A 57,671-nucleotide genomic window follows, 5' to 3' on the forward strand; every position below is an offset into this window, starting at 1 on the left:
TCATGGCGTTCTGTCTGATGATCAGCGTTCGTTGATAAGTGTTTCGGGTGATTGCCTCATGGCGTTCTGTCTGATGATCAGAGTTCGTTGATAAGTGTTTCGAGTGATTGCATAATGGCGTTGCGGTAATGGATCTTACCTGTCAGCTTGGTGATCATGATACAGCCTTCTATTATGGCGATGATGGTCAGCGCTGCCTGTTCGGGATTCGTTTGCGGACTGAATTCGCCCTGACGGATGCCCATCGTGATTTCATGCGCCACGCTGTCTTTCCATTTGCTCATCGCTTCGGCGGCGCGTTGTTTCAACGCAGGATGCGTGTCGTCGGCCTCAGTGGCGGTGTTGAGGATAGGGCAGCCGCCCGCAGGGAACGGGTGCTTCAGAAAATTCGTGTATACGTGCACGTAAGCCAGCAGCCTGTCGCGGTAAGTTTCCTGTTTGGCTTTTTCCTGCCGGATGATATTGGTCACCTGCAGAATGTTATACTCAAACGCTGCCAGCGCCACTTCGTCTTTATTCTCGAAATTGCCGTATATGCTGCCTTTTGTGAGTCCCGTGGCATTGGTCAGGTCCGTCAGCGAAGTGCCGGCATATCCCTTCTCGTTGAACACAGGAGCGGTCTTTTCCACGATAAACTGCTTCGTTCTGGCTGCTTTGTTCATATCCCGATGTTTGAGATGACAAAATTATACCATTTGGTATAAAATGAAAAATATTTTTTGGAAGAACTATTCGGGTGATCAGGGACATGTCGCGGTGGCCCGTTGCCCGTAGCGGCGTGCTGGTGAGCAGAAGGGCCTGGTAAGACAAGCAGTCCACTGTCTCCCCCAAGCCTGGTAAAAGCGGGATAAAACACAAAGAGGCTCAAAAGTAATGTGAAGGCGCGGAGAATTGCGTAACCGGAAATTCTCCCCATCAGGTACCCGCATAAAATCGGGGAAAAATTACTTTTGACAGCCTCTTTTGTATGCATCATGTCAGTTTATTCTGGAGGTTCCTGCGGGGGCTGCGGTTGCCGTTTCTTTTCCACCCAGTAGTACAGCGGCGGGATCACCACAGGGGTAAACAGCAGGGTGAAGGTAAGCCCGCCGATGATCACGGTGGCCAGCGGTCTTTGTACGTCGGAACCGATACCGGTGCTGATGGCGGCGGGCACCAGGCCGATGATCGCTACCATGAGCATCATCATGATGGCCTTGAACTGGTCTGCTGCCACGCGTTGTACGGAAGCGCGGAGGGTGAGGGGCGATTTGTACATTTCGCGGTTGAGCGCCGATACCAGCAGTACGCCGGCCATCACCGAGATACCGAAGATAGATACGAAGCCTACGCCGGCCGATACATTGAAGTGGTAACCGCGGAGGAACAGCGCTACAATGCCGCCCGCGAGTGCCACCAGGATGCAGCTCATGGTCACGAATGTATGTTTCATGCTTTTGAACAGCATAAACAGGAATACGAACACAATCACGATCGTCAGCGGGATGGTGAGGGACAGCTGTTTGCCGGCGCGCTCCAGGTTCTCATACTGGCCGCCATAGATAATATCATAGCCTTTGGGCACATGTACGCTTTTGTTGATCTTCTCCTGCAGCTCTTTTACGAAGGAGCCCTGGTCGCGGCCTCTCACGTTGGTGCGTACGGTGACCATCCGTTTGCCGTCGATGCGGTAGATGTTGGTCTGCCCGTCGATGAACTGTACGTCCGCCAGCTGGTCCATCGGTATCAGCGCGCCGGTGGCGGCAGGTACCTGCAGGTTGCGGATGGCTTCCACAGTGTTCCTGTCCTGCGGCAGGTAGCGGATGATGATGTCGTACCGTTTGGTGCCATCGTATAATGTACCGATCGGTTTTCCGCCGATGGCAGCTTCTATCATTGCCTGGATATCGCTGACGTTGATACCGAAGCGGGCGGCGTTTTCGCGGTTGATATTGATGGCCAGTTGCGCCTGGGTGCCTTCCTGTTCAATGTTAACAGAAGCGGAGCCCTGTGTGGCTTTCACGATGGCGGCGATGCTGTCTGCTTTGGGCCGCATAAAGGCCAGGTCGTCGCCCACTACGGAGATGGCCAGGTCGGCGGCGCTGCCGGTCACGATTTCCATGACCTGGTCAATGATCGGTTGACCGGAGTTGAAAGAAGTACCGGGAATGTTTTTCTCCAGGTCTGCCTGTATGCGTCGCACCAGTTCTTTTTTCGTGATGGTATCGCTCCACAGTTTATAATCCTTGAGGCCTACCAGTATTTCCGTACGGTTGGTGGGAAAGGGGTCGGTACCATCGTCGTTGCGTCCTGTTTGTGTGATCACGTATTTCACCGGCGGATAGGAAGATATCACCTTGCGGATGATGGGCGCTATCTTGGCGTTTTCCTGGATGGTGACGCCGGCGGGCATGAAGGCGCGCATGAAGATGGAGCCTTCGTCCAGTTCGGGAAGGAATTCCGTGCCCAGTTTGCCGCCGAGGCCTATCATCAGGATAATGAGCACGGTGGCGACGATGACTGTCTGCCGGTGGAAACGGAGGAAGAAGTTGAGCGACCGCTGATAAAGATGCTCGAGGAAGTCGAGCACGCGGTTGCGGTGTTCTTTCATAGGTTTATCCGACGCCAGCGCTTTTTTGTAGGCATAGGAGATGAGCACCGGGATGAGGGTGAGTGCGCATATCATGGCGCCTATCACAGCGAAGGCCAGTGTGAGGGCCATGGGTGAGAAGAGTTTGCCTTCAACGCGTGTCATCATCAGTATCGGCGTATAGGCGAGAATGATGATGGTGACGGAGAAGAATATTTCGCGGCCTACTTCCTGTGCGGCGGAAAGCGTGATGCCGATGATGCCGCTGGCTTTTTCCTGCGGCGTGGCGTTGCGGTAGCGGCGTATCAGGTGCTCCGCCATGACACAGGCGCCGTCTACGATGATACCGAAGTCGATAGCGCCGAGTGACAGCAGGTTGGCCGGAATGCCGGTCAGCCGCATGAGGATGAAGGCGAACAGCAAAGAGAAGGGGATGGTGGCGGTCACCACCAGTGCGGAACGTATGCTGCCCAGGAAAAACACGAGTATGACGACCACGATGCTGACGCCCATAAAGAGCGTGTGGGCCACGGTTTCGAGGGAGTGGTCGATCAGGAAGCTGCGGTCGTAGAGTACGCGGAGTTTAACGCCTTCGGGCAGTTCTGTTTCTGTGAGCTGCGCCAGTTTTTCCTTGAGTGCCTGGAGCGCGATGCTGGGGTTTTCGCCACGGCGCAGCAGGATAATGCCTTCCGGGGAGCCGATCTTGTCGATACCTTCGTCGGGCACGGCGTAGCCCATTACGCCGGAAGGTGGCGGGGGCGCCGTTTCCACGGTAGCCACGTCTTTAACGTATACGGGTACACCGTTGACAGCTGTGAGAACGATGTTGCGCAGGTCTTTTTCCGACTTTACGGCGCCGAGGCCTCTGACGGCAAATCCTTGTCCGCCGCGTTCGATCACGTTGCCGCCGGTATTGAGGTTGTTTTTCTGTACCGCATCGATCACGGATTGAAGCGTGAGATTATACTTGCGCAGTTTATCCGGAGAGGTGAGGATGTGAAACTGTTTGAGTGGTCCGCCGAAGTTGGTCACGTCCGCAATACCGGGCACCTGGAGGATGGCGGGGCGTATCACCCAGTCCTGCAGGTCTCTCAGCTGCATGGGCGTGTAGCTGGGCGGCGCTTCCACTACGTAGCGGTAAATTTCGCCTACGGCGGTGGTGAGTGGCGCCAGTTCCGGTGTTACGCCTTCAGGCAGGGAGAGGGAAGAGAGTCTTTCTATCACCTGCTGACGGGCGAAATAGTCGTCGGTGCCGTCCTGGAAGGTAAGCTGTACTACCGAGAGGCCGAAGATGGTACGGCTTCTTCGGTCCAGCACGCGCGGCACATTGTTGAGCGCACGTTCTATGGGGATGGTCACCTGTTGCTCCACTTCTTCTGCCGCACGGCCGTCGAAGGGGGCCACGATGATGACATTGGTATCAGCGATATCGGGGTAGGCTTCAATTTTCAGCTGGGTAAAACACCAGTAACCGATCACCGACAGGACCACCGCGCCAATGATGACCGCCCAACGGTTACGTAAAGAGAATATGAGAATGTTACGGATCATGCTTCAAATTGATCTACGTGATGGGTAATAATAAAGCCTCCTTTGTAGGTGCTCCTCAGCAGGGTGAGTACTTCCCGCACTTTATCGTCTTCATCGATGAGGGTGATCATCATGGGAGGTTCGTCGAACGAGAAAATTTCATCCGGGCGTTTCATGCGCTGGTGGATGCCAAAGCCCATGACACCGCGGTATACGGTAGCTCCTCTGACGTTGTTGTTCATGAGGAGTTGCATGATGTATTCGTACAGGGGGCGGGTACCGTACATATCGTCTTTGTCGAGAAAGATTTGTGCCTGTAGCATAGCTGTATTTTTAGTAGCCGAATGAAATACCTTTTAACTGCATGGAGCCGTCTGTGACCACGTTGTCGCCGGGCTGCACGCCGGTGAGCACCACCATACGGTCGCCTACCTGGGCGCCGGTCATCACTTCGCGGCGGACGAAGGTGTGATCGTTTGTTTTTACGAAGACATAGTTTTTGCCCTGTACCGTTACTACCGCGGAGCGTGGTACAGAGAGGGTGTTGCCTTCGCTGACGCCGAATTTCACGGTGGCGTACATGCCGGCGCGGAGTTTATGCTGGACGTCTGCCACTGCGATCCTCAGTTTCACCATGCGGGTGATGTTGTCCACCACTTCGCCTACGTTTTCGATGACGCCGGTGAATGTTTCGCCGGGATAGGAGTTGAACTGCAGGTTGCAGCTGCTGCCTTCTTTTACTTTGGTGATCTGGTTTTCCGGCATTTCGCAGATGAGCCAGGTTTTATCTGCTTTGGCGGTGACGAGCGACTGCGGGTCGAATCCGGCCAGTTTGAGTTTGGACTCATGCTCGATGATAGATGTTTTTTCGTTGGCGAGATCTGTTTCAGCGATGGCCATGTCTGTCTGGGCAGAGATGAGGTCTGTTTTGGCGTCGGAGACGTCTTTACCGGTGCCGGCGCCGTGTTCGGCGAGGTCCCTGAAACGGTCCAGCTCTATTTGTTTCTGGGCGGCGATGGCTTTTTTCTGCCGGATGATATTGCCTTTTTCCCGGATGTTGATGATGTGTTGCAACATTTCGGTATAGCTGGCGGTGATGTCCGGGTTGTCGAACAGCACGATGTTCTGGGCGGTGTTTTCGTTGGAGCGTACAACGGTAGCTGCTACGTGTGCGGGCGCCATCAGCTCCGCGTTCAGGTCGCTCTGGGTGGTTTCCTGTGTTTTAAAGAAGTGCAGGGTAAGGCTGTCGGGGGGCAGTTTAATGGTACGTCCGCTGTCTTCCACCACGGTTTTGGCGGCGGTGGCAGGCTTGTTTTCATGATGCTGTCCGCAGGACATCGCCAGCCATGCGATGCTTGCTATTGATAAGCCGAAGGCAGTCTTTGTCATCTGTTAAGTTATAGTTGATTAATCAATCCGGTTACCTGTAATAATTGGAGGTAGCTTTTACGGTAGTTGTACAGTGCATCGTAGTACATTTTCTGGGTGTCGAACCAGGTCCGTTGTGCATCCAGGAAATCTATGATGGTGGTACCTCCTTTCGTATAGGCGTACCTGACCGATTGCAGGATGTTTTCCGCTTTGGGCAGGATGTTTTTGTATTTCTCCACGGTTTCCTGGTTGACCTGATAGGTATGCCAGGTGGACTGTACTTCTGTGTTGACCTGTTGTTGCAGGGCTGACAGGGACTGTTCCGATTGCTGCAGCAGTATTTTTGATTTTTTGATTTCGCCCTGGTTGCGGCTGAAGAACGGCAGTTCGATAGTGGCGAATATACCGAAGTAGGGGACGGTGTTCTGGGGGTTCCAGATGAAGCCCAGCTCGGGGCTGGGGATGGCCAGTGACCGTTGCAGGGAGATGTTGCTCTTTGCGGTGGTGATGGTGGCCTGCGCCTGTTGTACGTCGGGGCGTTTAGCCATGGAGAGGGACACGAGGCTGTCCAGCTGCTGCGTCATCTCCAGGGAGGTGACGGGGTCCTGATCGTCGATGGTGAGGCTGTCGGTCTGACCGGTGAGCAGTTTCAGGTTTTGCAGTTCGTTGCGGTAGCGTTGTGCCGCGTTTTGGTATTCGATCTGGTATTGTTCCAGCAGGAGCTGGGTACGTGCCAGTTCACTGGAGCTGATCACCTGGTTTTTCAGGCGGATTTCCTGTGTTTTCACAAGGCTGTCCACGTTCTGTTTGGCTTCTGTGATCAGTTCGAGGTTGACCTTATTATACCATACGTCGAGCCATTTGTTGCCCGTTTCGGTGAGTACGCCTCTTTCCGTGTCGGCATAGGCTTTTTCGGCGACCGTCACGTTGCCGGCGGCGTATTGTTGTTTGTATTTCCGTTGGCCTGCCAGCTGGAACTGTTTGGTGAGCTGCCACCAGTACTGGTTGTTCTTTCCGTTATAGAACCGGCTGTCGGGCGCCCATTGCCGGGCGTCTGTCAGGTGCAGGGTCTGGTTGTTCAGGACCGGATTGGGCCTGAGCCGCGCGGTGACCACATCGCTTTGGGCGATGGCCGTGTTAAGGCTGGCCGGTTTAAGGAAAGGGTTGTTGTTTCTGGCGGCATGGAGTGCACCGGGCAAGGTGAGGGTAGTCTGTGCCCCTGATATCAGTGGCAGGCCTACCGTGCACGAGAAGATAAGAAAAATGGCGTAACGCATTCCTGATTGTGCTGTTTGCTATAGATAATTACTGTTGTGTTGCGGTTTTTGTTCAAATACCGGTAAAATTACCTTGCCGGTAAGGGGTTTTTGTCCACTGGCCTTTCTTCTAAATCGGGGGCAAGATAGAGAATATCAAAGGATGAGAGGGGAAGAGGCACCTTAAAATTCGCTTAAACAATTTAGCAGGAAACCGGGACGAAGTACAATTTTTTTGGGTGTACCGGTTATTTCATAGAGGATACCCCCCATTTACGAAGACGCCGGTTTCTGTGACAATACATATATCCGGATTCGTATCCACAACCCTAACTGTATTAAAGGGTTCTTTATCCCGCGGCAGGAGCGGCAGTGGTGATAACAAGATGACAAGGCACTGGTAGACACCAGTGCCTGCGTGTTTAATTTACCTGTTTATCATAGATCAGTTTCATGCCTTTCAGGTTTACCAGTCCATGGAGATAAATAATATTCAGCTCCCGGCAGGCGCTGGGTATAGGGCAGTCTGGTGGTATCCTGTCTTCCATGACCAGCTGCAACGGGGTGAAATACAATTTTTCCAGCAGTGCCAGGTCGAGGTTACGGCGGTAAACATCTTCTTTCAGGCCTCTCTGGATGTTCTGCCGCAGGAAGGCTGCCAGCGGTCCTTCGCGGAACTGTATCACGCTGGCCCATATGGCCGGGTACAGCTCCTGTAGGTCGCGGAAGAAAACCGGTTGTATCGTCTGTACCACTCTTTCGGACACACGGAAAAAATTGCTCATCTCGATTACGGCGCTGGAAGAGATGTGCCGGTTGAATGACAGGTACCGTTCCGTTTTTTCCAGCCAGGTATGTATAATACGGGCTACCAGGCATTCTTTGCTGTTGAAATGTTCATAGAAGCATCGTTTGTGAAGCCCGCTGTCCCGGGCAATTTCGTCGGTGCTGGTAGCCCGTATCCCTTTTCGGGCAAAGAGGGAAATGCTGCTGTCGAGCAGTTGATGCCATTCTTCTTTCATACAACATTGTTTTATGTAGGTTAATGCAAAGTGCCGGTTGCTTTTCTGTATGCAGCTTCCTGTATCCTGTATTCTACCTTACTGTCTATAGTACTGCTGTATGCCTGTTGCCATATCATTTGTGCTTCCAGCACGTCTTTACCGGTAATGGTGCCTGCCTTCAGGCGGTCGTTGGCCAGTTTGAGGTTCTCGGCGGCCTGCTCGAGCGACAGGCGTGAGGTCCGGATTTTTTTCACGGACTGGTTCAGCGCGAGGTACGCCTGCTGCACTTCCAGGTTCAGCAGCTCTTTGGTGTTGTCCAGTTCCTGTTGCCGGGCAGCGATCTTCATAGACTGCTCTTTTACCTTACCGGCTTTTTTACCCCAGTCGAAGATGGGCACGTTGATACTGGCCAGGCCGTACCACGAAGCCATCAGGTCTTTTCCATTGCTGATATTCACTTTTTTGCCGGCGGTACCTATACCGGAGGCGCTCACGCCGAAGGTGGGCAGGAAGTCTGCTTTCAGCAGCTTACGTTGTAACTGCTCCACTTCCAGCACCTGGTTCAACAGCCGTATCTCCGGCCTGTTTTCCGCGGCGGCGGTCAGGTCCTGCGCTGCCAGCTCGGGGAAGTCGCCGCTAACGGAGTCGGCTACGTTGAAATCGGTCTGCCCGGCCATGCCTGTCACCTGTGCCAGCGCCAGTTTGGCCATCACCAGCCCGTCGTGTGCCTGGCGGAGTTGCAGCGAGGCTTCGTTCAGGTTTACTTCTACCCGCAGCAGGTCATTCTTATAGATAAGTCCGGCGTCATAAGCATTTTTCAACTCCCGCTGTAAGCCCTGCAACATCTCCTCGTACTTCCGGGCGAGGATGATTTTCTCCTTCACCTGCACCACCTGCCAGTAGGCTTTGTTGACATTAAACAACACTTCGGTGGTGGAAAGCGCCTTCTGCTCCTGCTGTATGGCGACGCCTTTAGCGGCGGCAGCTTTGCCCAGCTGTATTTTACCACCGGCGTAGATGGGCTGGGTGACAGACACGGCGGCGCTGCCCGCGTACTCGGGGATCATACCATTGAGCGCGCCGCCTATCGGCTTGCCGAGGTAAACGCCCATCACGGAACCATCAATAGAAGGATAGGCGCTGGCGTTAGCTGACTGCACGGCCGCATTGGCAGCGTCTATCCGGTACTGTGCGGCTTTGATCTTTTTATTCTGGGTGACCGCCATCTGCTGGCAATCGGCGATGGTGAGCACGGGCGACTGCGCAGATGCCTTTTGTACGGCCATGGCTGCTGCCAGCGTGCATATGATTCTGAAATTCATGAGTATCTTTTTTACATACAGGCGGCGCCAGGGCCGCCTGCGATAAATTAATGGGCCGGTTTATACATGATTTCCGTGTCATGGTCCGGTGCTACCGACGGCTCGGGCGCGGGGCGTACAAACAGGTAGTACAGCACGGGCACAACAAACAGCGTCAATATCATGGACACGATCAGGCCGGAGGCGAGCACACTGCCCAGCGGCGCCCACAGCGGCGACTTACCGATGATCATCGGCACTACGCCGATGGCGGCAGCCGCCGACGTCAGGAAGATGGGACGCATACGACGTTTGGCAGCGGCGAGTGCGGCGGCTTTTATCGTATAGCCGTGGTCGCGGACCAGCTCATCGGCATAGTCTACCAGGATGATACCGTTACGCACCACGATGCCGATCAGGCTGATGATACCCATGAACGCAGTCATACCCATCGGGTTGCCCGTGAGATACAGCCCGAGGAATGCTCCCAGTAAGCTTAAAGGGAATGTGGCCAGGATGATCAGGGTTTTACCGAAAGTTTTAAACTGGAACAGTAACGTGAGCAGGATCAGGATCAGACTGGTGCCCAGTGCTTTGCCCATCCCCGGCGCGTTTTCACCGGAAGATTCCGCGTCGCCGCCATATTGTATGCGGATGCCCGCCGGCAGCTGCAGCTTTTCGATTTCCGGTTGCGCTTTCTTCAGTATCTCTGAGGCCATAATGCCTTTCTGTGCTTCGGACAATACGGTAAGCGTACGCAGGCCGTTACGGTGCGCTATTACGCCGGTATGCCAGGAGGGCTCCAGCGTGGCGACTTCCTTCAGGGGCACCTTGGCGCCATAGAGACTATTGAGATGCAGGTTGCTCAGATCGTTGAAATCCTTGCGGCTGCCGGCTTCCATACGCAGGAAGATGTCTACCGGCTTGTCGCCCTCCCACAGCTGGGATACGGCAAATCCCTTGAGTCCGGCGCCTATCGTTTGGGTGATCAGCTGGTTAGGCACGCCCAATCTGGCCGCCGCATCTTCCTTGATGTTCAGGCTCACGCCCAGGTAGTCATCCTCATAATCTGACCGTACCCAGTTGGTGCCGGCGGTGTGCCGGAGGATCTCTTTCACCTGCTCTGCCACCTTTTTCTGGTCGCTCAGGTTATCACCGATAATGCGGACTGCCAGCGGAGAACCTTCCTGCATGCTCAACTGCCGCAGGCGTACGTTACCGTTAGGGATGAAGTTCTCGAACTTCGGGAGGTATTCTTTCACCAGTTCACTGGTGGCATCGCTGCTGGTGGTGGTGATGAACACCTGTGCGAAATTCCGCCGTGGCATCTCCGGAGCGTAGGTGACGTTAAAGCGGGGTGAACTGGAACCCACGAAGCTGGCGATGCCAATCACCCGCTTGTCTTTCTGCAGTTCTTGCTCTACCAGTTTCACCACCCGCTCAGTTTCTTCCAGGGATGTGCCGTTGGCCATCCATATTTCTGCGTTGAATTGTTTGCTTTCACTCAGCGGGAAAAATTCCTGTTTTACTCTCCCTGCCAGTACTACGGCCAGGACGACAGCGGCCACGGCGATGCCCACAGTTGTTTTAGGGTAACTAAAAGCTGCTTCCGCGGCGATGTTGAAGCCATGTTGCAGCCTGTCCAGCAGGCTTTTGCTTTTCCTGGCGGTACTGACCTTATGTTTTAGTCCTTTTTTGATGAACACGTAACAGGTATACGGCGTGAGCAGCAAAGCCACGGCCATAGAGGTGATCAGCGCTACGGCAACCGTTACCGGCAGCGCGGCGATGAAGTCCCTGGAGATACCATGCATAAAGAGCGCTAACGGCGCAAAGGCAAAGATGATGGCCAGCGTGGCGGTAAAAATGGGGAGCGACAGCTGTTTGGCGGCCTGCCAGGCGGCTGTCCAGGGCGTGATGCCTTCATCGAGTTTTTCGATATAGTTGTCTACCACTACAATGGCATTGTCCACCACCATGCCCAGTACAATGATGAGGGCGGCCAGCGTTACCTGGTGCAGCTCTATGCCCATGATATTAATCAACCCGAAGGTGATCAGGATAGAGATGGGGGCGGCGAGAGAAGATACGGCGGCAACCCGGAAGGGCAGCAGCAGCATCACCACAACGATCACGGAGGCGATGGCCAGCCCGAATTCTTTCATAAAGTGCCGGATGCTTTCATCTACCACTTCCGGCTGGTTCACGATGGTCCTGATGTTTACATCGGGCGGCAGTTCCTGTCCGAGCGCTTTCAGCCGGTCTTCCACCAGGTGGCCGAACTGCACGATGTTATTGCCCGGCTGCATTTCGATGGCGAGCATCATCACTTTGTCTTCACCGATACGGATAAACGAAGACAACTCTTCATATCGCCGCTCTATGCGGGCTACGTCGCGCAGGCGTACTATCGTGCCCTGTGGCGTGGTATAAATGATCTGGTTGCCCAGGTCGTCCGCTGTTTTGTACCGGCTGTTGGTAAATACAGGGAAAGTATTGGAGGCAATGGTCATCTCGCCGGAGTAGCCGGTGATGTTTTGCATCTGCAGCGTCCGGATAATAGTAGACAGGTCAAAACCATACTGTTGCATTTTCTGATCGTCGATTGTTACATAGAGCTGTTGCTTTTGGCCACCGGACCGGTTAATTTTAGACACTTCCGGAATGGTTTTGAGCCCGTCTTCTATTTTATCCAGGTATTTTTCTATTTCTGCGTAGCTGCGTTGGGGTGAGGACACGGTGATGATCTGTGCCGTCACGTCGCCGAAGTTGCTGTTCACCACGGGGCCTATGACGCCCTGGGGCAGTATCTGCGGGGTGGCGCTGTTAAGGCCGTGTTGCAGGGTGCTCCAGAACTTCTTGCGGTCTTTGATGCTGGTATGCAGTTCTACGGTGATGAAAACCTGCCCGTCTTTCGTTTGTGACTTGGTTTTCTCTTTGTTTACTTCTTCAAAGGAAAACAGGTATTGTTCAATTTTATTGGTCACCTGTTTTTCCATTTGCACTTCATCGGCGCCGGGATAGAAAGCATATACCATGGCTGTCGGCATATCTATCTTTGGGTTTTCCGCCCTGGGCATGTTCAGGAGGGAATAAAGCCCCAGCAGCAGTAACAGCACCACGACAACGATGGTCACCTGTTTGAACTGCATGGCCGCTTCTATGAAACTTATTTTTGCTTTTTTCATGCTTCCGTTGTTGGTCATACTGAATAATGGCGGTTACAGGCTTACGGTAGTACCGTCTTTGATGTTGGTCAGCCCGGAGGTGATCACTTGTTCACCGCCTTGCAGGCCGGTGGTGATCACGACTTCATTTTTGCCGGTGAGGGCGCCTACGGTGACCCTTTTACGGACGGCCTGCCGCTGTCCGTTGGTGATGAAGACATAGGTCAGGTCGTCTGCATCCCGCACTATGGCGGTGGCGGGCACTGTCAGGCTGTTGGCGATCCTGCCGGTGTTCAGGCGGATATCGGCCAGCATACCGGGCAGCAGTCTGCCGTTGCTATTGGATAATTTTATTTTGATGCTGTACGTGCGGGAGGTGGCGTCTGCCTGTGGGTTGATGATGGTGATCCTGCCTTCCACGCTGTCCTGTAACGTAGGGATATATACTTTAGCGCTGCCGCCGCGGGCGATGGCGCCTATTTCGCTTTCAGGCACGGCAGCGCGGGCGTATACCATGTCTGTTTTTACGATGGTGAATGCCGGTACCCCGGGCGCGGCAGCGCTGCCTCTTTCTATTTTACGGGCGCTGATAATACCGGTGATGGGTGCATATAGCTTGCTGTCGGCGATGTGTTTGGCGCTGATGGCCTTGTTGGCTTTGGCCTGCGCCAGTTTGGTCTGGATATCGATATAATCCTTGGCAGGAAGGCTTCCCTTCTGATAGAGGTCGTGTAGCCGTCCGTACAGGTCTTCCGCCTGGTTGAGCCCTGCATTGGCAATGGCCAGCGCATTGCTGTATTCCGTGGCGTCGAGGGTGGCCAGCAGTTGCCCCTGTTGTACATTTTGTCCCTCCTCCACGAGGATGCCGTTGACTACGCCCGCTACGGCAAAGCCAATATCGGCGGTATTGTCAGGTTCTATGGTACCGGAGTAGGTGAAGCTTTGCGGCATATCATTGTAGCTGACTTTGGTGGCGGTCACTTTTACCGGTGCCTGTTGCTCCTGCTGAACTTCCTTGCTGCCGCAGGCGGCCAGCAGGGTGGTGAGGACCAAAAAAGAAACGGGTTTGTACGTCATCGGCATAATCTTATTTTATAGTATGATTGAATACAGATTGTTTTCGCGCAACAAAATTACCAGTCATACCATGGCCGGAAAAGGTTGATAAATCGGGAAATCTGGTCTGAAAGTCGGTTGTTTTTGAGAAGATAACTGAAATGTATATACGAAAATAAGGCCGGAGCAGGAGTGCATCGGCCTGTAATTAAAACCTACAACTGTTACACTGTTAGTAACAAGAAATTTTCGGGGGAAACGTTATTGGCTCAGCGCCCGGAATGCTTTGGGCGAGTAGCCGGTATGGCGTTTGAAATATTTGCCAAAAAAAGACTGGTCGCTAAAATGCAGGATCTCCGTGATCTCGGCGATGCTGAGTTTGGGATTGTCGAGCAACAGTTTTGCTTCCAGCACCACGTAGTCGTCAATGATCTCACCGGCACTTTTGCCGGTATATTCTTTCACGGTTTCCGTCAGGTATTTGGCGGTGACGAACAGCTGTTCCGCATACTGCTGCAAATTGCGCTGGTTTCTGAAATGCGCCTGTACCAGGTTGGTAAAGCGGATCACGAGGCTTTCCTTCCGGGAAACAGCAGGGTTCTTCAGCTCCGTATGGATAGTACTGAGAGCGGCCAGTTCATAGAGAAACAACAGGAAAGTATGCTGTAGTTTCTCTTTGGCGAAAGGCAGCCTGTCTTTCAGTTCTTCCATACGTGCGGCCAGCTGCCGGAAATGGGAAAGCATCAGTTGCGCCTCTGCGGGCGACAGCTTCCAGTGTGGGGAATATTTCGAAGTGAAATAGTCGTACAGCTCTATTTTGGTGGCGGAGATACCTATCTCCACCAGGAAATCAAAGGTGAAATTAAGACCGGAGGCGATGCAGGTGCTGTCTACCGCGACCGACTTTTTCATAGTATGTGGGGGAATCAGCAGCAGATTGTTGGGTTCCAGCTCGTACACATCCCTGTCTAGTGTACCCAGCATTTTTCCCTGTTGTATGAGAAGTATGCTGGTAAAGTCTGACCGGAAATTGGATTTTACATGGTCATAATCCACCATGTTGATATCCGTGGATACAAAGAGGCCGATGCCCAGCAGGTCTTCCAACCCGGCGCTGCGAATAAATTCCGCCTGTTTCATGATCTCTCCCTGTGTTTTCCGTTGTGTCATATGTTTGTTCGCAGTGCTGTAATTTTCGGACAGTGCAAAGTTCAGCCGATCTGAGCTGTTATCAAAGGTTCATTAGTCGGTAAAGTTGGTCAGATTGTCGGTTGACCTGCAGCAAAAAATACCCCCGCAATCTACTATAAAAATAGGATCACGGGAGTATTGTGTGATAAAAAACCGGGTCAGTTCTGGACTACTTCCATGGGATCGTCCATCGGGAAGAAGAGCACTTTGTCGGTGTCTGCATACTTTCCGAGGTCAATCATATGCAGGGTCCTGTTGTTGACGGTATGGAAATAGAGCCGTTTATTTCTCAGGTCACTGGCGCAGGTCCACAGTGTATACATGTTGTTGCCGGGATGTGCCGGATCTTTCATCACACCTTTGGGGATATCAAAGGCGTTGAGGATCTGGAATGCCTGGGTAACGGCTTCGTAGGCGGTGGGACAGGGATCCATGCTTTGGGTATACGCAACGGCGCGCACAAAGCGGGAAGAAGGGGTGAAATCGCCGGGAATGCCTGCCAGACCGTTGCCATGTCCGAATGAGGGGAGCGTGTCGTCCATTTTCACACAGGCGTCGTTAGGCCGGGAATTCAGGTACTGCTGCAGATTGGCGAGGTGCCAGTCAAACGTAGGGGAGTTGGTCAACACGCCCAGCGGGTTGTAATAAGAGTGCAGCTTTCCGTTGACACATTCTATCACCAGCGACTTGCCCTCCGCATCGTGCACGTTGTAGTGCAGCGGGAAAGGGATGCCGCCGTTGATGTACAGGGGAATGCCCTTGTTGATCAGGATGCCGCTGTCGACTGCCCGCTTCACCTGGTCTACCGTGGCGAAGTTGGACAACAGCCATGCAGATACGTCTGTAGAGCTGAGGGATTTAGCGATTTTGCGGGTCGGTACATTCATATAGCCAGCGTATCCGGGTAAATAGAACAGACCCACCGAAAGGCCTTTTTCATTCATGCCATCGGCGATAGCGTCTTTGCCCATAGAGTTGATGCCAACAATAGCGTACCTGGATTTCCAGTACAGGCCTTTATTAGCGCCTCCGGGGCTTACAGCATTAAAAGGATAATTTCTCGGAAATACTACGACCTGGGCCTGGAGATCGTTGTAAAATTCCATGGTACGGGCGCAGATAATGGCGCCGTCCCTGGCTCTCAGCTGAATACCTGTACAGGCCGGAACGGTGATAGGGGAGGCCAGCAGCGAAATACCAAGGGAATAACAAAGGGTTTTAAATAATCCGGTTTTCATTGCAGTGTAATTGGGGTGAATAAATCAAAGGTATTGGTCCGGTTCACACCGGCATAGGCTACAACAAGTGCGGATTCCTGATTGTTTGAAATAAATTGTTATCCCCTGAAATGACTTAAGGTATAATAGAGGTCATGCGCCTCCGGAGCGCGCTGTTTATACCATACCGTTACCGCCGCAGCCACCAGGACAAGGGTACACGGGAATGCGGAACCTGCGCCAAGGGGTGTAATGGCCAGCAAAAAGATAATGGCCGCTAAGAGCCCCACCTGCAGATATGGTTTTTTATAGCCAATGAAGATACCTGTAGCTGTCTGGCAAATAGAGATAGCCAGTACAATGGCCGTGATATTGTGACTGAAGGCCCCGTAAATGAACTGTTCATAAGGGGCGTAAGGCGTCATGGCGCCATAGGCCAGGAAAAGTTCCGGGTGTACAATGGCCATTACACCGTTAAAGATACCCGCTCCGGTGAAGAGCAGGGATAACGCCGCCTGTGCCACCACCGGCCGGAAAATGGCAAGCATCAGGATCAGCAGGCCGACGCCGTTGGCGATCAAATACGTAGCCGAGAAAATATTGGCATGCATAGTCATTCGTGTTTTATAGCGTGTTAGAATACCTGTAATATAAAATTAGCAGCAAAAGCCCCCTTAAGGAATGATGCCGGTCATAGGCCGGTTTGATAGTGGTCAGTGACGGAAATCACCCCTGAAGCTAATATTGGTCATTATCTGCCGGGATACTTCTGGCGACCTTTAGGTAAAATTCTATACTATGATAAAGATCGCTGCGATACTGGATGGCCTGAAGTATTCCGAGAGTGTGCAACAATATGCACTGATGGTGGCACAACAACAGCGGGCGCATGTTACAGGCGTACTGCCGGAAGACTTCACTTATAATAGTTTTAGCATGTATCAGGTGCTGATGTCGGGTGCCGATCCGGCCACGATCAGTCGCCTGGAGGCTGCGGATGAAGCCAGCAGGAAAAATGCCGCGGTCACTTTTGAGGTAGCCTGTCAGAAAGCGGGCATACCTTACAGTGTACACCGTCACAGGAATTTAGCGTTGCCGGAAGCGCTGGAAGCCAGCATCTATGCAGATCTGCTGGTGGCGGACAGAAAGGAGACATTCACGCATGAGCCGTCCAAAACGCCTACCCGCTTTATCCGGGACCTCCTTACCGATGTGCAGTGTCCCGTATTGCTGACACCGTCCGGTAAAACACCACTGATGCCGGATTGGTCCAATGTAGTGCTGCTTTACGACGGGGAGCCGTCATCGGTGTATGCTATCAAGATGTACAGTTACCTTCTCTCGTCACAGTTTCCGGTCACCGTAACGGTTTTGTCTGTTAATGCAGAAGGTAATCATTTACAGAATAAACAACTGATCCGTGATTTTATCCACAGTCATTTTCCGGAAGCGGCTTATCATGTGGTAGACGGCGATCCGGAAACTGAAATTATCCGGTATCTGAAAAACAGGCCGAAAGATACGCTGGTAGTGCTGGGGGCTTACCGGCGGGGAACCGTGTCCCGCTGGTTCCGGGAAAGTATGGCCGATGTGCTGATGACTGCGGTGGACCTGCCTTTGTTTATTGCGCATAACAAATAAAACTTTTTACTATGAGCCATTTTATCAGGGACTTTGCCTCCGTCCGTTTGTCAGACGTAGGTATCGTTGGAGGAAAAAATGCTTCGTTGGGAGAGATGACGGTTGCCCTGGCTGGTAAGGGAATCCGGGTGCCTGCAGGATTCGCCACCACGGCAGCTGCCTTTTGGTCTTTCCTGGACGCTAATGGGCTCCGTCAGCCGTTGGCTGAACTGATGGGGCGACTGGACCGTCATGATTTCTCCAATCTCGGGGAAATAGGCGCGGAGGCACGCAAACTAATACTTGAGGCCGCAATGCCGGAGGAATTGAAGATGGAAATTACGGCTGCCTACCAGCAATTGGGCAAAGAAGGAGCGGTGGCCGTCAGAAGCAGCGCAACGGCAGAAGATATGCCGGAAGCCAGTTTTGCCGGGCAACATGAGTCTTTTTTGAATGTACGCGGTGAGGCCGCGGTGTTACTGGCAGTGCAGCGTTGTTTTGCATCTCTGTATACCGACAGGGCCATTAAATATAGGGAAGACAATGAGTTTGAACATGGAAAAATAGCTTTGTCAGCCGGTATTCAGGAGATGGTACAAACCGATAAAGGGTGCTCAGGCGTTGGTTTTACGCTGGATCCCGAATCGGGCTTCCGGAACGTGATACTGTTGTCTGGTATCTGGGGCCTGGGAGAGAATATCGTGCAGGGAAAGGTCATGCCGGATGATTTTTATGTATTTAAGCCCACCCTGAGGTCAGGGAAAAACGCCATTTTGCAGAAAAAACTGGGCGAGAAAGCCTGGACGCTATGCCTGGACGACACACCGGGCGCCGTGTCTCCGGTGATAAACAAACCAACAGCGGAGGCAGACCGTCGCCGTTTTGTCCTGGATGATGCAGAGGTGCACCAGTTGGCAGCCTGGGCGCTTGATATTGAGGCGCACTACAATTGCCCGATGGACATAGAGTGGGCAAAAGATGGCGTCAGCGGCGAGTTGTACGTGCTGCAGGCGCGCCCCGAAACGGTACATGCGCGTAAGGCGGTCGGCACCCGGGAACAGTATGTGTTGAAAGAAAAAGGAGCAGTGCTGGTAAAAGGAGATGCTGTTGGCGAGAAACTGGCAACGGGCATTGCCCGTCTCCTGGATTCTCCGGCAGAAGCGGAGCGGCTGCAGGAAGGAGATATCGTGGTGACCGTTAATACCAGTCCCGATTGGGACCCTGTACTGAAGAAAGTGGCAGCTATTGTTACCGACAGTGGCGGTCGGACCAGTCATGCAGCCATCGTGGCGCGGGAACTGGGCGTGCCTGCTATTGTGGGCGCTACGGGAGCGACCGCCGCTATCCGCGATGGTGAGGCAATCACCGTTTCCTGTTGCGAAGGGAAGACAGGGTATGTGTACGAAGGTAAGCTGCCCTATGAGAGAAAGGACATAGTGCTGTCAGATATCTCTATGCCTGAAAGTACGGAAGTGGCGCTGATTATCAGTGATCCGGACCAGGCTTTCCGGCTGTCCTTTTATCCGAATGACGGAGTTGGACTGCTAAGAATGGAATTTATAATCACCCATACCGTCCGGATACATCCTATGGCCCTCGTGCATTTTGATCAGTTGAAGGATGACCGGGAAAAATCAGCGATCGCCGCGCTGACCAGCCAGTATGAAAATAAGCAACAGTTCTTTATCGATAAGTTGTCCCAGGGTATTGCCACCATTGCGGCTGCTTTTTATCCCAAAGATGTGATTGTACGTATGAGCGACTTTAAAACCAACGAGTATGCGCAATTGTTGGGAGGAAAAGACTTTGAGCCAACCGAGGAAAACCCGATGTTAGGTTTCAGGGGAGCGTCCCGTTATTACAGCCCGTTGTACAGGGAAGGTTTTGGACTCGAATGTGCTGCTGTCAAAAAAGTCAGGGAGGAAATGGGGCTTACGAATGTCAAAGTAATGATTCCATTTTGCCGCACCGTGGCAGAAGGACGAAAAGTGTTGTCTGTAATGGCGTCTTATGGCCTTTCCCGGGCGGGTGGTCTGGAGGTGTATGTAATGGCTGAAATTCCTTCCAATGTACTCGAAGCGGATTCCTTCGCCGAAATATTTGACGGATTCTCCATCGGATCTAATGACCTCACCCAGCTGACCTTAGGATTGGACCGGGATTCAGCATTGGTGGCCGACCTTTTCAGTGAAGAAGATCCTGCACCGAAAAAGATGATTGCGATGATGATACAGGCAGCCCGGAAAGCAGGCGTGCGAATCGGACTTTGTGGGCAGGCGCCCAGTGACTTTCCTGATTTTGCCGCTTTTCTGGTAAAAGAAGGTATTAACAGCATTTCCTTTAATCCGGACGCGGTGATACAGGGGATTGCCAATATCCGGCAAGCCGAAAAAGAGCATACTGTACCCCATACATTTTAGCGATCTGTGTCCTTGTTCCTTCCCTGTCTTTTTATATTTTTATCGTTGTTAAAATTTATAACGATGGCTATAGAAAAGGTAAGAGAACATCTGAAGCAATGGAACCGGGACAAGGACATTATTGAGCTGGCCACTTCCAGCGCCACCGTGGAGCTGGCAGGCCTGGCGCTGGGGGTGGACGGCGCACAGATTGCCAAATCCATTTCCCTGCACGATGTTGACGGCGGGGCATTGCTGATTGTCGCTTCCGGCTACCATAAAATAGACAGTAAGAAATTTAAAGACGAATTTGGGTTTAAGGCACGCATGTTGTCTTTTGAGGAGGTGGAACCGATGATCGGTCATGCCGTTGGCGGCGTATGCCCTTTCGGGGTAGCACCGGGCGTTAAGGTATACCTCGACGCATCCCTGAAAGCTTTCGACACCGTATATCCTGCCTGCGGCAGCACTAATTCGGCCATTAAAATGACGATCGCCGATATGGAGGAAATGTCCGGGCTGGTGAAATGGGTGGACGTGACCAAACCCCAGGAGCGCTGACGGAAAAATGGAAAATTGCAGGGCTTCCTGTATTTTGTTGCCACATCCGGAGTATAAAAAAACGAACAATGAAAAAAATCCTCCTGACAGCAGTCTTAGGACTGTCTGCTGTGGCTCTTTCCGCACAATCGCCTGATTACCGGCAGTCATTTGAAAAGTACCCCTCCTGGCAAACCTGTACCGGGGTGGCAGGTACGGCGCTGAACCTTGATAATAACGTGGCGGTACGCCATCCTGTGCCGCTGACCGGTTTGTCGGGGCCGTATGATGGCTCCTTCACCGCGCAATGCTGGGCAAAGGCGGCGCCGGATGAAGCATCCTATGTACTGCTTTCCGCCACCGGCAACAACGAAGGGTGGGAGCTGGGGGTACAGTCCAACGGCGCCTGGTATTGGCAGACCGTCAATAACAACGCCCGTTATACCTATTATCCTACGCCGCAAAGGCAAAGTATCCGGGACCGTAAATGGCACCAGCTGACTTACAGCTACGATGCCCGTAAGAAGGAAGCCGCGCTGTATTATGACGGGCAGCAGGTAGCCATCTACCACGTGCCGGCTCTGCCGGCAGGGCGGATGGCCGATACGCTCTTTGCCGGCGGCAGACCCTCCGGTGATCAGCAGGAGTGGAACACTTTTAACGGCGCACTCGATGAACTGACCTTGTACAAGACGGTTTTATCTCCTCAACAGGTGCGCGCTTCCTATGCCCGCTATTACCCGGCAGCACCCGTTGCCGTGATGCCGGCAGGGAAACCCCTCACGGTAATGAACTTTAATATCTACCATGGAGGCAATGAAACCGGCAAAGGGACCGGACCACGGCGGGTGGTGGACATCATCCGCCAATCAGGCGCCGATATCGTTTCTATGCAGGAGACCTACGGCTCCGGAGAGAAGATAGCGGATGCCCTGGGTTACTATTTTTACCTGCGCAGCACCAACCTGAGTATTATGAGCCGCTATCCGATAGCAGAAACGCTCGACGGCGCCAAACCCTTTTGCAATGGCGGCGCCTTTATACGGTTAAATGAGCGGCAACAGGTTGCTTTTATCACCAACTGGCTGAACTATCCGCTGGACTACTGGGACCTGCTGGAGAAAAAAGAACCGCTGCCGGACTCCCTGCTGGCCGAAATGGAGCGGGTCAACGCTTCCCAGCTGAAAGATAACCTGAAGGCCATCGGTCAGCAGGTAACGGAGGCGGATAAAGTACCGGTGATCTTCTGCGGGGACTTCAACAGCGGCTCGCATCTCGACTGGGTGGAAAGTACCCGTCACCTGAACGGCGGCTATGTGATACCCTTCCCGCAGAGCCGCCTCATGCTGGAGGCCGGCTTTACTGACAGTTACCGACACCTCCATCCCGATCCGCTGAAAGACAGGGGCATTACCTGGAGCCCCATGCTGCCAAAAGCATTTAAAGACCGTATTGATTATATTTATTACAAAGGGGGGCAACTGCAACCGCTCCAATCCTTTACCATCACCACACACCCGGTACGTTACCCATCGGACCATGCCGCGCTGGTGACGGTGTTTAAAATAAACTAACAGGAGCATAAACGCGCCGCCATTGATGTGGCAGCCGCGGGGGATGTTTTGAAAATGGCGTATATCAGAAACTTCGAATGAAAAAGGTCGTAAATAAAACGGCCGTCAGCGGAAAATCCCGTTGACGGCCGTCACATTTTTATACCCTGCGCAGGTCAGGAGGCCTGCGCTGTTTTACTTCTTTTTATAAGTGCATAACAGATGTACAGGAAGACCAGCCATGCCGGAATCATTTCCACCGGCAGCTTCATTCCGGTGATCCACATCAGTACAAGGATACCTACCAGGAACACCAGGCAGATATAGTTGGACAGCGGGTAGATAAAGGAGGGGAATTTGGTGGATACCTGTTCCAGTTTTTTATGTTGTCTGAATTTGAGGTGTACCACGCTGATCATGATCCAGTTGATGATCAGGGCGGATACTACCAGCGACATGAGCACCTCTAACGCCTGTTCCGGTATCAGCTTATTCACCACAATACAGATAGCGGCAAACAACGCAGATACCAGTGTCGCTTTTACGGGCACATGATTTTTGTTGAGGTGCGATAGGAAAGCCGGTGCATTGCCTTGCTGTGCAAGGCCGTACAGCATACGGCTGTTGCTGTATACGCAGCTGTTATATACCGACAGTGCGGCCGTGAGTACAATGAGGTTCAGCGCATTGGCGATCAGGCTGGTGAAGTAGATGGTTTTACCGAAGAGGGTAAACTCAAATCCCTTCAGGCTTTCAAACACCATTACGAACGGGCTGCTGTCTGTTGTAATGTTTTTCCAGGGTGACAGGGAGAAGAGGATAATGAGCGCGCCCACATAGAAGATCAGGATACGGTAGATTACCTGATTGGTAGCCCTGGGGATGGTTTTCTCCGGTTTATCGGCTTCCGCGGCAGTAATGCCGATCAGCTCCAGTCCACCGAACGAGAACATGATCATGGCAATGGCTGCGAAGAGGCCCTGGTATTTGCCGTCGGCGCCTTTGTCCAGCAGGCCTTTCGGGAAAAAGCCGCCGTCGTTCCAGAGGTTTTCCACGCTGGCCTGCGCGCCGCCATGGCCGCTGATCAGCAGGTATATACCGAAAATAATCATGGAGATGATGGCGATCACTTTTACGATGGAGAACCAGAATTCGGCTTCGCCGTATACTTTTACAGAGCTGAGGTTGAGCGCATTAATGGCGACAAAAAAGAACAGGCTGGAAGCCCACAGGGGTACTTCCGGCCACCAGAAATGTACATACACACCGATGGCGGTCAGCTCAGACATGCTTACCAGGATATACAATATCCAGTAGTTCCAGCCGGAGGCGAAGCCCGCGAAGGTGCCCCAGTACTTATAGGCAAAGTGGCTGAAGCTGCCGGATACCGGTTCTTCTACCACCATTTCGCCCAGCTGGCGCATGATAAAGAAGGCGATCACGCCTGCCATAGCATATCCGAGGATAACAGAAGGGCCGGCCAGTACGGCGGCGGGGCCTATGCCCAGAAACAGGCCGGTGCCAATGGCGCCACCCAGCGCAATCAGTTGAATGTGTCTGTTTTGCAGGCCTCTTTTAAGCTTCTGCGGATTTGGTTGTTCCTTTGTTTTTGTCAGTTCTTCCAAGGTAAAAACGGTGGGTAAGGTTGCAAGATGCGTTAATTTCCGGAAAACTGTAAACTAATAATATTTCACTTATTAGAAAAGTAAATTATATCAGGACAGCAGGAAGGCTTCATCCCACTGCCGTTACTGCGCAGCTATTTCCCGTATGAATGCTGTTTCTGTTGCATCGAACGGCGTACCGTCTGCCCGGAAAATATCATGATACCAGATGGCAGGTTCCGGCTCTCCTCCTTTATTTCCCTGTGGATAGTTGGTTTGTGTTTTACCGGCTACCAATCCCCAGTTGATAGCCCCGACACCGGCTTTTTTCATCATCGGGAGATGTGTGGTAAAAGTGCTGTTGTTGGGGCGTTTCATGTATTCCGTACAAATCACCGGCCGGTTGTACCGGCGAAGCGTGTCAATGGCTTCCTGCATGGAAGCGCTGTCGCGGTAGTTGTGAAAGGTGATGATATCCGACTGCTCCAGCTGGTATTGGTTAAAGTCGGTGAACTCCTTGTTCCAGATGCCAATGGTAACCGGCTGCTCCGGAGCTTCCGCCCTTGTCCAGGCAACTACATTCTTCAGTAGCGGCCAGCTTTTGGCGCCGTGTTTAAAATGTCCCGGTTCGTTGTATAGATCCCAGATAGCTACCCGCTGGTCTTGCTTAAAGGTGCGGATAATATCCTGCACGTATACACGCAGTGTATCCATGAGCGTGGTGTCCCGGTCTATCAGTCCGCCGGGATCTTTGAGCCAGCCGCTGTTATGCACACCGGGAACGGGCGCCGGCTGCGGGCCGGGCTGGTAGCTGTCGCGCCAGCAGTCATCAAAGAAAACGAACATGGTCCGGATATGATGGCGCGAGGCGATACCGAGGTATTGTCCCACGCGTTGTTTGAACCCTTCGCGGTCCTGCTGCCACGCTACATGATGCAGGTATACCCGCATGATATTAAAACCGGTGGCGGCGGCATAACCGAGCTCGCGGTCGATGGCGGCGGTGTCGAAGGTAGCGGCCTGCCACATTTCCAGCTGGTTGACAGCGGTAGAAGGAATGAAATTGGCGCCCAGCAACCAGCCCTGTTGCTGATACCAGGCAGCGGCTTTTGCTGCCGGCCAGGGCGACTGGCCATAGGCAGATAAACGGCAACACAAAACAAACAACAACAGGATACGGGCAGGGTATTTCATGACGATAGCAGGTTGATAATGCCGTCAAATATCCAATATCCTTTTCATTCAACAATGTTAATTCATCTTTACTGTAGCTCGGGTTTAAGTTTGTCGATCAGCACTGCGATGAACAGGAAACAGACGATCATCGGGAAGACCTGATAACGGAATACGATCGGGGATGCCAGGATGCCAAAGCCGGCATTGACCAGCAATGTGACGAATACCAGCAGCTGGCTGTTACGATAAGGCCGGTCGGCCGTTTTACGCGCCGCAGAGACAAACCATTTGAAGATCAGTCCCAGTAACAACAGGTTCATCAACCCGAATATAAAAGGAAAGAAAAACAACAAAGCACGCTGTGCGCTGACAGAAGCTACGGAGCTTACTTGTTTGGACCGGTAATGAAACCAGTGTACCGCAACTGAAGATACCTCATAGCTGCCAAGGTTGTACTCCGACAGTTTTTCCAGGGGCGGCACAAAATAATTCAGTGTATTGGGCAGCAAAAAATAGCGGCCGAAATAGAACGGATGTTGCCGGACCATATAACTGCCGTATTTCGCATATACCGGCGATACCATGCCCCATGACTGTATGCCGCCCGTGGTGTCGTCTTTAGGGCCGTAAGTGATCTCCATATATTTTTTGAGCGGTGCATTCGGGTGTTTCAGGTATACGGCCCCGTCAATAGGAGAGGGTATTCCGCCTCCCCTGGGAACGATGTCGCGGAAGAAATGCACCACCTCCCGGTGAAAAGCCTCGCAACCAGCAGGCGGATCAGGATATTCCTTCAGGAAGGGGAACATGTATAGCGCGTTGTTGGTCACCTGCCAGCCGCCGAAAACGGAGAACTGCGCAGTGCCGGTGACTTTCCGCGCCGCCTGCTCCGTGAATCTGATAAACCCTGCTATCAATAGCAACGGCGCCACGATGCCAAGTAGCTTGAACGGTATTTTCTGCGAACAGCGGAGCAGCACGAGTGCGGTGATCAGCGGGTAATACATCGCATTGTACCGCACCGTAAAAGCAATGGAGATCAGTATCGTGTGGGCCAGCAACAAGGACCAGGAAGGCCTGTAAAGTAACCACAGCAACTGGGCAAACCAGCAAAGGCTCAAAGCGAGGAACAGCCCGTCGCTGGAAATATAGTTACAGAGATAAAGGATCAGGGGATTCAACAGCAACACATAAAACATCACTTTCCTGGTTTGTTCACCGGGTTGCAGCCAATAGCTTACTGTGAAAAACAAATAGAGCGCCGCACTTTGCGCCAGCACATACTGCAAGGCCACCAGCGCAGTATCTGAATGACTGATGACGTGGAAGGCCCGCAGGAACAGCGTATAGCCGATCGGCCACAGGCTTACCTCCTGTTTCATGATAGCGGCATAGATGTAACTGTAAGAGTCTGAAAAAAAATCGCCGTACGGATAAAGCAGCTTAAAAATCACCAGTTGAACCACGATGGCAAGTGCTGCGATCTTCAGGTACCGGCGATTGAATGGGTTTTTCAGTACATACTGCCGGAATGTTTGCGGGAAATAGGGCATAGCACATCTTTATTTACTACTAATATTAACAACTGCCACTGCTTTGCTACCGGCACCCGGGCCGCCGGCGCGTTAAGAAATTATTATCTTTTTACTGCTGAAATACAGCAATAATCGGGTTTTCGGGCTACGCGAACACCGGCATCTTTGCGGTATAATTTATTGATATTATGATGCAGCAATTTAAAGGAAAGGTGGTCTTCATAACAGGAGGCACCAACGGAATGGGCTTTGCCACCGCACAAGCATTTACAGAAGCCGGCGCCCGGGTGATTATTACCGGCAGAAGTGAGCAGACCGTAAATAAGGCGGTGGCCGCACTGGGGCCGTCCGCCACGGGTATCGTGTCCGATGCGGGAAAGATGACGGACATACTGGCGTTGCCGGCTCAACTGCGGCAATACACCGACAGGATAGATGTGTTGTTCGCCAACGCAGGATATGGAAAGTTTGCTTCTATTGAACAGGTGAACGAAGCGCATTTCGACGAGCTGTTCAATATACTGGTGAAAGGTACTTTCTTTACGGTGCAGCAACTGTTGCCGTTGTTGGCATCCGGCAGTTCCATTATCCTGAACACTTCTTTTGTAACGGCTTTCGGAATACCCTATTTTTCCGTGTATACCGCTGCCAAGGCGGCGGTGCAGTCTTTCATCAAAACCTTTTCGATGGAGTGTACCGCCAAAGGTATACGGGTCAATGGCATCAGCCCGGGGTATATACGGACCAACATCTTCAATAACACCGGTCTGACGGCAGAGGAGATAGCAGGTACCATCGACAGTGTGATACCCACGCTGCCGTATAAACGTTTTGGCGAACCGTGGGAAATCGCGAAAACAGTATTGTTCCTGGCTTCGCCGGATGCGGGGTACATACATGGTGCGGAGATATTGGTCGATGGCGGATTGTCGAACGTGAAATAGAGGCTAAAAAAATATTAGCCAATTTATTGGGTATGACGGGGAAGTGGTATTTGAAAGTCAAACAACAGATAAAAAAGTACTACAAATGCGTAATGATTAGAATTAGTTTTGATACAAATTCTTCGTTATGATATTCACCTCCAATAAGCTTGTCAAGGGGCTGTTATGGCCCCTGTACAGCTTATCCATGTCCAATCCGCATAGCATTGCGACCGGCAGCGCCGGCAAGAAAAAGCCCGGAACGTATGATGTCTTTTAGCGTGCGTTTAACAGCACTGGAACAGGCGCAGCAGCTGCTGATAAGCAGGAATAATGAAAGGCAAATGCCGGGCAACGGCATTTTTGACCGTTACCGTTACCCGGTATTAACGGCGGCGCACGCACCGCTGGAATGGCGCTACGATCTCCATCCGGCTTCCAATCCTTATCTGATGGAGCGCTACGGCGTCAATGGGGTGTTTAACGCCGGCGCCATCAGATGGAACAACAAATATGTACTAATGGCCCGTGTGGAAAGTGTGGACCGTAAGTCTTTTTTCGCCCTGGCTGAAAGTGACAATGGCATTGATGGTTTCCGCTTTCGGGAGTATCCCGTTATGATCCCCGAAACGGAAGATCCGGACACCAATGTGTACGATATGCGGCTGGTGCAGCACGAAGATGGCTATGTTTACGGCTTGTTCTGTACGGAAAGAAAAGACCCCGCCGCCGCCACATACGATCAGTCGGCGGCTATCGCTGCCTGCGGTATTGTCCGGTCGGAAGACCTGGAGCGCTGGGAGCGCCTGCCCGACCTGGAAACGCCATCGCCGCAGCAACGCAATGTAGTGCTGCATCCGGAGTTTGTTCAGGGAAAGTATGCCTTTTATACCCGTCCGCAGGATGGTTTTATCAGCGCGGGTACCGGTGGCGGCATCGGCTTCGGCTTATGCGACGATATTACCTGCGCGGTGATCGCGGCAGAAAAAATCATGGACCCTAAAATATATCATACGGTATATGAACTGAAAAACGGGTTGGGGCCTGCGCCCCTGAAGACGCCGCAAGGCTGGCTGCACCTGGCGCATGGCGTGCGGAATACCGCGGCGGGATTGCGTTACGTGCTATACCTGTTTATGACTGACCTGGAGGACCTCACCCGCGTGATACATAAACCGGCAGGTTATTTTATGGCGCCGGAAGGAGAGGAACGGGTGGGGGATGTGTCCAATGTGTTGTTCTGTAACGGGTGGATTGCAGCGGAAGATGGGAAAGTGTTTATCTACTATGCGTCATCAGATACACGCATGCATGTGGCTACCAGCACCATCGGTCAGCTGGTGGATTATGTTGTCAATACACCGGCGGATGGTCTTCGTTCAGCCGCGACGGTAAGTACTGTCTGCAGCATTATCGACCGGAATAAAAAGCGGCAGGAATATAAGTAAATGTGTTAGCCTGATACGGCAAGGAGGGCACGAAGGCCCTCCTTTTCTTTTGGGTGTCTTTATTTGAAATTCCAGAGGAACAACAAATAGGTATCAAATTGATGAAGATATGATTGCTGTGGTATTTGCTGCCTTGTCCAGGTGCCGTAGGCGCCGATGGTGGCCCTGCCGCGGATATTTTTCTGGAAGCCTCCGGTGAGCGAGGTAGAGGTGAAGCCTGCCACTTTGCCAAACTGGAAGTTACGGCTACGGTCGTCGGGAGAGGCGCCGATGTTGCCTATCAGGGCGATAAAATCCTGCCGGTCATTCAGGTAAAAGCGGTTGGTCAGCGTGTAGGCCTGGTACCATTGATGTTCGTCGTTGGTGAAGAAGCCGCGCAGGTTGACCCAGTAATTGCCGAAATATTTCCCTACGGAAGCCACGGCGGAATAAGTATTGATAGTGTCGCTTTTTACGTAACGGCCACCCAGCTCGCCTTCCCATCCTTTATTGAAATTCCGGAAGAGGGAGTAGCCGGCGCGGATGGCGGGGAACACATCGGAGTTGGACCATCCGAACAATCCGTAGGAATAATACCGGGGATTGTGGGTGTAGTAACTCTCAGCTTCCAGCTGTATGCCGTTGCCTGCTTCCCTGCTGCCATAATTGAGCCTTCCTGTGACAGTGCCCCGCTGGAAGCGGTGCAGGTATTGCAGTGACGTGATGCTGGCGGGTGCCAGGTCGCGGCTGTATATGGATTGCAGGTGTATGATGCCGACCTGGTTCTTGTACGTATATCCGTTGAGGTGGTCGGCGTACTGCTGCCATTTCTTTTCGCCGGGCTGTAATTTGCGGAGCTGTCCGGCTACCATGGCGGCATCGGCGTAGCGGTGCAGTTGCTCCAGCGCATTGGCTTTCTGTGACAGCAGCGCCGGTTGGTTGGCGTTCAGCGCCAGGCCTTTGTCGGCATATACCAGTACGGAATCGTACTGTTTACGGGCGGTAGCCGTAGCGGCAAGATTATACAGTACGGCGGTATCTGCGGGCGCCAGTGCGTAAGCCGCCTGATACAATGTTGCGGCGCTGTCCCATTGTTGGGCTTCGCGCAATTGTTTGCCGTGCGCCAGCAGCTGGTCGAGGTACATCTGACGCAGGGCGGTATCAGCAGGGTAGCGGCGATGCAGGTCAGCCGCGATCGTGCTGGCTTCCGTATATCTGCCCGCCTGTTGCAGCAGGGCCGATTTCTTTTGCAGCAGCAGTGAGTCGTTGTTCAGCTGGCCCAGCGCGCGATTGGTGTATTCCAGCGCCTGTGCGGGTTGCTGCTGTTCATTTTTCCCGTTGATCAGGTATACCCACGCGTCTTTGTTGGCCGGTGTGTATTGCAGCACTTTCAGCAGCAGGGGTTCGGCGGCGCCATATTGTTTTTGTGCGATATGGCTTCTGGCAGCGAGCATTGCCTGATCGGTATATGCCTGCCGGTACCGTGTTTCGGTGGGGTAACGCGTCATGAGCGCTTCGCTGATGGCTGCGGCTTCGGCGTAGCGTTGGCTGGCTTCCAGCAGACCGGACTTCTTAAACAGCAGCGCCGTATCGGTGGGTTGTTTGGCCAGTACCTGGTCCAGCAGGGATAACGCCTCCTGCGGATGACCCAGTGCTGTTTGCACATTGGATAAGCGCAGTAACAGCTCTTTGCGGCCCGGAACCTGTTTCAGCGCTGTTTGCAGGACAATGGCAGCTTCACCCGGCTGCTGTTGTTGTACCAGCCTGTTGGCGTGTAACAGTTGCAGGTCGGTATAGATTTGCTCGTGCGTAGCACCGGGATGAAGCTGCAACAGCTTGCCGGCCGTGGCGGCGGCAGCGCTGTAGTCCTGTGTTTTTTCCTGTATGCCGATTTGTTTTCTTAAGATATCCACATCACCGGGAAATACCTGTAATGCTTTGCTGCACCATTCATTGGCGGCGGTATAATTGCCCCGCTGGTTGGCCTGATTGATCAGTTGCTGATACACCGCTTTGTTGCCGGGTTGAAGGGCCAGCAGTTGTTCGGTGTATTCGGCCGGCGCGTCCGGCTGGCGGGACAGTGTGGTGTACACATCTGCCAGGTGCTGTTTGTACAGCGCCTGACCGGGATATTGTTTGTGTAACCATTTGGCATCCTCCAGGGCGGCGGCATAGTTGCCGTTGGCCAGTTGTATGGAAGAGCGTTTTAACCGCCATGCCGCGCTGTCCGGATGAAGGGCCAGCAATTGATTGTAATAGGAGAGCGCTTCCCTGGAACGGCCTTGTCCTTCCAGGGTGGAAGCCATCCCCTGTAAGGCTTCCACATTATTTTTGTCTTTTAACAGCACCTGTTCGTACATTTTTTCGGAGCCGTTCAGATCTCCGGTTTTACGTCCGCGACGGGCCGCCTGCATCTGGTAGTCTTCCAGCAGGGAGGCTACCCTGGGGTCTGACATATAATGATTACGCAGCAGTCCCATGACTTTTGCCTGGGTTATCACATCGCCGCGTTCTTCAGCCAGCCCGTATTTTTTAAGCAGCAGGTCTTTGTCGAGCGGTGTTTTCTCCAGCAGCACATCTACATAACAGCTGGCTTCGGCGGTATTGCCCTGACTGTAGTAGAGGTTTACCAGTGAATGCAGGGCGTCGCTGTTGGCCGGCTCTTTCCGGAGCACGACGTTCCATTCGAAGGCCGCCGCCACCGGCTGACCGGTTTCCTGGTACAGTTTCCCCAGTAATATGCGGATGTCCGTATAATCCGGGCTTTGAGACAATGCTTTTTTACAGAACCTGATCGCTTTCGGGTAGTCCTTTTCTTCGTTGCGGGCTTTTAAGGCCATTTTATACAACACATCGGAAGAAACAAGACCGCTGCGCTGTGCGCTCAGTCCTGAGTATATCAGTAATAAGGAGAGGATGAATACAACACAACGCTTTTCCACACTTCGCTGTAACATGATCTTAGGTAGTTTTTTGAAGGTTTGAAGATTGATTGAACCCCTGCCGCTGCATATTTCCCCAGGTATGTTTTTTACCGGTCAGCTGATTGAAATATCCTCTGATAGCGGAGAAAAGCACGATCGGATGATAGATGAAGGGCTCCGCCAGTGAAAGGATACAGAGCTGCCATACTTCTTTCCAGCTTTGGTAGTAGCGGAAGATCAGCTGGTCCCACAGCATGGAGAGCGAGGTGATCAGGATAGAAAAAGTATAGATGAACACCAGGAGGATGATCGCATAATCCCAGTTGATCAGGTGGTTAACGATAATATAGATGTAATAGATGATGCCGGCAAACTCGATCAGCGGCGCCAGCAGCTCAAAGAAGAAGTTATAGGGGAAGATGATCAACCCTAATTTTTTGTATTTGGGGTTGAACAATACCTTTCTGTGTTTGCTGAATATCTGGGCGAGACCTCTGGCCCAGCGCACGCGTTGGCGGAAGAACACTTTGTAGGTGGCGGGTACTTCCGTCCAGCAAAGTGTTTCAGGGATGTAGTGGATGCGGTAGGGCAGGTCGTTTTCGCACATGTACCGGCACATGCGCACCACCATGTCCATGTCTTCGCCAAAAGAGCCGGGGTCGTAGCCGCCGGATTTGATCACGATGTCTTTGTCGAACAGGCCGAGGCCCCCGGACACGTTGGGGACGGCGTTGATGAAGGTCCAGCCCATTTTACCGAGCAGGTAGGAGCGGATGTATTCCATTTCCTGGAAGCGGGGCAGCAGTGCTTTGGGCACGCGCACGCGGGTGATGACACCGGCTTCCACATCGCAGGAGTTGGCCGCCCGCAGCGGGGCGCCGGTAGCGATCACTCTTTGCGGATCGTCCATGAAAGGTTTAATGAGCTTCAGCAGGGTATCGCTGGCGAGGATACAATCCACATCGGTATTCAGGAAGTAGTCGAAGGAAGAAGCGTTGATGCCGGCGTTTACCGCATCGGCCTTGCTTTTACCGTTGACTTTATCCAGCACCAGCAGTTTGGAATAGGCCGGGTTGGAAGATTTAAAAAAACGTTTTACTTCCTGGCAGGGGATCTGCTGGCGGTAGGCGAAGTTGACTTCCACCAGCTCAAATTCGTCGACCAGTTTTTGCAGGGTATCGTCTTTACTGCCGTCGTTTACGATCACCACTTCAAAGCGGGGATAGTTGAGTGCCAGCAAAGACCGTACGTTGGCGATGATGGTCACGCCTTCATTAAAGGCGGGCGCTATCACGGAAATGCCGGGTGTCAGGGGAGAGGCCACCAGCATTTGCTGGCCTCTTATTTTATTTTTCCACAGGCTGCGGCGGATGGCGACGAGCGACAATACTGCCAGCAGAATGTAAAACAGAAATAGTCCGGCGCAATAAACGAATATGGCGCTTTCGTAAAAATCAGTAATGTATTTAAGTATTGCAGAATACATGATTAATATTTAATCAGGGGGTTCAGACTGTGTTGCAGCAGTTGTTTCCGGGTCCCGGTGAGCGATTCCTGTAACCGGGCCACCAGGCTGCTGGCAAGTGCTTTATGGGCCACAATGGAATGTGCGGCGTGTTTCATGAGCAGGAAATCATTCGTATGTTCCAGTTCCTGCTGCAGGAAACCGATGAAATTGCCCGAGCCGATACGGCCCAGTGCTTTCAGTATTTCCAGTTTGCAGTTGTCCGGTTGTTGCGGATACATATCCACCAGGATGGGTTCTGCCTCCAGTGCCATCAGTTTGCCGAGGTTGTTGATGGTAACGGCCCGCAGTTGTTCATCATCTGTTTTCAGCAGGTTGATCATGGCAGGAATAGCTTCCGGTTGCTGGAAGTAAGCCGCCAGTTTCAGACAGAGCACAATGACCGTCGGATGGTACCGGAAATCGATCCACTGGGCGAAAGAGGGCATGGGGATGTCTTTCCGAAGGGAAATGATCCGGAACAGTTCAAACTGTTCCCATGCCAGCAGTGGCTCCTGTACGTGACTGAAAAATGCAAAAGGAGCGTCGGGGGAGCATTGCACCCAGTAACAACGTGCCATTTCCCGGATATACTGATCACGGCTTTGCGTGAGGGACAGTACATATGCATTGTCCAGCAGTACGCCCATGCCGGATAATTCTACAAGGGCGTTGATTACTTTTTTGCGGCGACCGGACCGGAGGGCGGCAGCGGCATCGCGGTGCAGCCCCAGTTCGAGGTACAGCTGGCGGAGCAGCAGCGGAATATCACCAGTGAAATTGTTGCGGTATTCCAGCAACTGGCTTTTAAAAACATCCGCCGCCCATTTTTGCTGCAGCGGCAGTGTTTCAAATACTTCCAGCGGAAGGGTTGCCGCTGTGTCCTGATCACCCAGTGATTTGTAGATGATATGTTCCAGCAGCAGCTCATTTACTTTTTCGCGCAGGGGCCTTTCTTTTTTCGCCCGTCTTTCTTTCTGCCAGCGGAAAAAGATCATGTATATGTATGCCACGGCGGTACCGGCTACGGCCAGCACGCTCACGATGATAGCAATCTGTATCACCAGCGGAAAGTAGGCAAAATAGTATACCAGGTCTTCCAGCCATTGGCGGAACGACGTCATAAAATTCATTATCGGTAATTAGTTATGGAATCAAATGGTGTTCTTTACTTTTTGCTGGATCAGGCGTTTTACTCTTGAAGCCAGTTCTGAAGGGTTAAATGGTTTCTTCAGATAATCATCCACGCCGATATCAAAACCTTCCGTGATGGTCTTTTCATGTGTAACGGCAGACAAAACGAGAATGGGGACGTCCAGATGAAGTTCGTTGCGCATTTTGCTCACCAGTTCCATGCCATTGGCGTAGGGCAACATCAGATCAGTAATGACCAGATCAAATTTTGATTGCTGCAGATACTGCATAGCGTCCTGTCCGTTTTTGGCGATGCTGATGATATAGTCCTGTTTCCTTAAAATAATTTCTATCGCTTTACAAACAAATTCATCGTCTTCTACTAGGAGAATACTATACATAAGTAATGTTTTTTGACTGATTGAATAATGATACTACCCCCTTTAATTCATCGCATGACAAACTACACTCCTTCGTTGCATGGGCCGTCTACATGCAATCGTGTAGTGATTTTAATACATTAAATAAAGTCAGAAGTGCTTTTTCCTTCCACCTGAGGGATTAAGAGTGCTCATAGTTATAACAAAGCGGTTAACTCAATAAAAAAGATGGTAAATTTTAATCAGAGCTGGGTTCGAACTACTCTACTTTCGCAAAGTTATGCATAATCCATGCCAATCTGAATACATTAACAATCAGTTCACAATGGTAGCGGGTTTCATAGATATTAAAAATAAAACATATTATATTTTTAGATGTTTTATGTCGTTTTTCTGAAAGTGTTTTTTTACATGAAAACAATCTTCCGGTGGCATGGTTGATGCGGTATGTCTCAGGCTTTACAAGGTTGGTCAATATGGGTGACTTTACCAGGAAAAATAAATTTGCGTAACAAGGTTGTTACTTATATATTTGTAACAAGATTGTTACAAGTTATGGAGACAAGAAGGGATGTATTTCACGCCATCGCAGATCCGACCCGACGCGCCATTCTGCATATGCTCGCCGGTAAAAAAATGAACCTGAATGCCGTAGCCGAAGCGTTTGACATCAGTCGCCCGGCCATCTCCCGGCATATTAAAGTACTCACGGAATGCGACATGGTGATCATCAAACAGGAAGGAAGAGAACGCTATTGCATCGCTAACCCGGCGCCGCTCGGCGAAGTGGAAGCGTGGATGAAGACCTACAAAGCCTTCTGGGCCGACAGCCTGGACGCTTTGGATGAATTCCTGAAAAAACAACGTACCCGGAAAAAATAAGCTTAACCATATGAAAAAAATAACTGATCAACGCGTTTTCGTTCAGGTGGAAAAGGCTTTTGACGAGCCTGCTGAAACTATTTTCGATGCCTGGCTGGACACAGACATGTTAAGTCACTGGATGTTCGGGCCCGCAGTGCGCAACGAGGAAGTGCTGAACCTCACCAACGACCCGCGCCCCGGCGGCCGCTTCAGTTTCCAGGTAAGAAGAGATAATGAAATCCTCAATCACATCGGGGCTTACCTTGAGGTTGACCGTCCCTCGCGGCTTGTATTTACCTGGGGAGTAGACATAGAACCAGGCGATGAAAGCGTAGTCACCATCCGTATCACACCGTCCGCCACCGGCTGTGTATTACAACTGGAACATGACATGGACATCAAATGGTCAGAATATGCAGACCGCACGGAAGAAGGATGGACTTATATGATTGGGTTGCTGCATAACTATCTGCAACGGCAGAAACACCAATAAAAAAAACTCCATCTTCAGCTCTCTGGGGACCTGAAGATGGAGATACACCGTTCCGCGCATCGAACGGAGAAAAGTATTTCCGGTTATGGTATCACCACCACATTCGTGGAATTGGTTTGTTGTATCACAGCGGTCAGCGGCCGGGTTTCCCCTGTGAAATTATTCTGACGGATGGTGCAGCTGTCCGTTGTATTGAAATAGATGCCATAGTGGGCGCCGGGCTGAATAAACCCGCTGACATTACTGATGAAAGTATTGTTGCCCACTATACTGCCGGTGGCATTAAACAGCGTGACCCCGTGCTGCGCGAAATTCTCCACTTTATTATCATTGATGACAATACCGTTGTGCGGCCGCGTAGGCGCGATAACATCGGCATAACGGCTGCCCTGTAAGGCTATCTTCTTAAACTTCACCGTGATAGCGCCTTCATCAACCCCAAGATTGTCATAGGCACAATCACGGATGTGATTACGCGCGATGGTCACCTTGCTGCTATACAAGCCATTGAGCCACTGTGCGGCCTCGTTGTACAACGCAACCGCCGGAGAAGAGCAGTTGTAAAGCCGGTTGCTGTCCACCGCACCATTGGCGGAACGCAGGATCACGCCGCGGCCACGCACGGTGAACTGGTTGTTATACACATAAAACTGTTCGTTGCGGCGGGTACTGTTGTACAGTTGCGCGTTTTGCTGCTGGTCAGACAGGTTTACGTCTGTGATGGCGGCGTAGCTGGTGTCTGCAATAGCAGGTGTGAACTGTACGGTAAAGGTGCCCTGGCCGGTATTGGGTTGTACACTGGTGATGGTGAAATTTTGGGAGATGACATTGCCGGTTTTCGGAATATAGATATCGAAGTGGTCACCGGTTTTGAAGTTCATAAAGTCGCTTTTTACCGTCAGGCTGTTGGTGGCGTTTTTAGCGGTGATCACCATGCCTTTGTTGTAGAGCGCCACACCGTCGTCGCCATTGCCGGTGAAAGAGGCATTTTCCACCCAAGGGCCGAGGGTATTGCCGCGGCAATGCACGCCGTCTGCGTTGGCAGACACAAAGCGGGTACTGTCTTTTAGAGCGGAATGGCAATTGAGTACTTTCATATCACCACCGTCGAAAGCATAGTAGCACCCCATAGGGCTGGCGTAGTTGGTGATGTTGCTGAAGGTAAGGTCCGTACAGTTGGTGGTGCTGATAAACGAACCCATATTGGTGCGGCACAGGATGGTGAGGATATCGCCTGCGGCGAAATATTTACCGGAGGTAGAACCGGGATGCACGATGTTGTATTCCGCAGGATTGGTGCCGGCGATATAGGCAGCGTCGCCGGGTGACAGCCCGAAAGCATTGCCTACACCGGGTTTTACAGCGCCCGGATGCGCGGGGTCCAACAGGTAGGCCCACGACCAGTGTGTAGTAAACGACGGGTTGTTGGTGATGGCGGGGTAGTAGGGCGATGTTTGTCCCGCTACGCTGCGCAGCCTCGCGCGGATGTTAAGCGTGTTCGGATTACTGTTGTCTACCTGAATCACGTCCAGGAGCGAGTGAGGCAGCGGGTCCCAGTCCACCGTAAAACCTTTTACCGTGATGCGGTTGGAGTTGCGGAAGTTCAGAAAGCCGGTCTCCGGATGATTCATGACGGTTACGGCCGACTGGTTGCCATCGATGATCAGGTCGTTGACGCCGGTGTAGGTGAACATAAAGCTGCCGGCGGTACCCGGGTCGAGGGCGTAGTGGCCGTTGGCCGCAAACCGCACCACGGCCGGCGTGTGTTTGACGGCGGTGTCCAGGATGGCTTTCACCTGTGCATAGGTGCTGTTGTCCGGCACCGTGTATACGTTGGCGGGAGTAGCGATCGTGAAACTGAAACGGGGAGACCACACGCTGCTGTTGCCGGCGGTGTCAACGGTTTTTACCCGCCAGTACAATTTTCCCGCAGGCAGCGGGTCAAGCGGCACATAACGGGTAACGGGCAGGCCTGCACGTTGTGCGAGGATGCTGGTAAAAGCCGTATCGGCTGAAATCATGATCTGATAACTGGCTGCGCCGGGCACGGCGCTCCAGGTAAAGCCGGGATGTGTCATATAGCCGGTACCGTTATTCAGCGGTGCTGCAGGTACGGGGGCGGTTTGTGCATACAGGGACAGGGTGCCAACAAACAACAGGGCGAAAAACATACTGAACTTTTTCATACGTGAATTTTTTGGTGAGCAGTTGACAAGGTCATATCACCTCAAAGATTCTTTCCCAAAACCACACCCGCAAAAATTACACGACGTTTTTTGCTGTGGGAACATTCCCTTTTTGCGGGAATGTTCCCACAGCAAAAATCCGGGATCAACTGGACTCCCGGACGATCAGTTCGGTCTTAAGCACGCGGATAATGCTTTTCCAGTCGGTCACATCGCGGTTGATCTGATCGAGTAGCAGCTGCGCGGCTGTTCTGCCGATTTCTTTTACCGGTTGCGCTACCGTCGTGAGCGAAGGATGTATCAGTCCTGATGCGAAGTCGTTACTGAAACCCACTACAGCAATATCTTCCGGCACCCGGAGCCCTTTCTTTTTGATCACCTGGATAATTTCAATGGCGGTAGGGTCGTTGATGGCGAAGATAGCATCCGGCGGTTGTGGAAGGCTGAGCAGATGCGTCACGTAGATGTGCACCATGTCGGTGTTCAGGTCATAGGGGATGACCAGGTTTTCATCATAAGGCACGTTGTGTTTCTTCAGGGCCGCCTTGTAGCCGTTCAGCCTCTTTTCGCTGATACGTAGCGAGGTGGGGCCTGACAGGTGGGCGATCCGTTTTCTGCCTCTTTCCAGCAGGTGGCTCACCGCCTTGTAGGCGCCTTCAAAATCGTCCACGATAACTTTAGGCACGTCCATATCGTCGCATACCCGGTTGAAAAAAACGATGGGAATGCCTTTGCGCTGGAAGATCTTCAGGTGGTCGAAATTCCGGGTCTCTTTGCTCAGGGACACCAGGATGCCATCTACCTGGTTGGCCAGCATCACCTTCGTGTTGGCCACTTCCGTTTCATAGCTCTCGTTAGACTGGCAGATGACGGTGTTATATCCCGCCTTGCTGGCCACTTCCTGCGCGCCGATGGTCATGTTGGGAAAGTAGGAACTGGTAAATTCCGGAACGATGATACCGATGGTATTGGTTTTGCGCGTGATAAGGCTGATGGCCAGCATATTGCGCTGGTAGTCCATTTTTTCCGCCAGCTCCAGTACCGCCTGGCGGGTGTCCTCTTTTACGCTGGGATGGCCTGTCAGCGCCCGGGAGACGGTGGACTTGGAAAGGTTCAGCGCTTTTGCGATGTCAACGATGGTCACCTGATGTCGTTTCATAGCTCTCAGTTATATAACGCCAAAGAAACAAAATAACCTTGAAAATTGGGAACATTCCCATAAATTGGGAATGTTCCCAATAGAAATGCAGGCAATTTTTGTAGCATCTGTGCCCGTTAGTTTACATCTTTGGATAACAAATTCACACGTATGGAAAACAGTTGTCGACAACTTTAGCGTGGCAAGCTATACCTGAACATTTCCACGGCGCCACTTCCCGATCGGAGCAGAAAAACTAATCATTAAAAAAACAGCAAGGGGAATGCAAAAAAAGATTTTCACGTTAACGGGGTATTGGCTACTCCCGTTTTTTATCATCTCTGTATGGATGAACGCGACCGCACAACAACCAATCCCGGTGGTGACGGGTAAAATCACCGAAGCCTCCGGCACACCGCTGCCCGGTGTGACAGTCCGCATCAAAGGGGGTACCGTATCCGCTATTACCAACGACCAAGGGATTTACAACATTAAGGTGAACAGCGTGCCCGGCACCATTCTCCTGTATTCGTACGTGGGTTATGTGAGCCGTGAAGTAAAACTCACAGCCGGCAGAACGGTTTACAACATCACCCTGGAATCATCGGTGAAAGGATTGAATGACGTGGTGGTGATCGGCTATGGCACCGTCAAACGGAAAGACCTCACCGGCTCCGTCGGCGAAGTGAAAATGGCCGATATGGCCAAAGCGCCCGTGCCTTCCTTTGAGGAAGCCCTCGGTGGCCGCGTGGCCGGGGTGCAGGTATCGGCTAATGACGGGCAACCCGGTGCTGCGCTCAACATCGTTATCCGGGGCAATAACTCCGTCACCCAGGAAAACTCTCCGCTCTACGTTGTGGACGGTTTCCCGATGGAAAATCCCTCCAACAACATCTTCAACCCGGAAGAAATCGCCTCCATCGAAGTACTGAAAGACGCTTCGGCTACCGCTATTTACGGCGCCCGCGGCGCCAACGGGGTGATCCTCATCACCACCAAAAAAGGGAAAAGCGGCGGCCCGGTGATCGCCTACCAGACCTGGATGGGCTTCCAGCAAAACCTGAAGAAACAAAAAATGATGGACCCGTACGAGTTCGTGAAGTTCCAACTGGAACAAAACAGCACCCTCTACACCCCCATCTACCTGAAAAATGGTAAAACACTGGAAGACTACAGGAATGTAAAAGGTATCGACTGGCAGGACCAGGTGCTGCGCAATGCTTTCATGCAAAACCACAGCCTGTCTATGAGAGGCGGCAACGATAAAACGAAGTACGCCGTGTCCGGCTCCCTGCTGGACCAGGACGGTATCATTATCAACAGCGGATTTAAACGGTACCAGGGCCGCCTGGTGCTGGACCAGCAGGTGAGCAGCAAAATAAAAGCGGGCGTCAACCTCAACTACACCGCTACCAAAACATACGGCGCTTTCGCTTCCACCACCAATTCCGGCCCTACCTCCAGCCTCATGTACAGCGTATGGGGCTATCGCCCGGTAACCGGCGATTCCACCAACGGCGGCTCGCTGATCGATGAACCGTTTGATCCTGATGTGGACCCGCTGAGCGAATACCGCATGAATCCTATTATCTCCAACCGTAACGAATACAACCCCGCATTTAACAATACGCTCATCGGCAATGCCTATGTGGAATACAAACCCGCCCGGTATTTCACCCTGCGCGTTACCGGCGGTATCACGCGCCAGGCTGTACGAAAAGAGGTTTTTAATAATTCCAACACGCGCCTGGGCAATCCGAAGAGCAGCGCGCTGGGCGTGAACGGCTCCGTGAGCAATGCGGAACGTAATAGCTGGCTCAATGAAAATACCCTCACCTACGCCCGCGTATTCAACAAAGACCATAACCTGAACGTCATGGGCGGCCTGAGCATGCAGAAAACGCAGACCTACAGTTATGGTTTTACCGCTTCACAGGTACCCAATGAATCGCTGGGCATGAGCGGGCTGGACGAAGGGGTCATCACCACCGCGCCTACCGCCCGCTCGGCCAATACACTGATGTCTTTCCTGGGAAGGGTGAACTACGGTTACAAATCCCGCTACCTGCTCACACTCTCGTTCAGGGCAGACGGTTCTTCCAAATTCCCGGTCAATAACCGCTGGGCGTATTTCCCCTCCGGCGCACTGGCCTGGCGTATCATTGAAGAACCGTTCATGAAGGATGTCAGCTTCCTGTCCGACGCTAAGGTGCGTGTAGGCTATGGCACCACGGGCAACAACCGCGTACCTGATTTTGCCTACCTCACAGCGTTGCAGCTGTTCCCGTATTCCGGTTATCCTTTCGGTAATTCGCCGGCACAGGGCATTGTGCCCAATAACCTGGGCTACCCCGACCTGAAATGGGAAACGACCTCACAAACAGATATAGGCATTGACGTTGGTTTCCTCCAAAACAGGATCACGCTGTCTGCTGACTATTATAAGAAGAATACGCGCGACCTGCTGCTGAATGCCACGCTGGCACCTTCTTCCGGGTATCTCAGCGGTATCCGTAATATTGGTAAAGTGTCTAACGAAGGGGTGGAGATCACCATCAATACCAATAATATCCAACGGAAGAACTTTAGCTGGTCCACCAGTTTTAATATCTCCTTTAACCGCAACAAAGTACTGCAGCTCAACGAAGGCGAGGCCAGTTACGCTTCCCGCATCACCTGGGGCAACTTCAACAACGCCTATCCGTATATCGCTATTCCCGGTCATCCGATCTCCCTGTTCTACGGCTTCCTGTTTGATGGCATCTACCAGTACGGTGATTTCAACCAGCTGGGCGACGGTTCCTATGTGTTGAAAAACAATGTGCCGAACAACGGCAATCCTGCGAGCAGCATTCAGCCCGGCTACATCAAATTCAGAGACATCAACGGCGACGGTAAAGTGGACAACAACGACCTGACCATCATCGGTAACCCGAACCCGAAACATATCGGCGGGCTGTCCAACAATTTCACCTACCGCAATTTTGACCTGAACGTTTTCCTGCAATGGAGTTACGGCAACGACCTGCTGAACGCCAACCGCATTGAGTTTGAAAACGGTGATGTGACCCGCAACTTCCTGAACATGTTTGCCTCTTATGCCGACAGGTGGACGCCGGATAATCCCAGCAACAGTCTGTATAAAGTAGGCGGACAAGGCCCGCTGGTGTATTCTTCCCGCACGATAGAAGACGGTTCTTACCTGCGCCTGAAGACGGTCGCTCTCGGCTATACATTGCCGGCCAGGACGCTCAAAGCGGCGAAGATAAAATCGCTCCGCGTCTACGCTTCCGCGCAGAACCTGCTCACCTGGACCAACTATTCCGGCCTCGATCCGGAGGTGTCCGTGCGGCATTCCGCGCTCACGCCGGGATTTGACTGGTCGGCCTATCCCAAGGCGCGCACCATTACTTTCGGACTGGACGTAACCTTTTAATGACCTTAAAAGCTGTGAAAATGAAATCAGGCATTATCAAAACATATATCGTGATCTCCTGTGTGCTGGCAGGTTCCCTGTTCAGCGCCTGTAATAAATTCCTGGACACGAAGCCGGAAGACTTTGTGACACCGGAAAATTACTTCAATACCGAAGCGGACCTGGACAGGGCGCTGAACGGCGTCTATAACCGGTTGATCGATAACTGGGGCAGAATGTATTCCCGCGGGTTATACAGTTACCTGAATATCAGCGATGAGTTTTTCTACAAGAACGTATCTGTGAATAACCTCCGCGTATTGGACTTTGACGCCGGCCAGCTGGACGTGGGCAAGTTGTGGGAAGTGGCCTATCAGGGCATCGACCGCGCCAACCTGTTGCTCGAAAATGTGAACAAACCTAAAATGGATGAGACCAAACGGAACGCCATCAAAGGGCAGGCGCTTTTCCTGCGGGCTTATTTTTATTTTGTGCTGGTGGATAATTACGGCGGTGTGCCGCTGAAGTTATCGTCCACCACTTCGCCTACGGCGCCCAATCTGCCGCGTTCTTCGGTGGCGCAGGTATATGCCGCCATTGTGGAAGATATGAAAGCCGCGGAACCCCTGGTGAGCGACATCAGCGCCTATACGAACAATGAGCGTGTAACCACCACCGTGGTACAGGCCATACTGGCAAGGGTGTATCTTACCATGGCCGGAGAGCCGCTGAAGGATGTGTCAAAATATACCGATGCACTGGCCTATGCCGATAAGGTGATCAATTCAGGTAAACACACTTTGAATCTTTCTTACAGCAATATATTCATCAATCATTCCAAAGATATCAGCGAGCCACAGGAGTGCCTCTGGGAGATAGGGATGTACGGTAACCAGCAGGGTACGGCCCAACTGGCCGGTGGCGTAGGTATCGAAAACGGCGTGGAATGCCCCGACGATAACATTGGTTATTCCGGTGGCGCCGTACATCCTACGGCCCGGCTGTTTAACCTCTTCGATGCAGATGACCAGCGCCGTGATTGGGCGATTGCGCCTTACCGGTACGTTAACGCCGCCGGAACGATCACCAAAACGGCCTTTACCCCAGCGCAGATTTACGAACGTACTGCCGGCAAATGGCGCCGTGAATACGAAACACAGGTACCGAAAAACCGCTTGTATAATTCCACCAACTTCCCCGTGATCCGTTATGCCGACGTGCTGCTGATGAAGGCGGAAGCGGAGAACGCCCTGAATGGCCCGGTGCCCGCGGCCTATGAGGCTGTCAACCAGGTGAGAAGGAGAGGATATGGTAAACCCATCCATGCCGCCGATCCGGTAGCAGACCTGCCGGCAGGATTGGGCAGTGCGGACTTCCTGTCGCATTTGCAGGATGAAAGAGCACGTGAACTTTGTTTTGAAGGCATGCGCAAACATGACCTGATTCGTTGGGGCCTTTACGTGAGTAAGATGCAGTCGCTGGCGACAGAGGTGAACAGTACAGCGCCAGCCGCCTGGAAATATGCCGGCAGCGCGGCGAAGAACACGACCGCCCGTAATGTGCTTTTTCCTATTCCCAACACAGAGATCACTATTAATCGTTTGATCACTCAAAATCCCGGCTGGTAAAAAATGACTATGCGACCTTTCTTATATCTGATGATCATCGCCGCTTTTTGCGCCTGCGCCAAAGAGAAGGTAACCACGCCGGAGCTTGAAGTAACAACAGCCGGCACCACCTTTAAGGCCGGCGATACGGTGTCGTTTGTTTTTCAGGGAAATCCCGATAACATTACATTCTATTCCGGCGAACCCGGACGCCAGTACGAGCACCGCCAGCGTACCACGGTGGATGCCGATCTGCAGATACAGTTCAGCACGCTGGTACAGTTTGGTAAAATATATCCCAACCTGCAGCTGATGGTATCCAACGATTTTAGCGGTATTACAGATGCGGAGCACGTGAAAGCCGCTACGTGGAAAGATGTATCTTCCAAAGCGGTGTTTTCTACCGGGCTGGACAATACACCTTCCGGTGTGGTAAGCCTGAAAGAATTTGCCGACTCCGCCCGGCATCCGTTGATTTATATCGCGTTCCGGTACACTGATACCAACAAGCCCGAAGGACAGAACCGCTGGGTGGTGCGGACGTTTACCGCCAACAGTGTGTCGACGGATAAAGTGGTGACGCCGATGGCTACCATGGCTACGGCAGGGTGGAAAGCGGTAGACTTTAAAAACCCGGCTTTCGGGTGGACCATCACCCCGGCACAGCTCTTGATGCCCAGCAGCAAAAATACCGATGACAACGAAGACTGGGTGATCTCCAAAGGATTTGACCCTACGGCCGTAAAGCCAGACCAGGGGATAGCGTTGAAGAATATCAGCATTACATTGCCGGCTTATAAGTATGTATTTGCCCGTCCTGGTACTTACCGGGTGGTATTTGAAGCGTCGTCCGTGCGTTATAACGGAGAAAAACGTATTACCAGAGAACTAACTTTAACGATTACACCGTGATGAATGCAGCCATAGATACCGCCGTTATTGTCGTTTTTTCCCTGTTTATTATGCTGGTGGGGTTTTCCTTTTCCAGGACGGGAAGAAACCTCAAATCCTTTTTCGCCGCCGGGGAGGCAGTGCCCTGGTTCATCGGCGGGCTGTCCCTTTTTATGAGTTTCTTTTCTGCCGGCACTTTTGTGGCCTGGGGGTCTATTGCCTATCAGTACGGCTGGGTGGCCATTACCATCCAGTGGACCATGTGCATTGGCGCGCTGGTGACGGGATTGTACCTCGCGCCGCGGTGGAAAGCCACGGGTAACCTGACGGCAGCGGAATTCATACGGGAACGGCTGGGCGAAAAAGTGCAGAAGGCCTACATCTATATTTTTATGCTGGTGTCTTTGCTGATCAAAGGTTCGGTGCTGTATTCCGTGGCGCGGCTGGTAAGTGCTTCGCTGGGATTGCCGCTCATGCCTTCCACTGTAGTGCTGGGATTGTTTATGATCGCCTATACGGCGGTAGGCGGGTTATGGGCGGTGATGGTAACGGACATCCTTCAGTTCGTGGTGCTGACGGCCGCGGTGCTGATCATTATTCCCCTGGCCTTTGATGCGGCAGGCGGTGTGCAGCATTTCCTGCATTTTTCGCCGGAGGGTTTCTTCAGCGTGGTGAACGGCGAGTATACCTGGGGTTTTATCATTGCATTTGCCTTGTATCACGTGTTTTATATCGGGGGCAACTGGACGTTTGTGCAACGTTACACCAGTGTGGACACACCGAAGTCCGCTTCCAAAGTGGCTTATCTTTTTGCGGGCCTTTACATCCTGAGCCCGGTGCTGTGGATGTTGCCGCCCATGCTTTATAAGAGCATCAACCCGGGGTTGCTGGGACTTGAAACGGAGAACGCCTATCTCATGATCTGCAAGCATGTGCTGCCGGCAGGTTTAATGGGGCTGATACTCACCGGTATGTATTTTTCCACCTCTGCTTCCGCCAATACAGCATTGAATGTGGTATCCGCCGTTTTTACCAACGATATCTACAAAGGATCGATTAATCCTGGTGCTTCCGACAAAACACTGATGCGCGTGGCAAGGGTATCTTCCTGGTTCTTCGGGTTGGGTATGATTGCCATTGCGCTGATAGTGCCTTACATCGGCGGTATCGTGGAGTTTACCCTGAGCATTGGGGCCATCACCGGAGGGCCGCTGCTGGCGCCGCCTATCTGGGCATTGTTCTCCAGGCGGTTAACGGGCAAGGCTACCCTGTATATTACCGTTGTCAGCCTGCTGGTCAACCTGGTGTTTAAAGTAATCCTCCCGCTGACAGGGAGTATTAAACTGGGCCGTGCCGACGAGATGTTGCTCGGTGTGGGGTTACCTTTTGTGATGCTGGCGCTGTACGAATGGTATGCCCGCAGCAAAGGCGATGTAAGCGATGAATATATACAGCTGCAACGCCGCCGCGCACAGCGTAAAGTAGCAGTGCAGACGGTGAGCGCGGAAGAAGCCATCGAGATACAGAAACAAAATCAGTTCGGGTTAAAGGTGATCGCTTTTTCGCTCGCCTTTATCGCTTTGTTATTATATGCGCTGTGTTTTTTCTCGCAGAAAAGTGCGCCGCTGGTGGCAGGCATCGCCACCACTATTCTCCTGGCGGCCTTTATACCGCTGCGGGCTGCGCGAAAAGTGAAGATCACGCCTCAACCGGAACCGGCAGAAAGTATTTATTAACATGAGAAGAATCGTATTCACCTTTATCAGCTGGATGGCAGGTATCCTGCCGGTAGCGGCCCAATCGGCCGTTGTATCGATGCACAATAATACCCTTCGCCTGTCCTGGAAAAACGGGACGGCCGGATGGCAGCTGGAAAATGTTGCTGTAAAACAGCAGCAGGCATGGCAGCAGTTACCACATGTGAGCGGAGAATATACGCTGTTGTACAGTGCCGAAAAACCCGACAACAAACCATTACCCCTATACGATAAAACCGGCAGAAAGCTCGTGTTCCCCGAGCCTCAGTACCGTTACATTATTCCGGTATGGGAATCGGCCTTGTCGCCGGTACCGATGAATACCGCCGGCACTGCACAGCATTTTTATCCGGCGTCCGCCACCGAAGCGGCAGACGGCTCCCTGGTATTTACCAGTGAAAACAATACCGCTGTACTTTCCGCTACCTGGCGCTTTGACGACCGCTTCCCCGGCGATGTCTGTGTAACCATGCAGCTGCGCGCCAAAGCCACCGGTTATTATTCACTGGCCACGCCTACGCTGGTGACCATGCAGGAGCAGGATTTGCAATGGGCGGGTATTCCCGGTTATTTTCAGAGCGATCGTATAGAGAAAGATTTTATCAAGGCCTATGCCTATATGCAGGGTATACCGGATAGGCCGGTGGTCCTGCGGGAGCGGACCGCCACCACGCTGGCGCCTTTTATCAGTACCCGCCAGCGGTGGACTTTGGCGGTGATACCGGCGCCCGGCATCGCCCGCGATCCCTGGGAGAAAGATAAACGCAGCAACAGCAACTGGCAACTGGGCCTGTCACTGATGAACCGGAAGGCGGCGCTGACGCCTACCGCGTATCATCCGGTGCTGGGAGAGAGAGGCTCCTACCTGCAGCAGGGAGACACCGTTAGTTTCGCTTTCCGCTACAGCCTGCAGGCGGCCGACTGGTACACGGTGTACAAACATGCGGTGAATGATATCTACCGTTTCCCTGATTTCCTGTCGCTGAAACAAACCCGGCAATCCCTGACCAGCCGCATCCTCCGGATGCATCATTACCTCGTGGATGACAGCACCTCCATGTGGAAGCTGGAGAACTATAAAGGCGTGAACATCGGCGCACAGGCTTACCTGGGTGGTGTTTACGGTTCAGAAAAAGATGCCCTGAAAAATTCTGATTACGGCGCCATGTGGATGTTATCGCACATCACACAGGACAGCGTATTGGCGCAGACACGTTTACCCTATGCCCGTAATTTTAAGCTGATGCAACAGGAGCAGCAGCCGGGATTCTTCAACGGCGCCGCCGCCGGGCAGTACTATCTGACCAAAAGCCGGCGGTTCACCGAAGAGTGGGGGCCTTATGTAGAACCCATCGGCACCACCTATTATATGATGATGGACATGGGCAATATCCTGCTGTTTAATCCGCACGATACTACGCTGCAACGTGCGCTGCGCGTGGCGGCCGACAGGCTGCTGGCCTGGATGCAGCCGGAAGGTAAGTGGGCGGTGGCCTACGGCCATGCTACCGGTAAGCCGATGTTCACCGAAGTGGAAGACTTACGGCCTACCTTTTACGGCCTGCTGATAGCTTACAAGATTTTGGGTGATCAAAAATACCTGCATGCTGCAAAGAAGGGCGCCGACTGGTACATCACAAATGCTACCGCCAGGGGGTATTTCCTGGGCGTATGCGGCGATGCGCGGTTTGTGCCCGACTTTGCCACAGGTCAGAGCGCCGGCGCGCTGCTGGAGCTTTATGAAATAACGAAGGAAACACGCTACCGCAGAGCGGCTATTCAAACAGCGAAGTTATACACCACTTCCGTGTATACGCAACCGATACCGTCCACAGAAAAAAAGATGGTGAACGGACGGGAGCGCGCGGACTGGGAAATCAGTCAGGCCGGTCTCAGTTTTGAACACGGCGGTATTATGGGCTCCGCCAATCACCGGGGGCCGATTGCGCTGGCCAGCCATGCCGGCCTGTTTGTGCGGATGTTTGGCCTTACGCGTGATTCATTGTTTCTCCACATGGCCCGTGCCGCGGCACTCGGCAGAGATGCTTTTGTAGACAGCGCTACCAGCGTGGCCTCTTATTATTGGGATACGATGAACAAAGGCGCCGGTCCCTACCCGCACCACGCGTGGTGGCAGGTGGGCTGGATCACCGATTACCTGTTGTCCGAAATACAGCTTCGTTCTGCCGGTAACGTGACCTTCCCGCATGGCTTCGCCACGCCGAAAGTGGGGCCGCATCAGACCTATGGTTTTGCACCGGGCAAAGTATACGGCACCGCTGCCGATCTGTTGCTCCGGGAGAACATGCTGCCGGGCGCCAGTCCTTACCTCGATTATTTCTGCGCCATCAACCGGAAAGAGCGGAAGCTTTTCCTGTTGCTGCTGAACAATAGCCATCTTCCTTTGAAAGAAACGTTGCAGGTGAACTATGCGGAGGTACTGGCCGGGAAAACCATCCGGCCACAGCGTGCAGTGTACCTCCATGCCAACGGCCAACACAAGGCCGCTGGTGTAACACAGGCTTTCCCGTTGGAAATAGCACCCTATGGGCTGCGTGTAATAGCTATTAACTATGAACTATAAACGTTTTTATACACTGCTTTGTGGTTGCCTGTTGTTGCAGACAACCATCTATTCCCAGAGCCGGGAAGAGGCGGAGGAACTACGGCTTATTGCCGCTTCTCAGGCAGGCGCTTCACCTTTGTACTTTAATCCGGGAGATACCAGTGTTCCGCTTATCAGCACCGGGGATTATAATAACAGTAAGGAATGCACAGTGCGGGGCGGGTTACCGCATTTCTTCCGCAAAGCGGCAACAGGCAAACCACTCACTATCGGTTTTATCGGTGGTAGCATCACGCAGGGTAATCAGTGTTACCGCCGGCAGACGGCAAGGTATATACAGTCCATGTATCCTGATGCGGTCATGAAAGGCATTAACGCCGGTGTTTCCGGAACAGGAACAGACCTGGGCGCCTGCCGTTTGTATGACCAGCTGATGCAGTATCATCCGGACCTGGTGTTCGTGGAGTTCGCGGTGAACGGCGCTTATGCGGATGGTATGGAAGGGATCATCCGGCAGATCCGGAAAAAATCACCACAGACAGATATCTGCCTGATTTATACGGTTAACATCGGTCACACGAAAGCATATGCCGCTGGTCAGGTGCCGGAGCATATAAAGGGGCTGGAACAGCTGGCGGTGCATTATGCGTTGCCATCCATACATCTCGGTATGGAACCCACCATGCTGGAGCAGCAGGGAAAGCTGTTGTGGAAAAGCGCAACAGATGTGCCCGGAAAGATCGTCTACTCCCGTGATGGTCTGCATCCCGTTATGGCTGGCGGTAATTTATACGCCGCCGCTATTGCGAGGGGAATGCAAAAAATACAGAAGGCTGGTATCGTACAACCGTCTCCGTTACCGCCGCCGTTACTGGCAGATAACTGGGAAGATGCCGGGATGTACGACCCTTTGCAAATCGCGGCTTTCAGCAGCGGCTTCAAAAAGGCGGCTACCGACCGGCTGCCGCTGAAACAGTTCCAGGGCTGGTTTCCTTATGTGATGACCGCAGAGCAACCCGGCGCTTCCTTTACGTTTCATTTTACCGGCACCATGTTCGGCATCTTCGATATCGGCGGTCCGGAAGTGGGCCAGCTGGACGTGGTAGTGGACGGCAAGCCCATGAAGCTGGTCAGCCGCGCTCCCCGGGGGACGCGGTTCCTGGGCGCTGCGGCGACGGACAGCAGCGGCAGTTCTACGATCAACCGGTTCAATAATTTCTGCAATAACCGTTATCGCGGGCAGTATGAGATGATCATCCTGCCGGCGGGCAAACATACCGTCACTTTACGTCTGTCGGCCGAAAAGGCAGATAAACGTGCGATACTGGGCAGTACGCAGCTGGAAGATATTACCCGTCATCCGGAGAAATACGACCGTACCGTCGTCTACATCGGCAAAATTTTATTGCGGGGAACACCCGGCAGGTGAGCCGCCTGTTTGGATGCGCAAACCCCGGTGCAGCTTGTTGGGAACATTCCCGGCAAATGGGAATGTTCCCGTTATTTTTTGTGGCCGTAACGCTTGCCGTTGCCGGGCACGGGTTGTTAATTTGACGACTTGCTCTCTACTAAAACTATAACTGAAGAATCATGATTACATCCGGAACAACAGGAGACCGTGCTTTTCCCGAAGTGAACATTAACGCAGACCTGGTGATCACCGGCGGCGGGCTGTCAGGCGTATGCGGCGCCATCACTGCCGCCCGGCAGGGACTTAAAGTGGTACTGGTACAGGACCGTCCCGTACTGGGAGGCAACGCCAGCAGTGAAGTCCGCCTGTGGATACTGGGCGCCACTTCCCATATGGGCAATAACAACCGCTGGGCCCGCGAAGGTGGTCTGGTCAATGAAATACTGGTGGAGAATACCTTTCGTAACCCGGAAAGCAACCCTATTATTTTTGATATGGTCCTGCTGGATAAAGTCACGCAGGAGCCCAACATCACCCTGTTGCTGAACACCGCGGTATATGCGGTAGAAAAAAAGGACGAAGCAACGATCGGTGCGCTCAAAGCTTTCTGCAGCCAGAACCAGACGACGTATACACTAACGGCACCGTTGTTTTGCGATGCCTCCGGCGACGGTGTCGTAGGTTTTCTCGCCGGCGCGGCTTTCCGTATGGGCGCTGAAAGCAGTGATGAATTCGGAGAGAAATTTGCGCCGTCCGCAGAATATGGGGAACTGCTGGGACACTCCCTTTACTTTTACAGTAAAGATACCGGTCGGCCGGTGAAGTATATCCCGCCTGCTTTTGCGCTGAAAGACATCACCACTATTCCACGCTTTAAATCTTTTAACGCGGGTGACTTCGGCTGTAAGCTGTGGTGGATAGAATATGGCGGACGCCTGGATACTGTGCATGATACCGAAAAAATAAAGTGGGAACTGTGGAAGATCGTATATGGTGTGTGGGACTACATCAAAAATTCCGGCAACTTCCCGGAAGCGGAAACCCTCACATTGGAATGGGTAGGCATGATTCCCGGTAAAAGAGAAAGCCGCCGTTTTGAAGGGGATTATATGATGGTACAGCAGGACATCATCGAACAACGTACACATGCGGACGCGGTGGCCTTCGGTGGCTGGTCGGTCGACCTGCACCCGGCTGACGGCGTTTTCAGTGAAAAACCCGGCTGCAACCAGTGGCACAGCAAAGGTATCTACCAGATCCCTTATCGTAGTTTATACAGCCGCAATATCCGTAACCTGTTCCTCGGCGGCCGTATTATCAGCGCTTCGCACGTGGCTTTTGCCTCTACCCGCGTGATGGCCACGGCGGCATACGCCACACAGGCTGCGGCCATGGCGGCAGTGATCTGTAAGGAACAGGGTGTGCTGCCTGCAGCTGTTTTTCATCAGGGACTGGTGCCCGTGCTGCAAAAAAGACTGCAGCAAACCGGTCAGCATATCCCGGGCCTTGCATTACAGGATACGGAAGACCTGGTGCAAACTGCTGCTATTAAAGCGTCCAGCGAAATGGTTTTCACGGGCTTCCCGGGCGGTGCTTTCCCGCAGCCGTTACAGCTGTCGGTAGCGCAACTGCTGCCGTTACCACAAGGCAGGATCTCACCGATGGTATTTCATGCAGATGCGGCTGAAGATACCACGCTGGAAGTAGAGCTGCGCATCAGCAGCCGGAAAGGCAGTCACACCCCGGATATTACCCTGGAGAAACAAACCATCGCAGTGCATCCGGGAAGAAATTGTATCCAACTGTCATTTAACACAACGCTGGAACAGACCGGCTATGCGTTTATCATCTTTCATAAAAATCCACTGGTGCAACTGCACCGCACCGCTAAAAGGCTCACTGGCGTACTGTCTGTTTTTAACACGGTGAACAAAGCAGTGTCCAACTACGGGAAACAAACACCTCCCGAAGATATCGGGATGGAAACTTTCGAGTTCTGGTGCCCGCAACGGCGTCCTGAAGGGTACAATATCGATCTGAAATATGAAACAGGTATACAACTGTTTTCCGCAGAGAATATCCGCAATGGAACAGACCGGCCGGTGAGCGCGCCCAACGCCTGGGTAGCCGATTGGTCGGACGCAGCACCGCAGCTGGGGCTCCGCTGGGATGCCCCCGTGACCATAGGGCATATCGACCTGTTCTTTGACGCGGACTACGATCATCCGATGGAATCTGTTCTGATGACGCACCCTGAAACAGTGATGCCTTTCTGTGTACGGAACTACCGGATCAAAGATGCCGAAGGAAAGGTACTCGCTGAAGTGACAGACAACTACCAGACCCATAACCGGGTGCAACTGGTAGAACCCGTGACTACCAGCGGGCTGGTGGTGGAGATGGAACACCCGTCTGCAGAAGTGCCGGCAGCCGTTTTTGCAATACGTTGTTATCGATAATCCTGCATAACATCATAGCCTGTTGTTGCAGGTTATGATGTTATCTTATTTTGCCGTAGCTTGAATAGTTAATTGTATTGTTTGTTTCCTGTATTCTTTTCCCATACGCTGTTTGAAGTAAGATTATTGTTTTTTGTTGTTTTTTAGCCATGTTAATTTTAGTAAAGAAGTGGTTAAATATAATGTAATCACCTACCCCGATGTGACCTAATTTCAACCCATTATCAGAAGACTGAAAATATAGTTATTGCGCCGAGAGGATATCAACCACAAAACATGTTGCAGTGTAAAACTGTACCGGTAATTTTTTGATCGCTTAAAAGAACACAACACAGGTGTGCTGCACATGACAGCTCGCCCGGTAATTCACGTACAACAAAAACACATCTTGCTGTCTCAATGAAATCGCTTACAAGCACCGGCTGGCGTACGGCCGGCTGATCATTCTATTAATATAATACTTATGAAAAGACAATTTTTGATAGCAGTCATGCTGCTATTGGCGCTATCCGTTGCCTATGCGCAAGCCCCGTCTGTGTCGGGAAAAATTACCGGTAAGGATGGCGCGCCGGTCCCGGGGGCTTCTGTCCGCGTTAAAGGCGCCAACACCGGCGCAGCAGCAGCTGCTGACGGCTCTTTCCACATTGCTGCCAAAGAGGGGGATATCCTGCTCGTCACCGCAATGGGTTATAACACGTATGAAATTAAAGTGACAAAAAACGGTGTGGTCAACATCACGCTGGAGGAGAACTCCCGCCAGATCAACGAGGTACTGGTGACCGCGTTGGGTATTAAACGTGATAAGCGGATGCTTACCTACAGCGTTGAAGAAGTAAAAGGCGCAACGTTGGTGGAAGCGAAGCAGGATAACGTGGTGAACGCCCTCGCCGGTAAGGTGTCCGGAGTACAGATCACCAACTCCAGCGGCGTACCGGGCAGCTCTGCCAGGATCGTGATCAGGGGTGCTACTTCATTGGTGGGTAACAACCAGGCACTGTTTGTAATTGATGGTATACCGGTAGACAATAGCGAAGCCGGTAACACTAATGGAGCGATGTATTCCGGCGGTACGATGAACCGTGGCGGCGACATCGATCCCAATATTATTGAAAGCATGACCATCCTGAAAGGCGCTGCTGCTACCGCATTGTACGGCTCCGCCGCCGCAAGGGGAGCTGTGATCATCACTACTAAAAACGGCGCCGGAAAAGGTAAGCAGGGAAAGCCCAATCTTTCCTTCAGTAGCAGTTACTCCTTCCAGAATGCTATCCTGCCGAAGTTTCAGGATAAATTCGCCCAGGGCTCAGATGGTAAATATATCAATGGTAATAACGTTAAAGGCTCCGGCTCCTGGGGACCGGCGATAGATACGCTGAAAGTGAACGGTGTGCCTGTGAAAAAATATGACCCGTTCAAAGAATTTTTCCGCACAGGGCATACCTCCGATAACAATATTAACGTATCCGGCTATACGGACCGCTCTAACTACATGGTGTCCTATTCTTACCTGAACACCCAGGGTACCATCCCCAATACCGATTACAGCCGGCATTCATTGTTTGCTAAATATGGTGTGAAGTTGCTGGACAACCTGCAATTATCTACACAGTTCAATTACATACAATCAGATAACCATCGTTATCTCGAAGGAAACAACTTTGTGAACCCGCTGTGGACAATATATGGTGCGCCTATCTCCTGGGACCCGTATCCGATCGTTAATGAAGATGGTTCACAGCGCCTGTTTCGTCTGGGCCGTAACAATCCCTACTGGATACTCGAAAATACCGGCCTGCGCGACCGCAACAGCCGTATTATTCCTGTGGTAACCCTCAGTTATACCCCATTACCCTGGCTTACTATTACGGAGCGTATTGGGGCTGATATGTTCGTGACCACGGCTGAATATCACGAGGCGCCCGGCGCCGTTGGCTGGGGCAACAACGGTAGTACGCCGGTCAACGGCCAGATGTATAAACGGGATATTAAAAGCCAGCAGTTCAACCATGACTTCATGGTGGAAGCGAGAAAAGAATTTAACAGCGACCTGTTTGGTAGCTTATTGCTTGGTAATAATATTCTTACCAACTACAATGATAATGGGCTGGTACAAGGGGTGGATATTTCTGTGGACAAGCTGTACAACATCTCGAATTTTGCTGATGTAACATCTACCTACACCTACGCCAGAACCCGTAAAGTGGGATTTTATGCGCAGGCTAACCTCGAATATAAGCGTATGCTCACCCTGGCGCTGACCGGGCGTTATGACGGTAGTTCCGTGTTGTCCAAAGAAAACCAGTTCTATCCTTATGGATCGGCTAGTGCAGGTTTTGTATTTACCGAACCGCTGAAGATGACAGACAATCCCATCTTCAGTTTCGGTAAGGTAAGGGTATCCTACTCCGCAGTGGGCAATGATAACATGAGCCCTTATTCACTGAGTAATCCCTATTTCAGGGCATCACCCGGTGTCAACTTCCCATTCAACGGTCAAAATGGATATACCCTCACGAACGCTTACAGTTTTCCGCTGAGGAGCGAAAAAATGAAAGAGTTTGAAATTGGCCTGGAGACCAAATTTTTCCGTAACAGGGCATCGTTGGAGGTCTCCTATTTTAACAGGAAAAGTACAGACTTGCTGACACCTTCCTCCCCGGTATCAGCTGCCACCGGTTTTACCGGTATTGCCGTGAATGCCGGCGCAATGCAGAACAAAGGCGTGGAAGTATCGTTAGGTGTTACGCCGGTGAAAACGGCTAACCTTACCTGGAATATCAATGTTAACTATACAAAGATCGATAACAAAGTGCTCAGCCTGGCGGAGGGAGTGAACTATATCCAGTTCGCCGGTTTTACCAATCCTGGTATTTTTGCTTACGCGAATCAGCCCTATGGCGTAATTTATGGTAACTACTATCTGCGTAATGAGAACAATCAGATGCTCATTGATGATAACGGTTATCCGATCATTAGCACGAACCTTGGCCCCATCGGCAACTCCACTGCAAAATGGCTGGGCGGTGTTACCAGCTCCCTGAATTACAAAGGACTGATGTTCTCCTTTACGCTGGATCATCGTCATGGCGGTGATGTTATCAACCTGGATAATTCCTATCTCTATTTTTATGGCACCGCAAAAGCCACAGAAAACAGGGGCACCACTGTGGTGCTGCCCGGCGTAAAACAATCAACCGGTAAAGAAAATGATATTCCCATTGTACTGGACCAGCGCTATTACCAGGAATCTTATTCCAAAGCGAATGAAACCAGCGTGGAAGACGGGTCTTTCCTGAAGCTGCGGCAGGTATCGCTGAGCTATGATCTGGCGCCCACGCTGTTGAAACGGACCGGCTTCCGGTCTCTGGTATTATCTGTTACCGGTACCAATTTTATCCTCCATAAGAACTATACCGGTTCTGATCCGGAGGTAAGCCTCTCCGGTTCCGGTAACGGTCAGGGTTTCTCCAATTTCAACGTGCCTTCCAACCGTAGCGTGCTGGTTGGAATGAAGGTATCTTTTTAATGACTGATTAAAGCTAACGACATGAAAATAATAAGAACACTCGCCCTGATGAGTTGTGCGGTGCTCCTGAATAGCGGATGTAAAAAATTCCTGGATATTAACGATGATCCGAATAACCCGTTGACCGTAAAAGAATCACTGATGTTGTCCCCGGTGGAAGTCGCCACTGCCAGCCAGGTGATGGGCGGCGCCAGCAATTCCAATACCCATATTGTCTCTTACTGGATGCAACATTTGTCGTTGAACCAACAGGCGCCAAATCTGGAATCCTATTTCTTTACCAATGTGGACGCGAATAGTGCCTGGGATGGTGTGTTGTACACCACCATCTTCCAGAACCTGCAGGTGATGATGCAGCAGGCCACCGCTGCAAAGCGTTATCAGTATGTAGCTATCGGCAAAACGTTGTTTGCCTACAATCTCGCCGTTACCACTGATTTATGGGGCAATATTCCGTATTCCGAAGCATTTTGTATGCCGGAGATCACCAAACCTAAATACGACAGCCAGGAATCGGTGTATAAAGTAATAGGGGCGCTGCTCGACAGTGCCATTTATTATATGGACCTGACACCGAACAAGGTGGCTCCGGGCGGAGACGATTACATCTATAACGGTGATATGGACCAGTGGAAGAAAATGGTGTATACGCTCAAAGCCCGTTATGCGCTGCGCTTGACCAAAGCGCCGGGACATACCGCTGCTAAACAGGCAGATGAAGCGCTGGCCGCCCTGGCCAAAGGTTATGGCAGCAACGACGACAATGCCTTTGTTGCCTATCCGGGCACCGGCAATGCTTCCAACCCATGGTATTACGTGACAGGAGAAGCTTCCGGCGGTATCGTATTGGGACAATCTTTTGTGGATTCACTGAAATCCAGGAAAGACCCACGTTTACCGATCATCGCTACTAAAAACAAAGCGGGCGAATATGTGGGCCGTAATGTGAATGACGCGCCGGTACCTGATCCTGAGAT

The 57,671-nt window shown here is 52.2% G+C and carries 38 protein-coding genes (1 of these 38 cut by a window edge); 17 read left to right on the top strand and 21 right to left on the bottom strand.

Translation table 11 applies throughout. The annotated features are described in order from the left end of the window. Positions 1 to 77: 77 nt before the first annotated feature. The 12 genes from B5D63_RS05175 to B5D63_RS05230 form a co-directional block, all read right to left on the bottom strand. A complete protein-coding gene (locus tag B5D63_RS05175) occupies positions 78 to 662 on the bottom strand; it encodes a TetR/AcrR family transcriptional regulator (RefSeq protein ID WP_078667663.1) in 585 nt (194 codons plus the stop codon). A gap of 320 nt (positions 663 to 982) precedes the next feature. After that, entirely contained in the window at positions 983 to 4,120 is a 3,138-nt protein-coding gene (locus B5D63_RS05180) for an efflux RND transporter permease subunit (RefSeq protein ID WP_078667664.1), read from the bottom strand. Then, positions 4,117 to 4,422, bottom strand: coding sequence for a DUF190 domain-containing protein (locus B5D63_RS05185; protein WP_078667665.1), 306 nt, complete (start codon positions 4,420 to 4,422; stop codon positions 4,117 to 4,119). The genes B5D63_RS05180 and B5D63_RS05185 overlap by 4 nt, the downstream gene beginning before the upstream one ends. Positions 4,423 to 4,432: 10 nt before the next feature. Continuing rightward, positions 4,433 to 5,488 (bottom strand): efflux RND transporter periplasmic adaptor subunit, encoded by a 1,056-nt coding sequence (locus tag B5D63_RS05190; protein WP_143312767.1) that lies wholly within the window; start codon positions 5,486 to 5,488, stop codon positions 4,433 to 4,435. 8 nt (positions 5,489 to 5,496) lie between these two features. Then, positions 5,497 to 6,747 (bottom strand): TolC family protein, encoded by a 1,251-nt coding sequence (locus B5D63_RS05195; protein WP_078667667.1) that lies wholly within the window; start codon positions 6,745 to 6,747, stop codon positions 5,497 to 5,499. A gap of 401 nt (positions 6,748 to 7,148) precedes the next feature. Next, positions 7,149 to 7,748: a TetR/AcrR family transcriptional regulator gene (locus B5D63_RS05200; protein ID WP_078667668.1), complete on the bottom strand. Its 600-nt coding sequence runs from the start codon at positions 7,746 to 7,748 to the stop codon at positions 7,149 to 7,151. A 20-nt stretch (positions 7,749 to 7,768) separates the two neighbouring features. After that, the gene (locus B5D63_RS05205; RefSeq protein WP_078667669.1) at positions 7,769 to 9,052 is read right to left on the bottom strand and encodes a TolC family protein; all 1,284 of its coding nucleotides are present in this window, start codon (positions 9,050 to 9,052) and stop codon (positions 7,769 to 7,771) included. A 47-nt stretch (positions 9,053 to 9,099) separates the two neighbouring features. Beyond that, positions 9,100 to 12,219, bottom strand: a complete 3,120-nt coding sequence (locus tag B5D63_RS05210) for an efflux RND transporter permease subunit (protein WP_200816918.1) — start codon at positions 12,217 to 12,219, stop codon at positions 9,100 to 9,102. 33 nt (positions 12,220 to 12,252) lie between these two features. Continuing rightward, positions 12,253 to 13,275 carry an efflux RND transporter periplasmic adaptor subunit gene (locus B5D63_RS05215; protein ID WP_159455897.1) on the bottom strand — a complete coding sequence of 341 codons (1,023 nt, stop codon included), beginning with the start codon at positions 13,273 to 13,275 and terminating at the stop codon, positions 12,253 to 12,255. 240 nt (positions 13,276 to 13,515) lie between these two features. Continuing rightward, a complete protein-coding gene (locus B5D63_RS05220) occupies positions 13,516 to 14,424 on the bottom strand; it encodes an AraC family transcriptional regulator (RefSeq protein ID WP_078667671.1) in 909 nt (302 codons plus the stop codon). Between the two features lie 179 nt (positions 14,425 to 14,603). Next, positions 14,604 to 15,683 (bottom strand): linear amide C-N hydrolase, encoded by a 1,080-nt coding sequence (locus B5D63_RS05225; protein WP_078667672.1) that lies wholly within the window; start codon positions 15,681 to 15,683, stop codon positions 14,604 to 14,606. Between the two features lie 98 nt (positions 15,684 to 15,781). Beyond that, positions 15,782 to 16,273, bottom strand: a complete 492-nt coding sequence (locus B5D63_RS05230; RefSeq protein ID WP_078667673.1) for a hypothetical protein — start codon at positions 16,271 to 16,273, stop codon at positions 15,782 to 15,784. Positions 16,274 to 16,460: 187 nt separating this feature from the next. On the opposite strand from B5D63_RS05230, the gene B5D63_RS05235 reads away from it, so the two are divergent. The 4 genes from B5D63_RS05235 (at position 16,461) to B5D63_RS05250 (ending at position 21,795) form a co-directional block, all read left to right on the top strand. Continuing rightward, positions 16,461 to 17,303, top strand: a complete 843-nt coding sequence (locus B5D63_RS05235; RefSeq protein WP_078667674.1) for a universal stress protein — start codon at positions 16,461 to 16,463, stop codon at positions 17,301 to 17,303. Positions 17,304 to 17,314: 11 nt separating this feature from the next. Next, the gene (ppsA, locus tag B5D63_RS05240; protein WP_078667675.1) at positions 17,315 to 19,702 is read left to right on the top strand and encodes a phosphoenolpyruvate synthase; all 2,388 of its coding nucleotides are present in this window, start codon (positions 17,315 to 17,317) and stop codon (positions 19,700 to 19,702) included. 63 nt (positions 19,703 to 19,765) lie between these two features. Further along, positions 19,766 to 20,242, top strand: a complete 477-nt coding sequence (locus B5D63_RS05245; protein ID WP_078667676.1) for a YbaK/EbsC family protein — start codon at positions 19,766 to 19,768, stop codon at positions 20,240 to 20,242. A gap of 68 nt (positions 20,243 to 20,310) precedes the next feature. Beyond that, a complete protein-coding gene (locus tag B5D63_RS05250; protein ID WP_159455898.1) occupies positions 20,311 to 21,795 on the top strand; it encodes a LamG-like jellyroll fold domain-containing protein in 1,485 nt (494 codons plus the stop codon). Between the two features lie 155 nt (positions 21,796 to 21,950). Here the strand turns inward: B5D63_RS05250 and B5D63_RS05255 are convergent, their stop codons facing one another. The 3 genes from B5D63_RS05255 to B5D63_RS05265 form a co-directional block, all read right to left on the bottom strand. After that, positions 21,951 to 23,399 carry an amino acid permease gene (locus B5D63_RS05255; RefSeq protein WP_078667678.1) on the bottom strand — a complete coding sequence of 483 codons (1,449 nt, stop codon included), beginning with the start codon at positions 23,397 to 23,399 and terminating at the stop codon, positions 21,951 to 21,953. A 123-nt stretch (positions 23,400 to 23,522) separates the two neighbouring features. Next, complete coding sequence (locus B5D63_RS05260; RefSeq protein WP_143312768.1) at positions 23,523 to 24,572, bottom strand: cellulase family glycosylhydrolase; 1,050 nt, start codon at positions 24,570 to 24,572, stop codon at positions 23,523 to 23,525. A 68-nt stretch (positions 24,573 to 24,640) separates the two neighbouring features. Further along, complete coding sequence (locus tag B5D63_RS05265) at positions 24,641 to 26,107, bottom strand: hypothetical protein (RefSeq protein WP_078667679.1); 1,467 nt, start codon at positions 26,105 to 26,107, stop codon at positions 24,641 to 24,643. Between the two features lie 170 nt (positions 26,108 to 26,277). On the opposite strand from B5D63_RS05265, the gene B5D63_RS05270 reads away from it, so the two are divergent. Both B5D63_RS05270 and B5D63_RS05275 read left to right on the top strand, forming a co-directional pair. Next, on the top strand, positions 26,278 to 27,033 hold the full coding sequence (locus B5D63_RS05270; protein WP_235021463.1) for an SDR family oxidoreductase: 756 nt from the start codon (positions 26,278 to 26,280) through the stop codon (positions 27,031 to 27,033). 245 nt (positions 27,034 to 27,278) lie between these two features. Beyond that, a complete protein-coding gene (locus tag B5D63_RS05275) occupies positions 27,279 to 28,460 on the top strand; it encodes a glycoside hydrolase family 130 protein (protein ID WP_078667680.1) in 1,182 nt (393 codons plus the stop codon). A 59-nt stretch (positions 28,461 to 28,519) separates the two neighbouring features. Here the strand turns inward: B5D63_RS05275 and B5D63_RS05280 are convergent, their stop codons facing one another. From B5D63_RS05280 to B5D63_RS05295, 4 genes are read right to left on the bottom strand one after another with little or no spacing between them, the layout of a single operon-like run. Continuing rightward, the gene (locus B5D63_RS05280; RefSeq protein WP_078667681.1) at positions 28,520 to 31,396 is read right to left on the bottom strand and encodes a tetratricopeptide repeat protein; all 2,877 of its coding nucleotides are present in this window, start codon (positions 31,394 to 31,396) and stop codon (positions 28,520 to 28,522) included. A gap of 4 nt (positions 31,397 to 31,400) precedes the next feature. Then, positions 31,401 to 32,849, bottom strand: a complete 1,449-nt coding sequence (locus B5D63_RS05285; RefSeq protein WP_078667682.1) for a glycosyltransferase family 2 protein — start codon at positions 32,847 to 32,849, stop codon at positions 31,401 to 31,403. Positions 32,850 to 32,851: 2 nt separating this feature from the next. After that, complete coding sequence (locus B5D63_RS05290) at positions 32,852 to 34,000, bottom strand: HEAT repeat domain-containing protein (protein WP_078667683.1); 1,149 nt, start codon at positions 33,998 to 34,000, stop codon at positions 32,852 to 32,854. A gap of 21 nt (positions 34,001 to 34,021) precedes the next feature. Continuing rightward, the gene (locus tag B5D63_RS05295) at positions 34,022 to 34,402 is read right to left on the bottom strand and encodes a response regulator transcription factor (protein ID WP_078667684.1); all 381 of its coding nucleotides are present in this window, start codon (positions 34,400 to 34,402) and stop codon (positions 34,022 to 34,024) included. A 534-nt stretch (positions 34,403 to 34,936) separates the two neighbouring features. Here B5D63_RS05295 and B5D63_RS05305 point away from each other — a divergent pair. Both B5D63_RS05305 and B5D63_RS05310 read left to right on the top strand, forming a co-directional pair. After that, positions 34,937 to 35,263, top strand: a complete 327-nt coding sequence (locus tag B5D63_RS05305) for an ArsR/SmtB family transcription factor (RefSeq protein WP_078667686.1) — start codon at positions 34,937 to 34,939, stop codon at positions 35,261 to 35,263. 10 nt (positions 35,264 to 35,273) lie between these two features. Then, positions 35,274 to 35,738, top strand: coding sequence for an SRPBCC family protein (locus B5D63_RS05310; protein ID WP_078667687.1), 465 nt, complete (start codon positions 35,274 to 35,276; stop codon positions 35,736 to 35,738). An 83-nt stretch (positions 35,739 to 35,821) separates the two neighbouring features. On the opposite strand, the gene B5D63_RS05315 is transcribed toward B5D63_RS05310, so the two are convergent. Further along, positions 35,822 to 37,924: a right-handed parallel beta-helix repeat-containing protein gene (locus B5D63_RS05315; RefSeq protein ID WP_078667688.1), complete on the bottom strand. Its 2,103-nt coding sequence runs from the start codon at positions 37,922 to 37,924 to the stop codon at positions 35,822 to 35,824. A 145-nt stretch (positions 37,925 to 38,069) separates the two neighbouring features. Next, the gene (locus B5D63_RS05320) at positions 38,070 to 39,083 is read right to left on the bottom strand and encodes a LacI family DNA-binding transcriptional regulator (RefSeq protein WP_078667689.1); all 1,014 of its coding nucleotides are present in this window, start codon (positions 39,081 to 39,083) and stop codon (positions 38,070 to 38,072) included. A 262-nt stretch (positions 39,084 to 39,345) separates the two neighbouring features. Here B5D63_RS05320 and B5D63_RS05325 point away from each other — a divergent pair, with 262 nt between their 5' ends. The 9 genes from B5D63_RS05325 to B5D63_RS05365 form a co-directional block, all read left to right on the top strand. Next, complete coding sequence (locus tag B5D63_RS05325; RefSeq protein WP_078667690.1) at positions 39,346 to 42,498, top strand: SusC/RagA family TonB-linked outer membrane protein; 3,153 nt, start codon at positions 39,346 to 39,348, stop codon at positions 42,496 to 42,498. A gap of 20 nt (positions 42,499 to 42,518) precedes the next feature. Then, entirely contained in the window at positions 42,519 to 44,105 is a 1,587-nt protein-coding gene (locus B5D63_RS05330) for a RagB/SusD family nutrient uptake outer membrane protein (protein ID WP_078668552.1), read from the top strand. Between the two features lie 9 nt (positions 44,106 to 44,114). Next, positions 44,115 to 44,996 carry a DUF5017 domain-containing protein gene (locus B5D63_RS05335; protein WP_159455899.1) on the top strand — a complete coding sequence of 294 codons (882 nt, stop codon included), beginning with the start codon at positions 44,115 to 44,117 and terminating at the stop codon, positions 44,994 to 44,996. Further along, the gene (locus B5D63_RS05340) at positions 44,996 to 46,711 is read left to right on the top strand and encodes a sodium:solute symporter family protein (protein WP_078667692.1); all 1,716 of its coding nucleotides are present in this window, start codon (positions 44,996 to 44,998) and stop codon (positions 46,709 to 46,711) included. Before B5D63_RS05335 ends, B5D63_RS05340 begins: the two co-directional genes overlap by 1 nt. A gap of 1 nt (position 46,712) precedes the next feature. Beyond that, the gene (locus B5D63_RS05345; protein WP_078667693.1) at positions 46,713 to 49,316 is read left to right on the top strand and encodes a glycoside hydrolase family protein; all 2,604 of its coding nucleotides are present in this window, start codon (positions 46,713 to 46,715) and stop codon (positions 49,314 to 49,316) included. Beyond that, positions 49,306 to 50,727, top strand: coding sequence for an SGNH/GDSL hydrolase family protein (locus tag B5D63_RS05350; protein WP_078667694.1), 1,422 nt, complete (start codon positions 49,306 to 49,308; stop codon positions 50,725 to 50,727). The genes B5D63_RS05345 and B5D63_RS05350 overlap by 11 nt, the downstream gene beginning before the upstream one ends. Positions 50,728 to 50,888: 161 nt before the next feature. Then, complete coding sequence (locus B5D63_RS05355; protein ID WP_078667695.1) at positions 50,889 to 53,168, top strand: FAD-dependent oxidoreductase; 2,280 nt, start codon at positions 50,889 to 50,891, stop codon at positions 53,166 to 53,168. 463 nt (positions 53,169 to 53,631) lie between these two features. Further along, a complete protein-coding gene (locus B5D63_RS05360; protein ID WP_078667696.1) occupies positions 53,632 to 56,694 on the top strand; it encodes a SusC/RagA family TonB-linked outer membrane protein in 3,063 nt (1,020 codons plus the stop codon). 21 nt (positions 56,695 to 56,715) lie between these two features. After that, a protein-coding gene (locus B5D63_RS05365; RefSeq protein ID WP_078667697.1) for a SusD/RagB family nutrient-binding outer membrane lipoprotein crosses the window boundary here: on the top strand, positions 56,716 to 57,671 show its 5' portion. The gene runs 457 nt beyond the window's last position; 956 of the gene's 1,413 nt are visible here — the first part of the coding sequence; it begins with the start codon at positions 56,716 to 56,718; its stop codon lies beyond the right edge, outside the window.

The organism is Chitinophaga eiseniae (genome assembly GCF_900167135.1).
In the GTDB taxonomy this organism is placed as follows: Bacteria; Bacteroidota; Bacteroidia; order Chitinophagales; family Chitinophagaceae; genus Chitinophaga; species Chitinophaga eiseniae.

Excerpts from the sequence above, each read along its gene's own strand:
- B5D63_RS05175 (WP_078667663.1), bottom strand. The coding sequence starts at position 662 with ATGAACAAAGCAGCCAGAACGAAGCAGTTTATCGTGGAAAAGACCGCT.
- B5D63_RS05180 (WP_078667664.1), bottom strand. The coding sequence starts at position 4,120 with ATGATCCGTAACATTCTCATATTCTCTTTACGTAACCGTTGGGCGGTC.
- B5D63_RS05185 (WP_078667665.1), bottom strand. The coding sequence starts at position 4,422 with ATGCTACAGGCACAAATCTTTCTCGACAAAGACGATATGTACGGTACC.
- B5D63_RS05190 (WP_143312767.1), bottom strand. The coding sequence starts at position 5,488 with ATGACAAAGACTGCCTTCGGCTTATCAATAGCAAGCATCGCATGGCTG.
- B5D63_RS05195 (WP_078667667.1), bottom strand. The coding sequence starts at position 6,747 with ATGCGTTACGCCATTTTTCTTATCTTCTCGTGCACGGTAGGCCTGCCA.
- B5D63_RS05200 (WP_078667668.1), bottom strand. The coding sequence starts at position 7,748 with ATGAAAGAAGAATGGCATCAACTGCTCGACAGCAGCATTTCCCTCTTT.
- B5D63_RS05205 (WP_078667669.1), bottom strand. The coding sequence starts at position 9,052 with ATGAATTTCAGAATCATATGCACGCTGGCAGCAGCCATGGCCGTACAA.
- B5D63_RS05210 (WP_200816918.1), bottom strand. The coding sequence starts at position 12,219 with ATGAAAAAAGCAAAAATAAGTTTCATAGAAGCGGCCATGCAGTTCAAA.
- B5D63_RS05215 (WP_159455897.1), bottom strand. The coding sequence starts at position 13,275 with ATGACGTACAAACCCGTTTCTTTTTTGGTCCTCACCACCCTGCTGGCC.
- B5D63_RS05220 (WP_078667671.1), bottom strand. The coding sequence starts at position 14,424 with ATGACACAACGGAAAACACAGGGAGAGATCATGAAACAGGCGGAATTT.
- B5D63_RS05225 (WP_078667672.1), bottom strand. The coding sequence starts at position 15,683 with ATGAAAACCGGATTATTTAAAACCCTTTGTTATTCCCTTGGTATTTCG.
- B5D63_RS05230 (WP_078667673.1), bottom strand. The coding sequence starts at position 16,273 with ATGCATGCCAATATTTTCTCGGCTACGTATTTGATCGCCAACGGCGTC.
- B5D63_RS05235 (WP_078667674.1), top strand. The coding sequence starts at position 16,461 with ATGATAAAGATCGCTGCGATACTGGATGGCCTGAAGTATTCCGAGAGT.
- ppsA (WP_078667675.1), top strand. The coding sequence starts at position 17,315 with ATGAGCCATTTTATCAGGGACTTTGCCTCCGTCCGTTTGTCAGACGTA.
- B5D63_RS05245 (WP_078667676.1), top strand. The coding sequence starts at position 19,766 with ATGGCTATAGAAAAGGTAAGAGAACATCTGAAGCAATGGAACCGGGAC.
- B5D63_RS05250 (WP_159455898.1), top strand. The coding sequence starts at position 20,311 with ATGAAAAAAATCCTCCTGACAGCAGTCTTAGGACTGTCTGCTGTGGCT.
- B5D63_RS05260 (WP_143312768.1), bottom strand. The coding sequence starts at position 24,572 with ATGAAATACCCTGCCCGTATCCTGTTGTTGTTTGTTTTGTGTTGCCGT.
- B5D63_RS05265 (WP_078667679.1), bottom strand. The coding sequence starts at position 26,107 with ATGCCCTATTTCCCGCAAACATTCCGGCAGTATGTACTGAAAAACCCA.
- B5D63_RS05270 (WP_235021463.1), top strand. The coding sequence starts at position 26,278 with ATGATGCAGCAATTTAAAGGAAAGGTGGTCTTCATAACAGGAGGCACC.
- B5D63_RS05275 (WP_078667680.1), top strand. The coding sequence starts at position 27,279 with ATGATGTCTTTTAGCGTGCGTTTAACAGCACTGGAACAGGCGCAGCAG.
- B5D63_RS05280 (WP_078667681.1), bottom strand. The coding sequence starts at position 31,396 with ATGTTACAGCGAAGTGTGGAAAAGCGTTGTGTTGTATTCATCCTCTCC.
- B5D63_RS05285 (WP_078667682.1), bottom strand. The coding sequence starts at position 32,849 with ATGTATTCTGCAATACTTAAATACATTACTGATTTTTACGAAAGCGCC.
- B5D63_RS05290 (WP_078667683.1), bottom strand. The coding sequence starts at position 34,000 with ATGAATTTTATGACGTCGTTCCGCCAATGGCTGGAAGACCTGGTATAC.
- B5D63_RS05295 (WP_078667684.1), bottom strand. The coding sequence starts at position 34,402 with ATGTATAGTATTCTCCTAGTAGAAGACGATGAATTTGTTTGTAAAGCG.
- B5D63_RS05305 (WP_078667686.1), top strand. The coding sequence starts at position 34,937 with ATGGAGACAAGAAGGGATGTATTTCACGCCATCGCAGATCCGACCCGA.
- B5D63_RS05310 (WP_078667687.1), top strand. The coding sequence starts at position 35,274 with ATGAAAAAAATAACTGATCAACGCGTTTTCGTTCAGGTGGAAAAGGCT.
- B5D63_RS05315 (WP_078667688.1), bottom strand. The coding sequence starts at position 37,924 with ATGAAAAAGTTCAGTATGTTTTTCGCCCTGTTGTTTGTTGGCACCCTG.
- B5D63_RS05320 (WP_078667689.1), bottom strand. The coding sequence starts at position 39,083 with ATGAAACGACATCAGGTGACCATCGTTGACATCGCAAAAGCGCTGAAC.
- B5D63_RS05325 (WP_078667690.1), top strand. The coding sequence starts at position 39,346 with ATGCAAAAAAAGATTTTCACGTTAACGGGGTATTGGCTACTCCCGTTT.
- B5D63_RS05330 (WP_078668552.1), top strand. The coding sequence starts at position 42,519 with ATGAAATCAGGCATTATCAAAACATATATCGTGATCTCCTGTGTGCTG.
- B5D63_RS05335 (WP_159455899.1), top strand. The coding sequence starts at position 44,115 with ATGCGACCTTTCTTATATCTGATGATCATCGCCGCTTTTTGCGCCTGC.
- B5D63_RS05340 (WP_078667692.1), top strand. The coding sequence starts at position 44,996 with ATGAATGCAGCCATAGATACCGCCGTTATTGTCGTTTTTTCCCTGTTT.
- B5D63_RS05345 (WP_078667693.1), top strand. The coding sequence starts at position 46,713 with ATGAGAAGAATCGTATTCACCTTTATCAGCTGGATGGCAGGTATCCTG.
- B5D63_RS05350 (WP_078667694.1), top strand. The coding sequence starts at position 49,306 with ATGAACTATAAACGTTTTTATACACTGCTTTGTGGTTGCCTGTTGTTG.
- B5D63_RS05355 (WP_078667695.1), top strand. The coding sequence starts at position 50,889 with ATGATTACATCCGGAACAACAGGAGACCGTGCTTTTCCCGAAGTGAAC.
- B5D63_RS05360 (WP_078667696.1), top strand. The coding sequence starts at position 53,632 with ATGAAAAGACAATTTTTGATAGCAGTCATGCTGCTATTGGCGCTATCC.